The sequence below is a fragment of the Streptomyces sp. NPDC044704 genome (genome assembly GCF_056433525.1).
The window spans coordinates 1-55,676 of sequence record NZ_JBWKGY010000033.1; the positions used below are offsets into that span (position 1 = coordinate 1).

Annotated in this window: 49 protein-coding genes and 1 tRNA gene; 16 read left to right on the forward strand and 34 right to left on the reverse strand. The window is 73.6% G+C overall.

Annotation, left to right across the window (positions count from 1 at the left end):
• Nucleotides 1-443: phosphoadenosine phosphosulfate reductase domain-containing protein (locus AC07B0_RS38535; protein WP_478900344.1), on the reverse strand; the 443-nt coding region annotated here is incomplete at its 3' end.
• Between the two features lie 473 nt (nt 444-916).
• On the opposite strand from AC07B0_RS38535, the gene AC07B0_RS38540 reads away from it, so the two are divergent.
• Genes AC07B0_RS38540 through AC07B0_RS38550 form a run of 3 tightly spaced genes read left to right on the forward strand, consistent with a single transcriptional unit; the run spans nt 917 to nt 5,526 of the window.
• Nucleotides 917-2,599: a hypothetical protein gene (locus AC07B0_RS38540; protein ID WP_469384035.1), complete on the forward strand. Its 1,683-nt coding sequence runs from the start codon at nt 917-919 to the stop codon at nt 2,597-2,599.
• On the forward strand, nt 2,596-3,780 hold the full coding sequence (locus AC07B0_RS38545; RefSeq protein ID WP_356879151.1) for a hypothetical protein: 1,185 nt from the start codon (nt 2,596-2,598) through the stop codon (nt 3,778-3,780). Before AC07B0_RS38540 ends, AC07B0_RS38545 begins: the two co-directional genes overlap by 4 nt.
• 57 nt (nt 3,781-3,837) lie before the next feature.
• Nucleotides 3,838-5,526, forward strand: coding sequence for a nitrite/sulfite reductase (locus tag AC07B0_RS38550; RefSeq protein WP_478900346.1), 1,689 nt, complete (start codon nt 3,838-3,840; stop codon nt 5,524-5,526).
• A 156-nt stretch (nt 5,527-5,682) separates the two neighbouring features.
• On the opposite strand, the gene AC07B0_RS38555 is transcribed toward AC07B0_RS38550, so the two are convergent.
• Nucleotides 5,683-7,083 (reverse strand): pyridoxal phosphate-dependent decarboxylase family protein, encoded by a 1,401-nt coding sequence (locus tag AC07B0_RS38555; protein ID WP_356879155.1) that lies wholly within the window; start codon nt 7,081-7,083, stop codon nt 5,683-5,685.
• A 161-nt stretch (nt 7,084-7,244) separates the two neighbouring features.
• On the opposite strand from AC07B0_RS38555, the gene AC07B0_RS38560 reads away from it, so the two are divergent.
• On the forward strand, nt 7,245-7,601 hold the full coding sequence (locus tag AC07B0_RS38560; RefSeq protein ID WP_356879157.1) for a nuclear transport factor 2 family protein: 357 nt from the start codon (nt 7,245-7,247) through the stop codon (nt 7,599-7,601).
• Nucleotides 7,602-7,683: 82 nt separating this feature from the next.
• Here the strand turns inward: AC07B0_RS38560 and AC07B0_RS38565 are convergent, their stop codons facing one another.
• Nucleotides 7,684-8,067, reverse strand: coding sequence for a cupin domain-containing protein (locus tag AC07B0_RS38565; RefSeq protein ID WP_356879159.1), 384 nt, complete (start codon nt 8,065-8,067; stop codon nt 7,684-7,686).
• A gap of 159 nt (nt 8,068-8,226) precedes the next feature.
• Between AC07B0_RS38565 and AC07B0_RS38570 the strand changes: the two genes are divergently transcribed.
• The 3 genes from AC07B0_RS38570 (at nt 8,227) to AC07B0_RS38580 (ending at nt 10,396) form a co-directional block, all read left to right on the forward strand.
• Nucleotides 8,227-8,316: transfer RNA gene (locus AC07B0_RS38570), tRNA-OTHER, on the forward strand.
• A gap of 275 nt (nt 8,317-8,591) precedes the next feature.
• Complete coding sequence (locus AC07B0_RS38575; protein WP_478900348.1) at nt 8,592-9,683, forward strand: iron-containing redox enzyme family protein; 1,092 nt, start codon at nt 8,592-8,594, stop codon at nt 9,681-9,683.
• Nucleotides 9,684-9,688: 5 nt separating this feature from the next.
• Entirely contained in the window at nt 9,689-10,396 is a 708-nt protein-coding gene (locus tag AC07B0_RS38580; protein ID WP_478900350.1) for a hypothetical protein, read from the forward strand.
• 147 nt (nt 10,397-10,543) lie between these two features.
• Here AC07B0_RS38580 and AC07B0_RS38585 read toward each other — a convergent pair whose 3' ends face one another.
• On the reverse strand, nt 10,544-10,714 hold the full coding sequence (locus AC07B0_RS38585; protein ID WP_356879165.1) for a hypothetical protein: 171 nt from the start codon (nt 10,712-10,714) through the stop codon (nt 10,544-10,546).
• Between the two features lie 13 nt (nt 10,715-10,727).
• Nucleotides 10,728-11,741, reverse strand: coding sequence for a bifunctional lysylphosphatidylglycerol flippase/synthetase MprF (locus tag AC07B0_RS38590; protein ID WP_478865478.1), 1,014 nt, complete (start codon nt 11,739-11,741; stop codon nt 10,728-10,730).
• 248 nt (nt 11,742-11,989) lie between these two features.
• On the opposite strand from AC07B0_RS38590, the gene AC07B0_RS38595 reads away from it, so the two are divergent.
• The 6 genes from AC07B0_RS38595 to serS are packed head-to-tail and all read left to right on the forward strand — an operon-like array spanning nt 11,990 to nt 18,086.
• Complete coding sequence (locus AC07B0_RS38595) at nt 11,990-13,144, forward strand: acyl-CoA dehydrogenase (protein WP_478900352.1); 1,155 nt, start codon at nt 11,990-11,992, stop codon at nt 13,142-13,144.
• 28 nt (nt 13,145-13,172) lie between these two features.
• The gene (locus AC07B0_RS38600) at nt 13,173-13,700 is read left to right on the forward strand and encodes a hypothetical protein (protein ID WP_356879171.1); all 528 of its coding nucleotides are present in this window, start codon (nt 13,173-13,175) and stop codon (nt 13,698-13,700) included.
• Nucleotides 13,697-14,311 carry a flavin reductase family protein gene (locus AC07B0_RS38605; protein WP_478900354.1) on the forward strand — a complete coding sequence of 205 codons (615 nt, stop codon included), beginning with the start codon at nt 13,697-13,699 and terminating at the stop codon, nt 14,309-14,311. Before AC07B0_RS38600 ends, AC07B0_RS38605 begins: the two co-directional genes overlap by 4 nt.
• Nucleotides 14,308-15,291 (forward strand): ferritin family protein, encoded by a 984-nt coding sequence (locus AC07B0_RS38610; protein WP_478900356.1) that lies wholly within the window; start codon nt 14,308-14,310, stop codon nt 15,289-15,291. The genes AC07B0_RS38605 and AC07B0_RS38610 overlap by 4 nt, the downstream gene beginning before the upstream one ends.
• A gap of 4 nt (nt 15,292-15,295) precedes the next feature.
• The gene (locus tag AC07B0_RS38615) at nt 15,296-16,759 is read left to right on the forward strand and encodes an APC family permease (RefSeq protein ID WP_478900358.1); all 1,464 of its coding nucleotides are present in this window, start codon (nt 15,296-15,298) and stop codon (nt 16,757-16,759) included.
• 46 nt (nt 16,760-16,805) lie between these two features.
• A complete protein-coding gene (gene serS / locus AC07B0_RS38620) occupies nt 16,806-18,086 on the forward strand; it encodes a serine--tRNA ligase (RefSeq protein ID WP_478900359.1) in 1,281 nt (426 codons plus the stop codon).
• On the opposite strand, the gene AC07B0_RS38625 is transcribed toward serS, so the two are convergent.
• From AC07B0_RS38625 to AC07B0_RS38720, 20 genes are all read right to left on the reverse strand, one after another.
• Nucleotides 18,070-18,786 carry a 4'-phosphopantetheinyl transferase family protein gene (locus AC07B0_RS38625; RefSeq protein ID WP_356879181.1) on the reverse strand — a complete coding sequence of 239 codons (717 nt, stop codon included), beginning with the start codon at nt 18,784-18,786 and terminating at the stop codon, nt 18,070-18,072. The two genes, serS and AC07B0_RS38625, sit on opposite strands and share 17 nt — an antisense overlap.
• Before the next feature lie 43 nt (nt 18,787-18,829).
• Nucleotides 18,830-19,885 carry a C45 family autoproteolytic acyltransferase/hydolase gene (locus tag AC07B0_RS38630; RefSeq protein WP_478865481.1) on the reverse strand — a complete coding sequence of 352 codons (1,056 nt, stop codon included), beginning with the start codon at nt 19,883-19,885 and terminating at the stop codon, nt 18,830-18,832.
• Nucleotides 19,882-20,487 (reverse strand): GNAT family N-acetyltransferase, encoded by a 606-nt coding sequence (locus AC07B0_RS38635; RefSeq protein ID WP_356879185.1) that lies wholly within the window; start codon nt 20,485-20,487, stop codon nt 19,882-19,884. Before AC07B0_RS38635 ends, AC07B0_RS38630 begins: the two co-directional genes overlap by 4 nt.
• A 3-nt stretch (nt 20,488-20,490) precedes the next feature.
• A complete protein-coding gene (locus AC07B0_RS38640; protein WP_356879187.1) occupies nt 20,491-20,781 on the reverse strand; it encodes an acyl carrier protein in 291 nt (96 codons plus the stop codon).
• Nucleotides 20,774-22,378 carry an AMP-binding protein gene (locus tag AC07B0_RS38645; protein ID WP_478900361.1) on the reverse strand — a complete coding sequence of 535 codons (1,605 nt, stop codon included), beginning with the start codon at nt 22,376-22,378 and terminating at the stop codon, nt 20,774-20,776. The genes AC07B0_RS38640 and AC07B0_RS38645 overlap by 8 nt, the downstream gene beginning before the upstream one ends.
• A complete protein-coding gene (locus tag AC07B0_RS38650; protein ID WP_478900363.1) occupies nt 22,375-25,701 on the reverse strand; it encodes a non-ribosomal peptide synthetase in 3,327 nt (1,108 codons plus the stop codon). Before AC07B0_RS38650 ends, AC07B0_RS38645 begins: the two co-directional genes overlap by 4 nt.
• The gene (locus AC07B0_RS38655; protein ID WP_478900365.1) at nt 25,698-27,962 is read right to left on the reverse strand and encodes a class I tRNA ligase family protein; all 2,265 of its coding nucleotides are present in this window, start codon (nt 27,960-27,962) and stop codon (nt 25,698-25,700) included. The genes AC07B0_RS38650 and AC07B0_RS38655 overlap by 4 nt, the downstream gene beginning before the upstream one ends.
• Nucleotides 27,959-29,140 (reverse strand): NAD(P)/FAD-dependent oxidoreductase, encoded by a 1,182-nt coding sequence (locus AC07B0_RS38660; RefSeq protein ID WP_478900366.1) that lies wholly within the window; start codon nt 29,138-29,140, stop codon nt 27,959-27,961. Before AC07B0_RS38660 ends, AC07B0_RS38655 begins: the two co-directional genes overlap by 4 nt.
• Entirely contained in the window at nt 29,140-30,468 is a 1,329-nt protein-coding gene (locus tag AC07B0_RS38665; RefSeq protein WP_356879197.1) for a lysine N(6)-hydroxylase/L-ornithine N(5)-oxygenase family protein, read from the reverse strand. The genes AC07B0_RS38660 and AC07B0_RS38665 overlap by 1 nt, the downstream gene beginning before the upstream one ends.
• Before the next feature lie 48 nt (nt 30,469-30,516).
• On the reverse strand, nt 30,517-31,776 hold the full coding sequence (locus AC07B0_RS38670; RefSeq protein ID WP_478900367.1) for an MFS transporter: 1,260 nt from the start codon (nt 31,774-31,776) through the stop codon (nt 30,517-30,519).
• On the reverse strand, nt 31,766-33,118 hold the full coding sequence (locus AC07B0_RS38675) for an ATP-grasp domain-containing protein (RefSeq protein WP_478900368.1): 1,353 nt from the start codon (nt 33,116-33,118) through the stop codon (nt 31,766-31,768). The genes AC07B0_RS38670 and AC07B0_RS38675 overlap by 11 nt, the downstream gene beginning before the upstream one ends.
• Complete coding sequence (locus tag AC07B0_RS38680; protein WP_467299705.1) at nt 33,115-34,320, reverse strand: saccharopine dehydrogenase C-terminal domain-containing protein; 1,206 nt, start codon at nt 34,318-34,320, stop codon at nt 33,115-33,117. The genes AC07B0_RS38675 and AC07B0_RS38680 overlap by 4 nt, the downstream gene beginning before the upstream one ends.
• Nucleotides 34,310-35,392: a saccharopine dehydrogenase gene (locus AC07B0_RS38685; RefSeq protein ID WP_467299704.1), complete on the reverse strand. Its 1,083-nt coding sequence runs from the start codon at nt 35,390-35,392 to the stop codon at nt 34,310-34,312. The genes AC07B0_RS38680 and AC07B0_RS38685 overlap by 11 nt, the downstream gene beginning before the upstream one ends.
• A 90-nt stretch (nt 35,393-35,482) precedes the next feature.
• The gene (locus AC07B0_RS38690) at nt 35,483-36,667 is read right to left on the reverse strand and encodes a cytochrome P450 (RefSeq protein ID WP_478900370.1); all 1,185 of its coding nucleotides are present in this window, start codon (nt 36,665-36,667) and stop codon (nt 35,483-35,485) included.
• 76 nt (nt 36,668-36,743) lie between these two features.
• Nucleotides 36,744-37,934, reverse strand: a complete 1,191-nt coding sequence (locus tag AC07B0_RS38695) for an acyl-CoA dehydrogenase family protein (protein WP_356879209.1) — start codon at nt 37,932-37,934, stop codon at nt 36,744-36,746.
• A gap of 11 nt (nt 37,935-37,945) precedes the next feature.
• The gene (locus AC07B0_RS38700) at nt 37,946-40,246 is read right to left on the reverse strand and encodes an iron-containing redox enzyme family protein (RefSeq protein WP_478865488.1); all 2,301 of its coding nucleotides are present in this window, start codon (nt 40,244-40,246) and stop codon (nt 37,946-37,948) included.
• Between the two features lies 1 nt (nt 40,247).
• A complete protein-coding gene (locus AC07B0_RS38705) occupies nt 40,248-41,255 on the reverse strand; it encodes a beta-ketoacyl-[acyl-carrier-protein] synthase family protein (RefSeq protein ID WP_356879213.1) in 1,008 nt (335 codons plus the stop codon).
• Entirely contained in the window at nt 41,252-42,178 is a 927-nt protein-coding gene (locus AC07B0_RS38710) for an isocitrate lyase/PEP mutase family protein (RefSeq protein ID WP_356879215.1), read from the reverse strand. The genes AC07B0_RS38705 and AC07B0_RS38710 overlap by 4 nt, the downstream gene beginning before the upstream one ends.
• A 53-nt stretch (nt 42,179-42,231) precedes the next feature.
• Nucleotides 42,232-43,032, reverse strand: coding sequence for a thioesterase II family protein (locus tag AC07B0_RS38715; protein WP_356879217.1), 801 nt, complete (start codon nt 43,030-43,032; stop codon nt 42,232-42,234).
• A 75-nt stretch (nt 43,033-43,107) separates the two neighbouring features.
• Complete coding sequence (locus AC07B0_RS38720; RefSeq protein WP_356879219.1) at nt 43,108-43,398, reverse strand: hypothetical protein; 291 nt, start codon at nt 43,396-43,398, stop codon at nt 43,108-43,110.
• 255 nt (nt 43,399-43,653) lie between these two features.
• Here AC07B0_RS38720 and AC07B0_RS38725 point away from each other — a divergent pair, with 255 nt between their 5' ends.
• Entirely contained in the window at nt 43,654-44,511 is an 858-nt protein-coding gene (locus tag AC07B0_RS38725; protein WP_356879221.1) for a LuxR C-terminal-related transcriptional regulator, read from the forward strand.
• A gap of 86 nt (nt 44,512-44,597) precedes the next feature.
• On the opposite strand, the gene AC07B0_RS38730 is transcribed toward AC07B0_RS38725, so the two are convergent.
• Nucleotides 44,598-45,116: a hypothetical protein gene (locus tag AC07B0_RS38730; RefSeq protein WP_356879223.1), complete on the reverse strand. Its 519-nt coding sequence runs from the start codon at nt 45,114-45,116 to the stop codon at nt 44,598-44,600.
• 155 nt (nt 45,117-45,271) lie between these two features.
• On the opposite strand from AC07B0_RS38730, the gene AC07B0_RS38735 reads away from it, so the two are divergent.
• Nucleotides 45,272-45,958: a TetR/AcrR family transcriptional regulator gene (locus AC07B0_RS38735; RefSeq protein ID WP_478900372.1), complete on the forward strand. Its 687-nt coding sequence runs from the start codon at nt 45,272-45,274 to the stop codon at nt 45,956-45,958.
• Nucleotides 45,959-45,976: 18 nt separating this feature from the next.
• Here the strand turns inward: AC07B0_RS38735 and AC07B0_RS38740 are convergent, their stop codons facing one another.
• The 4 genes from AC07B0_RS38740 to gdhA all read right to left on the reverse strand — a co-directional run bounded on the left by AC07B0_RS38740 (nt 45,977) and on the right by gdhA (nt 50,591).
• Nucleotides 45,977-46,888, reverse strand: a complete 912-nt coding sequence (locus AC07B0_RS38740; protein ID WP_356879227.1) for a DMT family transporter — start codon at nt 46,886-46,888, stop codon at nt 45,977-45,979.
• A gap of 139 nt (nt 46,889-47,027) precedes the next feature.
• Nucleotides 47,028-47,813 carry a thioesterase II family protein gene (locus tag AC07B0_RS38745; protein ID WP_356879229.1) on the reverse strand — a complete coding sequence of 262 codons (786 nt, stop codon included), beginning with the start codon at nt 47,811-47,813 and terminating at the stop codon, nt 47,028-47,030.
• Nucleotides 47,810-49,162 carry an AMP-binding protein gene (locus tag AC07B0_RS38750; RefSeq protein ID WP_356879231.1) on the reverse strand — a complete coding sequence of 451 codons (1,353 nt, stop codon included), beginning with the start codon at nt 49,160-49,162 and terminating at the stop codon, nt 47,810-47,812. Before AC07B0_RS38750 ends, AC07B0_RS38745 begins: the two co-directional genes overlap by 4 nt.
• Before the next feature lie 79 nt (nt 49,163-49,241).
• Entirely contained in the window at nt 49,242-50,591 is a 1,350-nt protein-coding gene (gene gdhA, locus AC07B0_RS38755) for an NADP-specific glutamate dehydrogenase (protein WP_467299681.1), read from the reverse strand.
• Nucleotides 50,592-50,806: 215 nt separating this feature from the next.
• Here gdhA and AC07B0_RS38760 point away from each other — a divergent pair, with 215 nt between their 5' ends.
• The gene (locus AC07B0_RS38760; protein WP_356879236.1) at nt 50,807-51,301 is read left to right on the forward strand and encodes an anthrone oxygenase family protein; all 495 of its coding nucleotides are present in this window, start codon (nt 50,807-50,809) and stop codon (nt 51,299-51,301) included.
• Between the two features lie 37 nt (nt 51,302-51,338).
• On the opposite strand, the gene AC07B0_RS38765 is transcribed toward AC07B0_RS38760, so the two are convergent.
• The 4 genes from AC07B0_RS38765 to AC07B0_RS38780 form a co-directional block, all read right to left on the reverse strand.
• On the reverse strand, nt 51,339-51,965 hold the full coding sequence (locus AC07B0_RS38765; protein WP_478900373.1) for an anthrone oxygenase family protein: 627 nt from the start codon (nt 51,963-51,965) through the stop codon (nt 51,339-51,341).
• 158 nt (nt 51,966-52,123) lie between these two features.
• Nucleotides 52,124-53,515 (reverse strand): dihydrolipoyl dehydrogenase, encoded by a 1,392-nt coding sequence (lpdA, locus tag AC07B0_RS38770; protein WP_356879240.1) that lies wholly within the window; start codon nt 53,513-53,515, stop codon nt 52,124-52,126.
• A 167-nt stretch (nt 53,516-53,682) separates the two neighbouring features.
• Nucleotides 53,683-54,681, reverse strand: a complete 999-nt coding sequence (locus AC07B0_RS38775; protein ID WP_467299677.1) for a quinone oxidoreductase family protein — start codon at nt 54,679-54,681, stop codon at nt 53,683-53,685.
• A gap of 110 nt (nt 54,682-54,791) precedes the next feature.
• A complete protein-coding gene (locus AC07B0_RS38780; RefSeq protein ID WP_356879244.1) occupies nt 54,792-55,514 on the reverse strand; it encodes a DsbA family oxidoreductase in 723 nt (240 codons plus the stop codon).
• Nucleotides 55,515-55,676: the final 162 nt, after the last annotated feature.

Here is a 55,676-nt window from a genome sequence, read left to right on the forward strand (position 1 = left end):
GACTCGTCACGGCGCAGACCCGTAGCCCAGGCCTCGTAGCCGGTCAGGCCCTCTTCCAGCGGCCTGACCTTCCGCAGCGCGCAGCACAGGTCCGGATCCCGGTCGTGGAGCCTCGGCCCGTACTCGGCGTCCTGCTCCGCGACGCTCTGCCGCGGGGTGAGCGTGATGACGTTGACGTCCATCACCGCGTCCACCGCGTCCCGGGTGCCGATGGTCTCCTCGAAGTGGTAACCCGTGTCGAGGAACACCACGTCCACACCGGGGAGAGCGCGCGCCGCCAGATGTGCGACGACCGCGTCCTCCATGGAGGAGGTCACGCAGAATTTCCTCCCGAAGGTCTCGGCCGCCCAGCGCAGGATTTCCGGCGGGGAGGCCTTTTCGAGGTCCCGGCCCGCGCGTTCGGCCAGCGTGGCGAGATCTCCGTCCGCTCGGGTCTTCACCATCCGGTGACTCCTTCACACGGCAATTTCTTCACACGGCGATTTCTTCACAGGCTCCGCACGCGGCGACTTCCTCACGAATGGGGAACGCGGTGAGCGGTCAGAAATTACGCTGCCGAGATTAGCAATGCCGGCGCAGGAATCGCTGACGGTCCGCTGATCGCGGGCATTTTCGACCCGAACCGGGCGGCGACCAGGGGTTTTACGCATTTCAGGGGTTTTGCGGAGTGCGGTCAGCGGGCGGTAAGCCGCGCATCAGCGGACCGCCAGCACCCCTGTGCCATAGTGGGCCGGAAATGCCTTGGAAACCCGTGCTGGCCGGCGGGCCAGAAATTGCCATTCACCGAAAACAGCCACCGACTGGCCGGTTTACGCATTCTGGCCGACACCCCCCGGAGAGGGCAAGCGGAGAAATGAGCCTGCAAGGACCGCGACGAGGAAGGCTGATACGCCGCCTCGCACTCTGTCTGTCGGCGGTGGGACTGACCGCCTCCATGCTCACCGGAGCGGAACCCGCCGCCGCCGGCACGCCGGAAACCTGGACGTCCACCTTCCAGGGCAGCGACGGCGTCACCTACTCGGCCACCAACCACCTGGTGTCGGCGGCCAAAGGCCCGGGCCGGGAGTGGATGCTCGTCTGGTCGGGTCCGGCCAAGCAGCCCGCGCCCGACTTCCTCACCGTCATCGACGCCACCCCGGGCTCCCCCACGTACGGCAAGGTCGCCAACACCGTCACCGTCGGCCCGAACAACGGCAACGAGCCGCACCACATGCAGTACGTGTGGCACAAGGGCGACCGGATCTACGCCGGCGGCATCATGAGCGACACCACCTTCGTGTTCGACGCGAAGGCGCTGCCCGCGCTGACGATCGCCGGTGTCAACACGACCGTCGACACCCCGTGCGGGACCCTGCCCGACGCCTATCAGGTGCTGAGCGACGGAACCGCGTACGGGACGTACATGGGCGGCCCGAACGTGACCGGCCCCTGCACCTACACCAACGGCGAGGTCCGGGTCGGCAACGGCGCGGCGGGCTCGCCCGGGGAGATCGTCCGCATCGGCGAGGACGGCAAGACCCTCGCCGAGATCCCGGCGGCGACCGAGGGCGGCGAGGACCCGGCGCAGTGCGGCAACGTCCCGGCGCTGCCCGCCGCGAGCTGCGCGAACCCGCACGGCATCGCCGTCCGCGAGGACCTCAACGTGATGGTGGCGAGCGACTTCGCCGAGGCCCGCAACTTCATGACCCCCGATTCCGAGCTGCGGGAGAACCTGGCGCGCCAGACCGTCCGCGTCTTCGACATCGCGGACCGCGACAACCCGACGCTGCGTTCGGTGTCCAAGGTCGCCGACGGTCCGCGCGGGGCCCAGGAGCCGCGGGCGTTCTTCCGCGAGTCCCGGGTCGTCATGGAGACCGCGCTGACCAACCGGCCCGGCCACAAGGGTGCGTTCGTCTCCTCGATGGCGGGCGGCGCCGTCTTCTACACGCCGGACATCACCGCGCCCGCCCCGCAGTGGAAGGAGGTCTTCGACGACACGACCGCCTACCGCACCTTCCGGCGCGACCCGGGGGTCACCGGCAGCGGCGACAACGCGAGCTGGCTGGCCGTCAGCCCCGACGACCGGTTCCTCTTCCACACGGTGATGGGCCAGTCGGTACCGTACGGCAAGCCGCTGGAGGAGACCACGGGCATGATCTACGTCCTGGACATCCAGAAGCTCCTCGCGGCCGGTACGGGCGCCAAGTGCTCCGTCGACGACCTGAACGAGGCCGCGCGCGGCGGCCGCGAGCGGGACTGCCCGGAGCTCGTCAGCACCGTGCCGATCCGTGACGTGAGCTCGGGCGGCCCGCACTGGGGTGCCATGGACAACTTCAAGCGGGGCGCGGACGGCGTGTACCGCGAGACGCAGAACGTGAGCCGCATCGCGGTCGCCAACTACTTCGTCGCCGGGTCGTTCGGCGGTGGCGGCGACCACCGGGTGTGCATGTTCGACCTGGACCGGCGCGGCAACGTGACCCTCGACCGGTCCTTCCGCGACGAGCACACCGGCAAGCCCTGCGTCGGCTTCAACCGGGCCTCCTGGCCGCACGGCGACTACGGCGACAGCCAGCCGCACGGCGTCCTGTTCGTCGTCAGCGACAGCGTCGTACGACGGTGAGCGCAGTCCTCCTGGCGGCGGTCGTCTTGACCGCCGCCCTGGCGCTGGGCGTGCTGCTGCTGCGCCGGGGCCTGCTGCGGCGCCGCGCGAGCGTTTCGGCGTACTTCGCCGCGGCCGTGGCCTGTACGGTCCTGGCCGGTGTCTCGGCGGGGCCCCTGGCTCCGCCGGCCGGGCCGGCCCGGGCGCTGGGCGGGCCGCTGCTCGGCTCGCTCGGGCTGGGCGGCAAGCAGGTGCCGGTGATGGTGGTGCCGAACCGGCCGGGCTTCAACCTGGTCGCCGTCGGGGCCGGCGAGGCCTCGGCGGGCACCGACCGGGGCCGGCTCACGAAGGGCGGACTGCGGCCCGGCTCCACGCTGACCTGGGTCCCGGTGGAACTCCCGGCGGGGCCGGGGCAGGTGTGGGTGTCGTCGGGCGGCGCGGTCGCCGCGCTGGCGGTGGACACGGGCCGGGCGGACGGCGCCGGGCGGGGCGAAGGCCTCGCGGCGCTGCGCGGCGACGACGGGCCGGAGTGCGCGAGCGCCGCCGCCGGGGCCCTGCTCGGCGGGGACGCGCAGCCGCCGACGGGCTGCCCGGCCGACGGGCTCGCCGCGGCGGACGCGGCCGCGCTGCGGGAGTCGGTGGGGTTCCTCGCCGGGCGCGGGGCGCGGTCCATCGGGCTCGTCGAGGACGGTTCGCCGCGCGGGCGGGCCGCGGCCGCCGAGGTGCGGGCCGCGGCGGGCCGGGCGGGGATCTCCGTCGGGAAGCCGGATTCGAGCCGGCAGCCGCTGGTGGTGACCTCCGGCTGGGCGGGCGCGGACACGGCCGTACGGGACGTCGAGGCGGGCCGCACCGTCGCCGAGGGCACCTACCTGGCGCCCTGGCTGTTCACCGCGCCGCTGCTCTCCCCGAGCGCCGGCCAGCTCATCCCGCTGCGGTACGCGCCGAACAGTCCGGCCGCGGTGGAGTACCTGAAGGCGCTCGGTGCCCGCTTCCCGGGCGAGCTGCCCACCTCCGCCGGGTACGACGCCTGGCTGCGGGCCCGCGGTACGGCCGCCCCCGCGCCCGCGAAGCTGTACGCGACGGCGGTGCTGTACGTGCCCGGCAGCGGTGGCGGCGCGGCCGGCGGCCACCACCACGCGGAGGCCACGAGCTGGCTGCCCAGCGGAATGATCGTCCCGGTCGCGGGCCTCGGCACCGCCTGAGCCGGCCCGGACCCCGCACTCCTCCCCCTCCCCCAGCCCCCGTAGGAGCACGGACAGATGACGGAAACAGCCGCGCCGCCGGTCCGGACCGCACGGACCGCCGCCAAGCGCCCCGAGGGCCAGTGGGCGCTGGGCGAACGCGAACCGCTCAACGCCAACGAGGAGTTCAAGCGGGCCGAGGACCCGCTGCTGGTGCGCGAGCGCATCGAGCGGGTCTACGCCCGCGAGGGCTTCGCGAGCATCGACCCCGACGACCTGCGCGGCCGGATGCGCTGGTGGGGGCTGTACACGCAGCGCAAGCCCGGCATCGACGGCGGGAAGACGGGTTCGCTCGCGCCGGAGGAGCTGGAGGACGAGCACTTCATGATGCGGGTGCGCAGCGACGGCGGCACCCTCGACCTCGCGCAGCTGCGGGCGATCGCGGACGTGTCGATGCGCTTCGCCCGGAACACGGCGGACATCACCGACCGGCAGAACATCCAGCTGCACTGGGTGCGGATCGAGGACGTGCCCGCGATCTGGCGCCGGCTGGAGGAGGTGGGCCTGTCCACGACGGAGGCGTGCGGGGACTGTCCCCGGGTCATCGTGGGCAGTCCGGTGGCGGGGGTGGGCGCGGCGGAGGTGCTCGACGCGACCCCGGCCGTGCGGGAGATCGCCGCCCGGTACGTCGGGGACCCGTCGCTGTCGAACCTGCCGCGGAAGTACAAGTCGGCGGTGTCCTGGCTGCCGGACGTCCCGTACGAGATCAACGACCTGGCGTTCCTGGGGGCGGTGCACCCGGAGCACGGCCCGGGCTTCGGCATGTGGGTGGGCGGCGGGCTGTCGACGGTACCGATCCTGGCGCGGCACGTCGGGGTGTGGGTGCCGCTGGCGGAGGTCCCGGACGTGTGGGTGGCGGTGGCGCGGCTGTTCCGCGACTACGGCTACCGGCGGCTGCGGAACAAGGCGCGGCTGAAGTTCCTGATCGCGGACTGGGGTGTGGCGGAGTTCCGGCGGGTCCTGGAGGAGGAGTACCTGGGGCGGCCGCTGCTGGACGGGCCGGCGCCCGAGCTGCCGGCGGTCCCGATCGACCACATCGGGGTGCATCCGCAGCACGACGGGCTGTCGTACGTGGGTGCGGCGCCGGTGGTGGGGCGGCTGTCGGGGACGAAACTGGCGGCGCTGGCCGATGTGGCGCAGGCGCACGGCAGCGGCCGGGTGCGGCTGACCCCGTACCAGAAGCTGCTGGTGCTGGACGTCGCCGATCCGGAGCCGCTGGTGGAGGCGCTGCGGGGCATCGGGCTGGAGGCGCGGCCGTCGTCTTGGCGGCGGAACACGATGGCCTGTACGGGGATCGAGTACTGCAAGCTGGCGATCGTCGAGACGAAGGAGCGGGCGGCGACGCTGGTCGCGGAGCTGGAGAAGCGGCTGGCGGGCGAGGACGTGTCCATCGGGGTGAACGTCAACGGCTGTCCCAACTCGTGCGCGCGCACGCAGGTCGCCGACATCGGGCTGAAGGGGCAGCTGGTCACGGACGGGGACGGCCGGCAGGTCGAGGGCTTCCAGGTGCACCTGGGCGGCAGCCTGACGCTGGCCGCGGACCAGGAGGGCGGTTTCGGGAAGAAGCCGCGCGGTCTGAAGACCACCGCGGCGGACCTCCCGGACTACGTGGAGCGTCTCGCGCGCGGCTACCTGGCGGGGCGCGCCGACGCGTCGGAGGGCTTCGCCCAGTGGGTGGCGCGCTGCGGTGAGGAGGAGCTGCGGTAGCGGCGCTCCCGCTGCCCGTACGGCTGCGGCCCGGCCCGGGGTGCTCCCCGGGCCGGGCCGCCCGCGTACCCGGGCCCTGGTACGCCCGCGGGCCGGGCCCCCGGGGCGGGGCCCGGCCCGGGTGTGGGGGGCGGGGAGGTCAGGGGGGCGGGAAGGTCAGGGGGCGGCGAGTTCCGCGGCGAGGGATTCGAGGACGACCCGCACGCTGCGGTCCACGTCCTCCTCGGTGGTGCGCCAGTTGACGACCGAGACGCGCATCGCGGCCCGGCCCTCCCAGAGGGTGCCGCCGAACCAGCAGACGCCGCTGCGCTGGATGCGGGCGATGACGGCGCGGGTGACGTGGTCGTCGTCGCCGAAGCGGACGAGCAGCTGGTTGAGGACGACGTCGTTGAGGAGTTCCACCCCCTCGACACCGGCCAGCTGCTCCGCGAAGCGGCGGGTGTGGGCGCAGCAGCGGTCGACGAGGTCGGCGACGCCGGAGCGGCCGAGCGAGCGCAGCGCGGCCCAGACGGGCAGGCTGCGGGCGCGCCGGGAGAAGTCGGGGACCCATTCGATGGCGTCGCGTTCGCCGTCGGTGCCGGGCGGCAGGTAGCCGGCCCGCTCGTTGAGCATGGCGGCGCGGTGCGCTTCGGGGTGGGCGATGACGACGATGCCGCAGTCGTAGGGGACGTTGAGCCACTTGTGGGCGTCCAGCGCCCAGGAGTCGGCCCGTTCCACGCCCTCGACGAGGGGGCGCAGGCGGGGGCTGGCCGCGGCCCACAGGCCGAAGGCGCCGTCGACGTGGACCCAGGCGTCGTGGCGGTGGGCGATGTCGCAGATCTCGCCGACGGGGTCGACGGCGCCGGAGTTGACGTCGCCGATCTGCGCGCAGACGATGACCGGCCCCTCGATCCCGGCGAGGGTGCGGTCGAGTTCGGCGGGGATCATCCGGCCCTTGTCGTCGACGGGGACGTTGCGGATGCGTGCGGTGCCGAAGCCGAGGTAGCGGGCCGCGAGGTCGATGGTCATGTGGTGCTGGGCGCCGGCGACGATCGCCACGTCGGGTGCGCCGCCCAGGCCGTCGCGTTCCACGTCCCAGCCGGCTTCGGCGAGGAGTTTGTGGCGGGCGGCGGCGAGGGAGGTCAGGTGGGCCATGGTGCAGCCGGTGGGGAAGCCGACGGAGGCGTGGGCGGGCAGCCCGAGGAGTTCGAGGACCCACTGGGCGGCGACGTCCTCGGCGACGGCGATGGCCGGGGAGAGGTTGTACAGGCTGGCGGTCTGGTCCCAGGCGGAGACGAGCCAGTCGGTGGCGATGGCCACGGGCAGGGTGCCGCCGGTGACGTAGCCGAAGTAGCGGGGGCCGTTGGCGGTCGGGATGCCGCCTTCGGCGACGGCCCGGCCGAGGACCTCGATGGTGTCGGTGGCGTCGGCCGGTCCGTCGGGCAGCGGGCCACCGAACATTTTCAGCAGTTGTTCGGAGCCGGCAGTGGCACCCACCGGCCGGTCGGCGAGGCCCGTCAGATATTCGATGGCCTGCTGATAGGCCAATGCGAGAGGCGCACTGTCTGCTGTGGTCATACTACGAACGTAGGGCGCGGGCACTGACGTGCGACTGACTCGAATGGCCGGAACTTCTGGTTACTCGGACGGCGCGGGCTGTTGGACTGTATTACTTTCCCTTGCGGCCCGTTCCGACCGGCGGGCCGATCGCGGTGAGCCATGAGTCATGAGGAGTTCCGATGTCCGACGAGCAGACACGCAAGGTTATCGACCAGTTCAACCAGGCATTCCAGCAGCACGACCCGGGACTGCTGAAGGACCTTCTCGCCGAGAACTGCCGGCTGGAGAACTCCGGGCCCGCCCCGGACGGTTCGAAGCACGTCGGATATGACGAATGTCTGCAGTTCTGGTCCTCGATCGCGTCGAACGCGCAGGCCACGTTCGAGGTGGAGGAGGTCTGGGTGGCGGGCGAGCGCGCGGTGTGCCGCTGGACGCTGCGCTGGGGCCCCGGCGCGAAGGACTTCGTCCGCGGGGTCAACGTGACCCGCCTGGAGAACGGGCTGATCGTCGAGAGCTTCGGCTACGTCAAGGGCTGACGCGCGAACGGAAAGGGGGCCCGGGCCGATATCGGCCCGGGCCCCCTTGCGCTTCCCGCTTTCCGTACGCCGGCGGGGACGCTCAGTCGGCGAGCTGCGAGACGATCATCACGCAGTCCTGGAGGGCCTTGGTGGCGTGGCCCTTGCCCTCGGTGTCCTCGACGAGCTGGGTGTTGCCCGGGGTGAAGGTGCGCCAGGTGCCGTCGCTGACCCCGCACTCCAGCAGACCGCTGATCAGGGTCATGATCTGGCGGCGCGGCGCGGGGTGGAAGTCGCCCACGTACCCCGCCGGGAGGAAGAGGTAGACGGCCTGCTTGGCCGGCACGCCCTCGGAAACGAAGATCGGCGGCGCGGGCGGGGCGAAATTGACGGCGGTCACCTCCAGCGTCTCGTCGATGAAATGCGATTCGCCGTTCTCGTCGTTGTAGAGACGCGATACAGCGATTTTGGCGGTCTCGGCACTCACGGGAACTCCCCTGGCATCTGGTGAAGTGGCTCGATCGCCCCTCACTATCCCAGCGGGCGCTGATGGGCCCCTGACCGTTCCCGCCGAATTCGGCCCTCATGAATCCGTCAGCACCGTGTCAGCCACGGCGTGCCAAGCTGATGGCAGAGAAAGGCCGTTGGAGAGGTTCCCAAAGCGGCCGAATGGGGTCCGGTGGGGTTACCCGCCGGACGGGCTCTGCCCACGCAGGTTCGAATCCTGCCCTCTCCGCAGGTGCTCATCCCAGGCACGCGCATCCCGATCCGACCAAGGGGTGCGCGTGTCTTTGGCATGAGGGGCCCCGGCCGCACCGGCCCGGGCCCCCTCCGGCACCCCTCTCGTCCCCGGACTCGCGGAGCGAGGACGCGGATCCAGCCGATCCGCCCGCGGGTTCCCGTCGACGGATCCGATTCCCTTCCCTGCCCGGCGCGACCGGCCGGGCGTCGTTTCCCGAGCGGCCACCTGTGGCCCGAGCGCCCGAGCGACCCCGAGCGACCCCGAGAGACATGGAGACGCAGTTGCCCAGCACCGACAACCCCAACGTTCCCGCGATCCGCAGGACCGACGCCGCCGCGCTCGTGGAGGAGGTCTCGTCCTGGCTGACCGTGGACGCCGACGAGGTCGACGCCAAGTACCTCGGCGAGCGGGCCCGCGTCGTCGAGGCGGTCACCCGCATGAACACCGCCGCGGTGGCCGGCCCCGACCGGGACGACGCCCACTACCAGCAGCAGCTCCTGCTGTCGCGGATCTACCAGACGGTGATGCAGATACCGTCGCGGCCGACGGCCGAGGGCTCCGTACTGCTCCACGAGGTCACCCGGCTGCTGGAGCACGCCACCCTCACCACCGAGGACGCCCACCTGGAGCCCGGGCTGCTGGAGTCGGCGCCCGCCGACCCCAAGCAGTTCCTGTCCTGGCTCAAGGGCCTCGTCCGCAAGCACCGCGCGTTCAAGCACCCCTACTACACCGACTTCATCAACCGCGAGGCGCGCGCCGAGGACCTGCGCACGTACGTCATCCAGGAGTCGCTGATCGACGGCCGCTTCGACGACTTCCTCGCGATGATGCAGATCGGCACGGCCGGGGCGAGCAAGATGGAGATCGCCGGCAACTACTGGGACGAGATGGGCAACGGCGACCCGGAGGCCGTGCACACCCACCTCTTCAACAAGATCTACGAGGTCTTCGACGTCCGCGCCGAGGACCTCGAAGCGGCCATGACCACCACCGACCTGCACTCCGGGAACCTCGCGGTGCTGCTGTGCCGCTACCGCCACCTGTACCCCGAGGCGGTCGGCTTCCTCGGGATGACGGAGTGGCTGGCCCCGGACCGGTTCCGCAACGTCGTCCGGGCCTGGGAGCGGCTCGGCCTGCCCGAGGTCGGGATCACCTACCACCGGCTGCACATCACCATCGACTCGCAGCACGCGGCGGGCTGGTTCCACAACGTGGTCATCCCGAGCGCCGACACCGCCCACATGCGCCGGGGCATCGCCCGCGGCGCGCTGTGGCGGGCCAACTCCTCCGCCCGCCACCTCGACGAGCGCCTGGAGCTGGCGCGGCTGTCCGCCGAGCGCACCCCCGTCGCCGCGGGCTGAGGGCCGTGCCGTCGCCGAGTGGGCACGCGCTGCGCGAGCACGGTTTCGCCCTGGCCGGGCTGCCGCCCGTGCCCGCGGTGGTCGCGGCCGGTTTCGGGGAGGATCCGGGGCGCGTCCTGCGGCTGCGGATGTCGTGGACGGCGGACGACGACTGGCTGTTCCAGTACGTGCCCGCCCCGGCGGCCGCCGGGCCCGCGAACCCGGTACGGGACCTCGCGGACCGGCGGCTGGCGGCGGGGCTGTCGGCCCTGCTGCGGCGCACCCTCAGCGGGCCGTGGCTCGACATCCACGCCGACTGGCTGATCGAGCTGCACCGCATCCGTACGGTCGCCCCCGCCGGGGCGGCGGTACGGGTGGAGCCACCCGGGCCGGCTCCGGCCGGCTGCGCGTTCACGCTGGTGGCGGTGGCCGGCCGGGAGGGTGCGGGGAGCCTGCGCTCGCTGCTGTACGGGCCGGGGCGCGGCGCACCGCCCGTGGAGGCGGCGCCCGCGCCCGGGCAGGGCGTCCTGCTGGACCGGCGGGCCGTCGTCCACGACCGTCACGAGCTGCTGGCCGGCTCCGGCGGCCCGGTGGTGCAGGACCTCCTCCTCGCGCACCTGTGCCCGGCCTCCGGGCCGGTCCAGGCGGCGCCCGGACCGGCCCTGCGGCGGCGCCCGATGCTGGTGCGCGGCCCGGCCGGCACGGTGGTGCGCACCCGCCCGGCGCTGCGCTGAGGGCCGGGCGGGGCCGGTGCGGGGCGGTGGGGGGATTCCCCCGCCGCCCCGCTCTCCGCGTGCCGGGACCGCCCACGGCCGCGCCCCCGTACGGGGATCCGTACGGGGGCGCGGGCGGGGAGGGGTGGTGGGGAGGGGTGGTGGGGGTCAGGACGCGGCGGCTCCTTCGCGGAGCAGGGCGTCGAGGCGGGCGAGGCCCTCGTCGCTGGCGCGGGCCGCCTCCAGGTCGTCGGGGGCGGCGGCGCAGGCCTGGAACTGTTCGACGACCAGCAGGCCCTGGGCCTGGATCTCCTCGGTCGTCCCGGTCTCCTCGGACATCGGGGCCTCCCTCTCAGACCGCGTTGCAGGCGCGGAAGACGTGGACCAGCGCGGGCAGGCTGGCCCGGTGCTGGAAGGCGATGTACTCGGGCAGCACCGCGGAGGGCGCCCACTTCTGCTTGTACTCCAGCTGCGTGCGCGCCGGGTAGATGTGCGCGCCGTGCTCCCAGAGGTGCTCCATGAACCAGTGGAAGCCCCGGCTGTGGCCCGGGAACTGGGGGGCCGTCAGGGAGGTGAAGGGGGTGAAGCCGAAGTGCAGCCAGCGGATGCCCTCGGCGGTGAACACGTCGATGGCCGCCTTGTTGAGGGCCTCCATCACCCCGGGCGGGGAGTCGGGCCGGCGCCGGCTCAGGTCGTGCATCCAGCCGGGCCGCGGTCCGTAGACGGGGGCGTAGGAGACGTAGCCGATGAGCTGTCCGTCGCGGACGGCGGCGAAGAGGCGGCGCAGCGGCTGGTAGCGGCCGCCGGTCTGGCCGACGAGGAACTCCAGCGGTTTGACGCCCTCGCCCTTGGTGGCGAGCCAGGCGGTGTCGAGTTCGGCGATCTGGTCGGCGTGGTCCTCGAAGGGGACCTCCTTGATCTCCAGGCCGCTGCGCAGCGCCCGGGAGATCTTGTTGCGGAGCTGCATGAACCTGGTGCCGGCCAGGGTGAAGGTCTCCAGGTCGACGGCGTAGGAGGCGCCCATCTGGTTCACGGTGAAGCCCTGGTCGACGTAGACGTCGGCGTCCGCGCCCTGGAGCTGTACCGAGACGATCTCGCGGCCCTGTTCCGCGGCGAAGGCGGTGAAGCCGGCGAGGAGCCGGGCCCGGGGGCCGTCCGGTCCGGCCGGGGTGAAGGGCGCGAAGGGGCCGCCGAACTGCACCAGGTAGCGGCCCACGGGCCGGTAGACGATGATCCCGGGCTGGTCCGGGAGCCGGAAATAGCTGTTCCCGTCACTGAAGGCGAAATACGCGCTCGGATTTCCGGCGTCCGCGTACCGCCGGATGGCGTCGAGTGCGGCATCCGTCTCCAGAATCGTTCCGGTCATTTCAGATCCATTCTCCCGCGGGCACTTCCCCACTTATGGCACGGGCGGCGCGCCGCCACAAGTGCCACAGGGGGTGGCGGTCAGCTGCCGGTCAGGGAAGGGTCAGACGAATGCACTGGTCAGAAGGGTGTCAGGCCTCAGTCAGACGGTGAGTGAAACACTGCTTTCCGAATATTGGCTTTCGGATCACAGGAATGCATTCACCGGTCCGGAGGAGAATTCCGAGAGAGCCCGAGGAGAACACGCCGATGCGTTCCCTGACGACAGCGCGCGGGATCTGCGAGCAATTCCATCCAGGTCTTCTCGACGCGCTTGAGGACCTGCCGCTCACCTCTGCGGAGGGCGGGGCGCGGGAGAGCGCGGACAGTCCGGTGCTGGAGCTGTACCGCAAGTTCGGCGGTCCCGGACTGCTCGTGCCCGCCGCGTACGGCGGCGCGGCCGCGAGGCCGCTGGAGGCGGTGCGGGTGCAGCGGGCGGTCGCCGCCGCCTCGCCCTCGCTGGGGGTCGCCTCGACGATGCACCACTTCACCGTCGCGATGCTGTTCCGGCTGGCGGAGGCCACCGGCCGGCTCACCCCGGCCCAGCTGAAGCTGATGCGGGCGGTGGCCCCGGAGGGGCTGCTGCTGGCCTCCGGCTGGGCGGAGGGGCGTACCAGCCAGAACATCCTGGCGCCGTCCGTCGTCGCGGAGCGCACGCCCGGCGGGTACCGGGTCAACGGGTCGAAGAAGCCGTGCAGCCTGTCCCGTTCGATGGACGTGCTCACGGCGAGCGTGCAGGTGACGGGGGAGGACGGGCGCTCCGGTCTGGCGCTGATGCTCATCCCGGCCTCCTCCCCCGGCGTCGGGACCCGGCCGTTCTGGGGGACGCCCGTGCTGGCGGCCGCGCAGAGCGACGAGGTCCTGCTGACCGACGTGGAGGTGCCGCGGGACCTCGTCATCCACAGCACCCCCGAGGACGCCGACCGGCTCGACGACCTGCAGACGGCCGGGTTCACCTGGTTCGAACTCCTCGCCACCTCCACGTACGTGGGCGCCGCCTCGGCGCTCGTCGCCCGGGTGCTGGCCGGCGCGCGGGGCACGGCCGACGAACGGGCCCGGCTGGCGGTCCGGCTCGACGCCGCCGTCGGCCTCGTCGAGGGCGCGGCCCGGGCGATGGAGGACGGCGTCGACGGCGACGAGGCGGTGGCGGCGGTGCTCACCGCCCGCTACGCGGCGCAGGACCTGCTCGCCTCGGCCGTCGACCAGGCCGTGGAACTGCTCGGCGGGATGGCCTTCATCCGCTCCGCGGACGTGGCGTACCTGGCGGGCGCGGTGCGCGCCCTGGCCTTCCACCCGCCGTCGCGCGCCAGCGTGGCCGCGGAGCTGGCCGACTACTTCGCCGGCAGCCCCCTGCGGCTGTCCTGATCAGCTGCCCGTCGGAAGGACATCCCTCATGGACATCAAGAATCCGGTGGAGTCACCGGTCACGTTCAACCTGCACCGCGCCGAGTACCTCGTCGCCTTCGCGGTGACGATCGGTCTGATCCTGTGGCACTTCACGGACATCCGCTGGATCGCGGCGATCGGCCTGTTCCTGTACATCGACCTGCTGGGCTACATCCCGGGCGCCATCGCCTACCGGCGCAGCCCCGACGGGCGGATCCACAAGGCGTACTACGTCCTGTACAACACGATGCACAGCCTGCTCAGCGTGGCCCTCGTCGGCGTGCTGTGGATGTGGCTGATCGGGCCGGAGTGGGCGCTGCTGGCGCTGCCGTTCCACGTGTTCGGCGACCGGGGCGTCTTCGGGAACTTCCTGAAGCCGTTCGGGCTGCCCTTCGAGCCGGTGCCGACGCCGCTGGTGGACCGGGTGACGGCGATGCTGAAGCGCCGCGCGGCCACCGACGGCCCGGTCCCGCTGCCCTACGAGGAGCAGGCCGCCGCGGCCGGCGCGGCCCCGGCGGTCGGGGCGCACCGGTGAGCCGCTATCCGGCCTGGCTCACGGACCGTTCGGTGTCCGGGCCCGCCGAGGGGTACGAGGATCCGGAGGCGGCCCGGCTGGCGCTGCGCCGCCTGGCGTCGAGCGTGACGGTGCTGACCGTCAGCCAGGGCGGGGTCCGGCACGGCACCACGGCGAGCGCGGTGGTGACCCTGTCCCGGGACCCGCTGGTGCTGGGGGCCTGTCTGCGGCCCACCTCGACGTTCGCCTCGCTGGTGCGCAGGGCGGGCCGGTTCTCGGTGAACGTCCTGGCCTCGGCGCAGAACGACGTGGCCCGCCGCTTCGCCAATCCGGGACGTCCGCTCGGCGACGCCCAGTTCGAGGGCTTCGACTGGTCCACCGATCCGCTCACGGGTGCTCCGCTGCTCGGCGGGAGCCTGGCCCACATGGCCTGCCGGGTCCTGGGCTGGCACCAGGTCGGCGACCACGACATGCTCCTCGCCGAGGTCACGGGCGGCAGCCACACCGTCGACTCCCCCATGCTCAGCTTCGCCGGCCGCATGCACAGCGCCGCCGTCACCCCCGCGGGTTCCGTCGTGTCCGCGGGTTCCGTCGTTCCCGCCTCTTCCGTCACTCCCAGCGAGGTGTCATGACCACCGTTCCGCAGATCCCCGTCGAGGCCGACTGGGACCGTGCCCCCAACCTGCTCGACGGCGCGCAGGAGATGACCCTGACCGCCGACGAGTGCGACCTGGGCTACTGGCTGTCGGCCGTCGCCCAGGGCACCCTGCGCGGACGCGCCGAAGCCGGTCACGACGCGGTCACCCCCGCCCACATGCGCGAGGACGGTCCACTGCGCGAGGCGCTGGTGCTGGAGCTCGGCAACCGTTCGCTGGCCGAGTCGCGGGCGGTCGAGGTGCTCTCCCACTACGTGATCGGCGCGCCCGGCGTCGTCGAGCAGGAGTTCTTCACCACGCAGGTCGTCGACGAGGCCCGGCACGCGATGATCTTCCGCAAGCACCTGGTGGACCTCGGGGTGCCCGCCGCGGGGCTGCTGGACTTCATCACGCAGCAGGGCGCCGACTACACCCGGCGGGTGCTGAACCCGATCGCCGAGTTCGCCACGACCGTGGTGCGCGACGAGGGCGACTTCATCGGCGCGGTCGCCGTGTTCACCATCGTCATCGAAGGGGTGCTGGCGCCCGCGGCCGAGCTCAGCGAGCGCAAGTGGACGCTGCTGGACCCGGCCGCCGCCGAGATCGCGCGCGGTGCCTCGATCGACGAGATCCGCCACCTGACCGTGGGCAGCTCCATCGTCCGCGAGCACCTGGCGCGCCATCCCTCGTACCGGCCGCGGCTGATCGAGCTCATCCGGCGCGGCCGGCAGCTGTGGGACGAGCTGCCGTCGGAGGAGTTCGTGCTGGAGCGCGAGGAGCTGTTCCAGGAGGGCATGTTCGCCCACGCGCGGCTGCTGGACGGGTACGAGGTCTTCCCCGGCTGCAAGCTGCTGGAGACCACCCCGAAGCAGCGCTACGACCTCGCCGAGCAGTGGACCGACGACATGGCCGAGGTGCGGCTGCCGTACATGGGCATCCCGGAGGCCGTCGACATCATCCGCAACCACCCGAGGTGATCCGGTGACGTCCACGATCCCCGCGAGACCCGCGGCCGGGGCCGGGTCCGCCGCGCCCGGGCTGCGCCGCACCCTGACGACCCCCCGGATCGTGTTCCTCGTGGTCGCGGCGGCGGCCCCGATGTCCGGGGTGGTCGGTTCGGTCCCCCTCGCCTACGCCATCGGCAACGGCGCGGGGGTGCCCGCCACCTTCGCCCTCGCCGGGCTGATCCTGCTGTGCTTCTCCGTCGGGTACGCGGCGATGAGCCGGCACGTGGTGGGCGCGGGCGGGTTCTACACGTACATCGGGCAGGGCCTGGGCCGGCCGCTCGCCGTCGCGGGCGGGCTGACCGCCGTCACCGCGTACACGGCGGCCGTCGCCGGGGTCGCGGGTGCCTTCGGGTACTTCGCGGAGCTCGTGTCCGGCGCGCACGGCCTGCCCGTGCCCTGGCCGGTGTGGACGGGCGGGGCGCTGGCCCTGACGGCGGTGATGGGCTACCGGCGGATCGACCTGAGCGCCCGGCTGCTGGCGGTCCTCATGGTCGCCGAGGTGGCGGTGCTCGGCCTGCTGGCGCTGGCCATCGCCCTGCGGCGCGGCGCGGACACCCTCCCGGCCGCCTCCTTCCGGCCGGACACGGTCTTCTCCCCCGGGCTCGGGGTGGCGCTGATGTTCGCCCTGATCTCGTACGTGGGCTTCGAGGCGGCCGCGCTGTACGGCGAGGAGAGCCGGAACCCGCGGCGCAGCGTGCCGGTCGCCACCTACGTCTCCGTCGTGCTCATCACCGTGTTCTTCGCGGTGGTCAGCTGGGCGGCCGTCGGGGCGATCGGCGCGGACGAGGTGGCCGGCCGGGCGGAGCGGGAACTCGGCGACCTGTTCTTCCGGCTGTCCGACGGCTACCTGGGCGGCTTCGCGACGGGCGTGATGCAGGTGCTGCTGTGCACCAGCCTGTTCGGGGCGCTGCTCGGGCTGCACACCGCCGCGAACCGGTACCTGTTCGTCCTGGGCCGGGAGCGGGTGCTGCCGGTTTCGCTGGCCCGGGTGCACCCGCGGCACTCCTCCCCGTACCGGGCGAGCGTGGTGCTGTCGGTGGTCACGGCGCTGGTGTGCGGGGTGTTCGCGCTCGCGGGGGCCCATCCGTACACGACGCTCGCGACGACCATGCTGGCCCTCGGGACGGTCGGCATCGTCGGGCTCCAGGCGGCCGTGGCCGTCTCCGTACTGGTCTTCTTCCGGCGGCGCCCCGACGGGCACTGGTGGCGGACCCGGCTCGCGCCGCTGCTGGCCCTCGCCGGGCTGACGGGTGCGCTGGTGCTGCTGCTGGACAACTTCGCCCTGGTCACCGGCACCACCTCGGTCTGGGTCAACCGGATCCCCTGGCTGATGGCCGGCGCCGCGCTCGGCGGGCTCGGCTACGCCCGGTGGCTGAGGTCCCGGGATCCCGGACGCTACCGGGCGATCGCCACCGCGCACGTCACCGACGAGGACTGACGTGACCGACAAGGACCGACGTCACCACAAGGGCTGAGGAGCCGTCATGCACGATCCGCACATCCTGCTCCAGGACTCCGCGGAGGCCGACCTGGCCCGCCGCGGCCACCGCCTGGACCGCACCGCCCTGCGCGACCTGACCGGCCTGCGGGCCCGGCTCATCGCCGAACGGGACAAGCTGCGGGCGGAGCAGAACCGCTCCGCGCGCAGCGGGGTGCGGCCCGACGCGGCCGCGCGCGCCCGGATCCAGGAGGCCAAGGAGCGGCTGCGGTCGGTGTCCGAGGAGCTCCGGGAGGCCCAGGAGTCCCTGGACACGCTGCTGCTGGCCGTCCCCAACCGGCCCTACCCGGACGTCCCCGACGGGACCGAGCAGGATCCGCCGGTGGTGCGCCGGGTCTTCGGGGAGCCTCCGGGCTTCGAGTTCACCCCGCGCGACCACGTGGACGTCGGGACCCGGCTGGGGATCCTCGACCAGGTGCGGGCCGCGAAGCTGTCGGGTTCGCGGTTCGCCGTGACGCGGGGCGCGGGGGCCCGGCTGGAGCGGGCGCTGGCCTCGTTCCTGCTGGACCTGCACACCGGGGAGCACGGGTACGTGGAGCACGGCGTGCCGCACCTGGTGAGCCGGGAGACGATGACGGGCACCGGGCAGCTGCCGAAGTTCGCCGACGACCTGTTCGCGACGCACGCCGCCGACCGTGACCTGCTGCTGATCCCGACGGCCGAGGTGCCGCTGGTCAACCTGTACCGGGGGGAGACCCTCCAGGAGGGCGAACTGCCCCTGGCCCTGACCGCGTTCACCCCCTGCTACCGGGCGGAGGCGGGCTCCTACGGGCGGGACACGCGGGGGCTGGTGCGGCTGCACCAGTTCGAGAAGGTGGAGCTGGTGCGGATCTGCCACCCGGACCGGTCCCGCGAGGAACTGGAGCTGCTGGTCGGGCACGCGGAGACGGCCCTGCGGCGGCTGGGTCTGGCGCACCGGGTCGTGGAACTGCGGGCGGGGGACCTCGGGTTCGCCGCCCGGCGTACGTACGACATCGAGGTGTGGCTGCCCGGCCAGGGCACCTACCGGGAGATCTCCTCCTGCTCCGACTGCGGGGACTTCCAGGGCCGCAGGGCCGGCATCCGGGTCCGTGACCGGGACGGCGGGAAGGCGTTCGCGGCGACGCTGAACGGGTCGGCGCTGCCGGTCGGCCGGACCCTCGTCGCGATCCTGGAGCAGTACCAGCGCGCGGACGGCTCGGTGACCGTGCCGCCCGCGCTGGTTCCGTACACGGGTTTCACCGCGATCGCCGCGGACGGTACGGCGGTGCTCAGCACCGCGGCGTGAGCGCGGCCGCCCCGGCCCGGTCGCGGACGTGCTCCCGGCCGGGCCAGGGCAGGACCGTGACCGGGGGCAGGTCCCGGGACACGAAGGCGGTCATCGCCCAGGGCGCGTCCTGGCGGGTGGGCTGGAGCGCGGTCCGGCCGTGCCAGGGCCCGGGGCCGTGGCCGGTGATGCCGCGCAGGGTGACGGCGCCGTCCGGGCCGAAGTCCAGGTCGACCTCGCGGGCGCCGTCGGTGAGGCCGCGGCCGGTGGCCTTGACCGCGGCCTCCAGCAGGGTCCAGGCGTGGAAGAAGGTCTCGGGGGTCGCGCTCGCCGGGACGCCCGGGTAGACGAAGGTGAGCACGTCCAGGCTGGTGGTGGCCGGGCGGACCAGTTCCACGTCCACGCCGACCGGTCCGGTCTCGGTGGCCCCGAGGAGCAGCAGTCCGTCCGAGCGGGACCAGCTGACGTGGGTGCCGGGCTGGTCGGGCAGGTACGGCTTGCCGGCGGGGTCGTAGTGGATGCGCAGGTCGGACGCGGCCAGGCCCAGGCGGTCGGCGAGCAGCCGGCGGACGGTGAGCCGGGCGCGGTAGAAGCGGTGGGCCGCGCGGGCGTGGACGAACTCGGCGCCGCGCCGCAGTTCCTCCTCGGTGAGGCCCTCGGGATAGTGCGCGCTGATGTCGGTGGGGTCGACCCGGTCGAGGTCGACCAGCCATGCGTCCATCGTGCTCCTTCCTTGGGTACGGTCCTTCGACTCCGGAAGGGGCCTACAGGCGGAACTCGTGGGTGCGGGAACGCGCCGGGTCCCCGGGCCGGACGTGGAACCGGCCGGACACCGGGTGCATGACGACCGCGGCGACGGTGCGTTCGGCGCGGATGTCGCCCCGGTCGGGGACGCGCAGGGGCTCCGCGGCGAGCAGCGCGAAGTGGTCCTCGGCGTCCGCGTCGCCGGGCAGGGCGGCGAGGCCGTCGGTGGCCGCGCGCAGGCGGCGCAGCGAGGAGTTCCGGGCGAAGACGTTCAGTTCGTCGGCGGGGGCGAAGTCCGGGTGGAGGAAGTGGTTGGTGTGGACGAGCCCGCCGGGGCCGGCCTCCCGTACGCGCAGTCGCCCGTCGAGGTGTTCCGCGTACAGGGCCCGCTCGGGGTCGCACAGCATGAGGGAGCGGGAGCTGGCCAGCGGCAGCCCGGCGAGGACCTTGAGGGCCTCGTCGACGGTGCCGGCGCTGTCCAGGAGGTGGCGGATGGCCAGGTACGGGGGGACGCCGGGGCGCCAGGTGCCGCCGAGGACCAGGTTCAGGCCGACGGCGAGGCCGTCGCTGTTGAGGCCGAGGTAGCCGAGGAGTCCGGCGAAGCTGAGGACCAGCGAACGCCGGGGTGAGCCGGCGCGGGCGGTCTCCAGGACGGCGACGTGGCTGTCGAGGTCGCCGCTGAGGTCGACGGTCTGGGCCAGGACGGGCGTGCCGTCGGCGGTGGTGCGGGCGTAGGTGGTGCAGTCGCCGGCCGTGGGGACCTTGGAGTAGCCCATGATCTCCCGGCGGAGCTGGAGCAGCCAGGCCTCGTCCTCGCCGATCCCGGCCCCTTCGGCGAGGCCGGTCACCTCCTCGGCGAGGTCGGGCAGGGCCGCCGTGACCGCCGCCCGGTAGGCGGCGATCTTCGGCAGCAGCGCGGGCAGGGTCAGGGGCCGGTCGGTGAGGTGGTTCAGCCGGGCCAGGCCGTCGTCGAGGAAGGCCCGCAGGGGCGCGGCGAGTGCCTGTCCGTGGGCGCGGCCGATGTCCCGCGGGGTGCCGCCGGCCCGTATGAAGGTGATGCCGCCGGCGGTGCTCATGCCGGTACGGCCTTCTTCGGGCCGCGGGCGAGGGCCTCGCGGACGGCCGGCCATTCGGCGCGCAGGACGCTGTAGAAGACGGCGTCGCGGCGGCGGCCGCCGGGCATGAAGTTGAAGCTGCGCAGGGTGCCCTCCTCGGTGGCGCCGATGTTGGCGAGGCCGCGGCGGGCCTGGACGTTGAGGACGTCGGTCTTGAACTCGGCGCGTTCGGCGCCGAGCACCTCGAAGGCGTGGGCCAGCAGCAGGGCCTTCGCCCAGTGGTTGACGCCCCGGCCGCGGAAGTCCCGGCCGAGCCAGGACCAGCCGATCTCCAGGCGGCGGTCGGCTTCGGCCATGTTGCCGAAGCTCATGCTGCCCGCGATGCGGCCGCTGTCCTTGTCGGTGATGACGTAGACGGCGCGGCGGCCGGCGGCGTGGTCGGCGAGGTTGGTGTCGAAGAAGGACTCGAAGTCGGCTTCGGTCTCGACGGCGGCGACGAAGTAGCGCCAGATCTCGGGGTCCATGGCGACGGCCCGGACGCCCTCGCGGTCGGCTTCGGTGATCGGGGTGAGGCGCACCCGGTCGTTCTCCAGGACGGCGGCGGCGTGGTCGTTCCAGCTCATGGCTCAGGCTCCGGTGGTGGCGTGGTGGCGGGTGAGGGCGTCGGTGACGTCGCGCAGGGTGCGCATGACGGCGAGGTCGTGCTCGGTGAAGTGTGCGAGGTCCACGCCGGTCTCCTCGCACACCTCGGTGAGGAAGAGGACCTTGTTGAGGGAGGTCAGGCCGTAGGCGGCGACCATGTCGGCGTCGGGGTCGAGGTCCTGCGGCTCGACCTCGGGGATCAGGACGAGGGAGAGCTGGGCGCGGGCGGCCCCTTCGACGGACTCGGCGGGTGCGGCGGGCTGGGTGTCAGGCATGGATTCCGGCCTCCTGGGTGTGCAGCGGTGAGTGGTAGGCGGCCGCGATGTCGGGCCGTTTGGGCTTGTACTGGGAGGTCAGCAGGCCGTTGTCGATGCTGAACGGCCGGTCGGCGACGAGGACCCGGCTGATCCGCTCGTCGGGGGCGGCGGCCGCGTTGACGGCGGCGAGGCGGGCGGCGATCGCGGCGCGGTCGGCGGGCAGCGCGGCCGGGGACACCACGGCGACGAGGTCGGTCTGGGTGGGGCTGAACAGCACGCATTCGGCGATGGCCGGGTCGGCGCGCATCATCTCCTCGATCGGCCGGACGATGACCTTCTTGCCGTTGTCGAGGACGATGACGTCGTCGGCGCGGCCCCGGACGAACAGGTAGCCGTCCTCGTCGAGGTGGCCGAGGTCGCCGGTGCGGACGGTTCCGTCGGGGGCGAAGACCTTCTCGGAGTCGCCGGGACGGGCGTACGCGTACCGGTTGTTGACGGGATGGGTACTGCGGACGCTGATGACCCCGTCCTCGCCGATGAGGACCTCCTTGCCGCGCACCGCCCGGCCGACGCTGCCCGCGCGGTGGGCGCCGGGGTGGTTCTTGGTGACGATGCAGGTCTCGTTGAGCCCGTAGCCCTCGAAGAGGGGCAGGCCGGCGTCGGTGAAGAAGCGGAGCACGGCGGGCGAGGCGGGGGCGGAGCCCGTCCACAGGTAGCGGATCCGGTCGCCGAACAGGGCCCGGGCCGCGTGGCGGACGTCCTGGCCGCCGGAGCGGCGCAGGCGGCCCTCGATCTGCCGGCGGGCGCTCTCGTAGAAGGCGGGGACGCCCATGACCACGGTGGGGCGCACGCGCCGCAGGGTGGCGAAGGCGGCCTCGTAGGTGGTGAGGGTGACGTCGTGGCCGTGCAGCAGCGCGGAGTACACCCAGTAGCGCTGCTGGAGGAGGGAGAGCGGGAGGAAGACGAACAGGTCGTCGCCCGGCCCGTGTTCGAAGATCTCCTGGACGGCGGTGAGGGAGCTGTCGATGCTGCCGGCGGTGGCACCGAGGCCCTTGGGGACGCCGGTGCTGCCGGAGGTGAACTTGATGGTGGTGACGTCCCCGGAGCCCCAGGTGACCGGGGGCAGGGGCCGGTCGGGGGCGTCGCCGGGGCCGGTCGGGCCGAGGACCGTGTCCGTGCCGAGGACCGCGGGCGGGGTGCCGGGCGTGTCCGTGGGCTGGTCGGTGAACAGCAGGCGCAGGCCGTAGCGGTCCATCAGTTCGGCGGACGGGGTGAACTTGCCCGGCTCCAGGCCGGCCGTCTGCGCCCCGAGGCGCAGGGCGGCCAGGTCGAGGAGCACCCATTCGAGGCTGTTGGCGGCGAGGATCCCGATGCGGTCGCCGGGGCCGATGCCGTGGACGTCGCGCAGGTGGTGGGCGAGGCGGCCGGAGCGCTCGTACAGCTCCCGCAGGGGCATCGTGCGGGTGCCGTCGAGGCGGGCCACGGAGATCCGGCCGCCGCCGGCCGGCGGCTCCGAGACGATCCGGCGGATCGTCGCGGGCACCCCGGCGGGGCGGTCGGGGCCGCCGTCGGGCGCGGGCGGTACGGAGGTTCGGGAGGGCGTCGGGGTGGTCATCGGGGGACCTCCGGGCGGAGCACGGCGGCCATGGCGCGGACGGTGTCGACCTCGGCGAACCGGTCGAGGGTGAGGGTGACGCCGAACCGCTTGCGGGCCGCGGTCAGGATGCGGGCCGCCGCGATGGAGTCGCCGCCGAGGGAGGCGAGGGTGTCCAGGGCGCCGACGTCGGGCCGCCGCAGGACGGTCGACCAGATGTCGCAGAGGATCTTCTCGGCCTGGGTGGCGGGGGCGCTGCCGCCGGTCGCCGCGGTGGCGGGGGCGGCCGGGTCCTGGGCGGCGAGCGCGGCCAGCTTCGTACGGTCCACCTTGGCGTTCTTGGTCAGCGGGAGGGAGTCGTGCCAGACCACGGCCGCGGGGAGCATGTAGTCCGGCAGGTCGGCGCGCAGGGCCCGGCGCAGTTCGGTCAGGTGCGGGCGGTGGGAGCCGGCCGGGACGAGGTGGGCGACGAGGCGGTTGCCGTGGGCGGCGACGACGGCCCTGGCGACCTCGGCCAGGGCGGCGAGCCGGGTCTCGACCTCGCCCGCCTCGATGCGATAGCCGTTGATCTTGATCTGGAAGTCGCTGCGGCCGAGGATCTGGATGTTCCCGTCGGGCAGGTACCGGCCGAGGTCGCCGGTGCGGTACAGCCGTTCGCCGCGTCCGGGGTCGGTGAAGAACCGTTCGGCGGTGCGCTGTTCGTCGCCCCAGTAGCCGCGGGCCAGGCCGGTGCCGGCGGCGACGATCTCGCCGGTGACCCAGTCGGGGGCGTCGAGGCCGTCGCGGTCGAGGACGTAGGCGCGGTTGTTGGCGTTGGGTTTGCCGTACGGGATGGACTCGCTGCCGTCCTCGTCCTCGCCGACGGGGTGCAGGATGTTCCAGATGGTCGTCTCGGTGGGGCCGCCGAGGGAGACGACCTCCAGGCCGGGCGTCATCTTCCGCAGGGCGGCGGGCAGGGCGGGCGGCAGCCGGTCCCCGCTCATCATGACGAGGCGCAGGGCGGGCGGCGCCGCGCCGTCGGTGCGGGCCTGGTCGTGGAGGAGTCCGGCGATGGCGGGGACGGAGTTCCACACGGTGACCCCGTGCAGGCGGCACAGGTCGAGCCAGTGGGCGGTGTCGACGGCCTTGTCGTGGTCGGGCATGACGAGGGCGGCGCCCGCCGACAGGGCGCCGAACACGTCCCAGACGGAGAGGTCGAAGTTGAAGGCGCTGATGGCGAAGAAGCGGTCGTCGGGGCCGATGCGGAAGCGGGTGTGGCAGTCGGCGACGACGTTGGCGACGTTGCGGTGGGTGACCATGACGCCCTTGGGGGCGCCGGTGGTGCCGGAGGTGTAGAGGACGTACGCGAGGTCGTCGGGGTGCGATCCGGGCAGCCGGTCGGGGACCTCGGCGCGGCCCTCGGCGGGGCCGGTGAGGTCGAGGACGGCGAGGCCCGCGCCGGAGGCGGCGGCGTCGGTGCCGGTGCCGGTGCCGGACGGTGCGGTGTTGGTGAGGACGCACCGCACCCGGCCGTCGGCGAGCATGTAGTCCCGGCGGGCGGCGGGCAGGCCGGCGTCGACGGGCAGGTACGCGGCTCCGGCGAGGACGGTCGCGAGGATGCCGATGATCTGCTCGGGTCCGCGCCGCATGACGAGGCCGACGAGTTCGCCCCGGCCCACCCCCTGGGCGCGCAGCCAGGTCGCCGCGGTGGCGGCCCGGTGCAGGAGTTCGCCGTAGCTGACGGTCCGGTCGGCGGTCAGGACCGCGGGCGCGTCCGGGGTGCGGGCCGCCCGGGCGACGACGGCGTCGCCGAGCATCTCGTCGGGGAGGGCGACGGCGGTGTCGTTGGCGGCGGCGCGGCGGGCACGCTGGGCGGGCGGCAGCAGGTCGAAGGCGTGGCGCTGCCAGGCGTCGGCGTCGACGAGGGTCCCGAGGAGGGTTTCGTAGCCGTGCGCGAGGTCGTCGAGGAGGCCCTCGCAGAACAGTTCGTCGAGTCCGTCGAGCTGGACGACGAGCGCGCCGTGCTGCTCCATCGCGAAGGCGTTGAGCCACACCTGGGGGGTCTGGCTGACGGAGAAGACCTCCTTGCCGAAGAGTTCCAGGGCGGAGCCGTCGACCTCGCTGCTGACGTGGCCGATGGCACTGTTGAAGGTGAACGGCATGCGGGCGCCGGCCATCCCGCCGCGGCGGCGGGCCAGTTCCTTGAGGACCTCGATGCCGGAGTGGTGGCGGTGGTCTATGTCGGTGTGGAGCCGCTGCTGGAGGGCGCGGGCGCGGTCGGCGAAGGGCATCGTCCGGTCGGTGGCGGCCTCGACGAGGAGGGTGTCGGAGAACTGTCCGATGGCCTCGAAGATCCGGGGGTGGACGGGCGGCCGGTTGGCGACGGTGGTGGTGAGCGTGAACCGCTCCCCCGCGCCCCAGGTGGCGAGGGTTTCGGCGTACGCGGCGAGCAGCAGGGCGGAGGGGGTCAGCCCGGCCTCGGCGGCCCGCTCCTTGAGCGCGGTCCAGGCCGTGCGGTCCAGCCGGACCCGGCGCTGGGTGAACCGCGAGGAGGACAGGGCGGCGGGGCTGGTGCGCAGCGGCAGGTCGGGGTGGGGGGCGAGGTCCTCGGCGCGGGCCGTCCAGTAGGCGCGGGAGCGGCGGGCGGGGGCCCGGTCGCGGGCGGCTTCGAGGGCGGCCAGGTAGTCCTCGTAGGGGAGTTCCTCGGGGACGTCGGCGGCGGGACTCTGGTAGGCGTGCCACCAGGCGCGGAAGAACAGGAACATGCTGATGCCGTCCATCACGAGGCCGTCGTGGCCGACGTGGAGCACCATCTTGTCGTCGGCGAGGACGGTCACGTCGGCGGTGAGCAGCGGCGCCTGGTCGGCCGGCAGTACCTGGTGGGAGCGCATCTCGCGGAGTTCGGTGCGGATGAGTTCCTGCTGGCGGGGGCTGTGGGCGCGCAGGTCGAGCACGCCGATGCGGGGTGCTCGGGCGGCCGGTTCGGTGACCTGGCGTTCGGGTGAGAGGAAGCGGGAGCGCAGGGCGCTGTGGGCGCCGACGACGGTGTCGAGGGCGCTCTGCAGCCGGTCGACGTCCCAGTGGCCCTCGATCTCGTGGAAGACGTGGCTGGCGACGTCCCCGATCTCGAAGATGCCGCTGCGGCCGGCGTAGTAGCTGCGCTGGAGGGGGGTGAGGGGGAAGCCTGGGCCGTGCTCGGCTTCCTGGGCGAGGTGGGCGACGAGGGCGGGCTTGGCGGCCTTGACGCGGGCGATGAACTCGGGGTCCATCCGTTCGCGGTTGCCCTGGAGGCGCAGGTCTCCGTCGGTGAGGGTGACGGACAGGCCGCGCCGGGCCATTTCGCGCAGCAGCTGGAGGTGGTTCATCGGGGCTCTCCCGAGGTCAGGGCGGCGACGGCGGCGGGTTCCGCGCGCTCGGCGATGACGGCGGCGAGTTCGGCGAGGGTGCCGCCGTGCAGGAGTTCGTCCATGGACAGGTCGACGTCGAGGGCGTCGAGGATCTGGTACTGGACGGTGACGGCCTGGAGGGAGCCGGCGGCGAGCTGGGTCAGGGTGCGGTCGGCGATCCGCTCGTCGTCGCCGAGGCGCAGGACGGTGCGGGCGACCTGGGTGAGCCAGGGGGTCAGGGCCGGTTCGGGGTCGGGTGCCGGCCGGAAGAAGACGGCGTCGGCGAGGGAGACGGCGCTGCCGGGGGCGAGGAGTTCGACGGTACGGGGCCACGTGCCCGGGGCGTCCTGGCCGAGGGCGGCGGCGAGCCGGGCGGCGAAGCGGGGCATGACGGGGGCGGCGGCGTGCGCGAGGAGGCGGGCGGCGGCCAGTTCGAGGGCGGTGGCGGTGCGGTTCTCGGCCTCCCAGCCGGGGGTGTCGGCGAGGAGGCCTTCGGCGCGGGCGAAGCGGACGGTGTCGCGGACGATGCCGTCGAGTTCGGCGGCGGCCTGGTTCAGGGAGAACGCGTCGTTCTCCAGGGCCGCGGTGACGGCGGCGAGGCGGGTGCCGAGCCGGGAGAGGAAGGCGGAGTGCTCGGGGGTCCAGTTGCCGGCGTCGGGGGCGCGGCCCGCGTGGTGTTTGGCGACGCGGGCGCCGAGGTCGGTCAGCCAGTGCTGCCAGGTGCCGATGAGGGTGTCGTTGAGGGTGGTCTCGTAGGCGGCGCGCGTGAAGTCGGTGCGCAGGCCTTCGGGGCGGGTGGCGGCGAGGAAGTAGCGGACGGCGTCGACGGTGTCGGGGCCGAGGACGTCCTTGCCCCAGATGGCGTGCCGCCGGCTGGTGGAGAACTTGGCGCCTTCGAGCAGGTAGAACTCGTTGACGTGGTAGTCGATGTCGGGGTTCCAGCCGGGGAAGGCCAGCTGGTAGAGGACCGGGTAGAGCACGGAGTGGTAGAAGCTGTTGTCGTAGCCGAAGAAGTGGACGATCTTCCAGTCGTGTTGGGGGGCGGCGGCCCGCCAGGGCTTGCCGAGGCGGGCGCCCAGGGACTGGATGCCGTGCAGGAACCCGTAGCTCATCTCGGGCCAGACCCAGATGACCTGGTCCGCGGTGGCGCTCTCGCGGGGCTGCACGCCCCAGGCGGAGGGGTGGGTGAGGGGGATGTCCAGGCGGGGGCGGCGGAAGAGGCGGTCGGCGAGTTCGCGGAGCCGGGCGGGGACCCGGCCGGTGCGGTGGTGGGCGCGGACCTCGGTGGCGAAGGTGTGCAGGGGCAGGCTCCAGCGGGTGGCCGGGGCGGTCGCGGGGGCGGCGGTGGAGACGGTGGAGCGCGGGTCGGTGAGGTCGGTGACGGTGTTGGGCTCGCCGCACTCCTCGCAGATGTTGCCGTTGGTGAGGCCGGCGCAGCCGGGGCAGCCGCCCTTGACGTCGGCCTCGTAGAGGTACTGGCCGGTCGTGGCGTCGTAGAGGGCGTCCCGTTCGGTGACGGTGACCTCCCCTGAGGCGACGACGCGGCTGAAGAAGTCCTTGAGGCCGTCGGGGTAGGCGGGGTCCTGGTCGGTGACCGTGTACTGGTCGAGGGGGATGTCCATCAGCCGCAGGGTTTCGGCGATCTCGGCGCTGTAGTGCGCGGCGGTCTCGGCGGGGGTGCGGCCGTCCTGGCGGGCGGCTCCGAGGACGTAGCTCTGGTAGTCGTCGCTGCCGGTGAGGTGGTAGGCCTCGGCGCCGTTCATGCGCTGGTAGCGGGTGAAGGCGTCGGCGCCGAGGTAGGGGCCGCCGAGGTGGCCGAGGTGGAGGTCTCCGTTGGGGGTGGGCGGGGTGGAGAAGACGAAGACGGGCCGGTCGCCGAAGCCCTTGCGGACGGGGTTGGCGGCGGAGGTCATGGCCCGCTCGGCGTCGCGCCAGTACTGGGTGAAGAAGACGAGGTCGCCGGAGTCCGGGCCGCCGGTGTTCTCCAGGACGTGGGTCTCGAACGGTTCGAAGAGGACGACGGTGCCGGGGGCGGCCGGGTGGCGTGCGCCGTCGATGACGAACTCGCCCCGCCCGGCGGTGACGACGAACAGTTCGGTCTCGTCGTGGTGGTGGCTGTCGGTGGCCCTGCCGGGTGCGATCCGGCCCCAGGCGGCGGGCGTGCCGAGGCCCTCCACGCCGCTCATGTCGATGCCGAACGCCTGCTCCAGGACGTCGGCGTCATAACTGGCGATGATCATGTCGTGGCCTTTCGCGGGGACGGGAGGGACGGGATCAGATCGGCGGCGCGGGAGGCGAGTGCCGGGGCGAGGCGGTAGCCGGAGCCGCCGGCGGCGCCCGCGAAGACGAGCCGGCCGTAGGGGTCGAGCGGGGTGACGACCGGGGCGCCGTCCGGCCCGTACGCGTCGCAGAAGACGCGGCCCGACCGGCAGTGGGCGGCCAGGGCCGGGGCGTAGCGGGTGAGCAGGGCGCGGGCCTCGCGGAGGTGGCCGGCGGTGAGGGCCGGGGCGACGGTGTCGGGCTCCGCGTCCCACTCCTGGCAGGTGTAGCTGAACAGCCAGTGGCCCCGGTGGTGCAGGGGCAGCAGGAAGGCGTCCTCGGTGTGCAGGACCACGGCCCGGTCCCCGGGGGCCGGGGGCAGCTCGACGTGCAGGGCGACGATCTTCTTGACGCGGGCGCCGAGGGGGGCGACGAGCTCCCGCCAGGCGGGCGCGGCGAGCCAGGGACCCGGGGCGAGGACCACGTGGCCGGCGTCGAGGGTGGCGCCGCCGCTGAGGGTCAGCCGGGTACCGCCCGGGCCGGCGGCGAGCCCGGTGACCTCGACGCCCTCCCGGAAGGCCACGGCCGGGCGCAGGCCGGCGGCGAGGCGCTGGGTCAGGTCGTGGACGTCGGCGTACTGGCAGCCGTCGCCCTCCCAGGCGCCGAAGCCGGCCGGCAGGGCGGGGACGCGGGGCGGCAGTTCGGCGGTCCAGCGGAGCTTGGCCTCGGGGAGGTAGACCTCGCGCAGCCGGTCCTCGGCCTGCTCCGGTGCGAGCACCGTCATCCCGAGCGGGTGGATGGGCAGGTCGGGGCGGGCCGTGCGGAGGTCCTCGTAGAAGCGCTGGCTCTCGGCGGCCAGCGTGCGGACGGTCTCGTTGGCGCCGCGCGGGAAGTGGAGTCCGGCGGAGCGGCGGGTGGCGCCGGAGCCGGTCATGTCGCGGTCGAGGACGGTGACCGTGGCGCCGGGGTCCCGGGCGAGGATCTCGCGGGCGGTGAGGACGCCGAGTATCCCGGCGCCGATGACGGCCACGTCGGTACGGGCGCGGGCGGGCCCGCCGGCGCCCGCGGCGGTGGCCGCGGGCCCGGTGGGTATGGCGGGATCCGCGGGATCGGCGGAGGTGCCGGGTCCGGCGGGCGCGGCGGTGCGGTCGGCGGGCATCAGGCGCTCCACCGTTCGTCCTGGGGGGCCTTGGAGGACCACTCGATGAAGGAGGCCAGCTGCTCGTCGCCGCGTACGCCGCACAGCCGGTCGGCGATGCGCCGGCTGCGCCAGGCGTTGAGGCTGAGGTTGGGGTCGGCCAGTCCCCGCTGGCCGCGGACGCCGTTCTGGACGAAGATCCGGCGGTCGGCGGGCCCGTCCCAGCGGACGGCGTAGTCCTCGTCGACGCGCAGTTCGTCGCCCTCGCGCTCCAGCCGCGCGGCGACGGGGGCGAGGAAGTCCATGGCGGCGGGCCGGTAGCCGGTGGCCCACACGACGATGTCCGCTTCGAATTTCTCGACGGAGTCGGGTTCGCCGGTGTGCCGGGCGCGGACCTCCCAGCCGCCGAACGGGCCGGCGCTGACGCCGAACACCTCGCGGCCCGGGTGCAGGGCGACCAGGTCCTCGTTGCCCTCGACGAAGCGGTGGACGTAGATGGTCTGGTAGATCTCGCGCAGGGTGGACTCGGAGATGCCGTCGCTGGTCAGGACGTTGCGGGAGTTCAGCGACTGGCGGCGCTCGCGGGGCAGTCCGTAGAAGTAGTCGGCGTGGCTGGGCATGTAGTAGTCGTTGGTGAAGGGCGAGTCGTCGATCGGGAAGTAGTTCTGCCGACGGGAGATCCACGAGACGCGGCGGGGCAGTTCCCAGCCGGAGCGGGAGATCAGGTCGAGGAAGGCCTCGGCGCCGGACTGCCCCCCGCCGATGACGACGACCCGCTTGCCGCCGACGTCCCGGGCGGCGCCCAGGTAGTCGGCGACGTGGAACTGGCTGGGGCCGAGGAGGTCCTCGCCCTCCGGCGGGACCCAGGGCCGGCTGCCGACGCCGACGACGACGTTGTCGGCGGTGACCGTGCGGCGGTCGGTGGCGACCGTGAACACCCGGCGGGCGTCGTCGAAGCCGACCTCGCGCACGCCCTCGCCGAAGACGACGTTCTCGTTGCGGCGGCTGGCCCAGGCCAGGTAGTTGCGGAACTCCAGCCTCGGCACGTCGTCGAACTGGGCGTTGAGGAAGTGGTAGACCCGGCCCTTGGCGTGCAGGTACGCCAGGAACGAGAAGGGGCTGGCGGGGTCGGCGAGGCTGACCAGGTCCTTGAACTGGGAGACCTGGAGGGTGGTGCCCGGGATCTGCTGGCCGTCGTGCCAGCCGAAGGACTCCTTGCGGTCGAGGAAGAGATTGGGTACGTCCGGCCTGTTGTGCAGCAGCGACGCCAGGCTCAGGTTTGCCGGGCCCACCCCGACTCCCAGGCAGCGGAAGTGCGTGGTGCCGGGCCGGTTGCTCTCGTGCCCCATGGTCGGAACCTCTCGTTCGGATCGGTGATCGGCAGGAGGGAGGGGGTGCTAGGAAGCGGCGGCCGGGCGCGGCCGTACGGCGATGAGGCCGCACAGCGTGGCGAGGAGGGAGCAGGCACCGACCAGCGGCCAGACCAGCGAGCCGAACTGGAGGAAGAGCCAGGTGCCGGCCATCGGCCCGAGGGCGGAGCCCAGGCCGAAGACGAACTGGAAGCTTCCGATGTAGCGGGAGCGCAGGGCCTCGGGGCCGGCGCTCGCCGGGTAGGCGAACACGGCGGGGCCGCCGAGGATCTCGCCGAGGGACCACACGAGCGTGCCGATGACGATGGCCGCCGGTCCGATCGGCAGTCCGTAGCAGGCGACTCCGGCGCCGACGAGCGCGAAGCCCAGGCCGATGGTGATCTTCAGGGGCCAGCGCTGCGACAGCTTGGTGACCAGCAGCTCGAAGGCGATGACGATGACGCCGTTGAGCGCGACCGCGAAGGTGTACCAGAAGAGCGCCAGCTGGGCGTCCTTCATGTAGAGCGGGAGGGTGGACAGGTACTGCATGTAGACGGCGGAGTGGAAGAAGGCCGCCGCGAGGTAGAGCAGGTAGCGGCGGTCGCGCAGGACGGCGCCGTAGCCGCCGGTCCGAGCGGGGGCGGCGTCCGGCGCGGCGGGGGCGGGCTTCTTCCGGGCGGGCAGGGTGGCCCGGGCGATCAGCGCGTAGACCAGGGCGAGCGCGGCCTCGCCCCAGAACAGCAGGGTGTAGGTCTGCCCGCCCGCGTGGTAGAGCGCGTAGCCGAGCAGGGGCGCGGCGGTCGCTCCGACGTTGAGGCCGAAGCGGTACATCGCGAAGATCATGATCTGCCGGTCGCCGTCGGTCTCCTCGGCGAGGAGAGTGGCCGACGCCGGGCGGAACAGCTGGGCGCCCAGGCTGACGAGGGCGATCGCGGCGAGCAGCAGCGTGAAGTCGGGCAGGTACAGCAGGGCGGCGGTGAGCACGGCGGTGCTGCTCATGGACAGGACGGTCGCGCCGCGGATGCCGAGCCGGTCGGCGAGGGTGCCGCCGACGAGCGAGCCGGCGACGGCGCCGGCCCCGTACACGCCGAGGGCGATGACGGTGCGGCCCTTGGAGTGGCCCTCGGCGGTGAGGAAGAGGACGAGGAAGACGTGCAGGAAGCCGCTGAGCCGGTTGACGAGGACCCCGGCCAGTACGGTCTTCACCGCGCGCGGGGCCTGGGTGAAGGTGGCCCACACGCCGGGGGCGGCCGGGGTGGGCGTCGTGGTCTCCGCCGCCGCTTCGGCGGGCCGGACGTCAGTGCTCATCGGGGTCCCCCGGTTCGACGGTGACGATGACGGCGGCCCGTACGGCCCGTTCCAGCGCGTCGAGTCCCTCCGGGGTGGGGGCGTCGATCAGGAAGGTCACCGCCCGGTCGTCGGAGCAGGCGAGCGGCTGGAGCCGGGCGCCGGCCTCCTTCAGGACGAGCAGGGCGCGCAGGGCGGCGCGGTCCCCGGGTTCGCCGGGTGCGCACTCGGGCCAGGTGCCGGCCTCGCCGACCCACTGCGGGCTGACGCCGGGCCAGTCGAGGGTGACGTCGGCGAGGCAGCCCGCCTCGTGCTCCAGGTAGACCTGGCGGGTGAAGCGGCGCGGCGGGGGGTAGGCGGCGCTCTCGCCGAGCGCGATCCGGATGATCTCCGGTTCCAGGGGCCGTCCGGTGGCGAGGTGGTAGAGGGCGACGAGGCCGTCCCCGGGGGTGCGGGCGGCGACCTCCATCAGGCGGGGGGCGCCGTCCTCGCCGATGCGCCACTCGGCGTGGGCGATCCCGTCGCGGAAGCCGAGGACCTCCAGCATCCGGCGGTTGGCGGCCAGCAGGACCGCGTCCTCCTCGGTGCGGGCGTTGGGGACGGAGTGGGCCAGCTCGACGAAGGTCCGGTCGCCGGACTCGGTGGTCTCCTTGCGGGTCACCGAGGTGAAGACGGGCTCGCCGTGCTGGACGAGGGACTCGACCGAGTACTCCTGGCCGGTCACCTTCTCCTCGATCATCACGGTCTCGTGGTCCGGGTACTGCGGCAGCAGCGCGCGCAGCTCCTCGGCGTCCCCGACGGCGACGACGCCCGAACTGGAGTGGCGGGTGGCGGGCTTGGCGACGACCGGGTAGCGCAGGGAGGCCAGGTCGGCGTCGTCTCGGCCGCCGGGCGGCAGGACGAGGGTGGCGGGGCTGAACTCCTCCAGGTACCAGCGCTGGAGGTACTTGCTGCGGCACACGCGGGTGGCGCGCAGGCCGGGTCCGGGCAGGCCGAGGGCGTCGCACAGCAGCCCGGTCTGTTCGACGAGGGTCTCGCCGACGGCGTACGCGCCGCGGACGGCGTAGCGGCCGCGCCAGGCGCGGGCCTCGGCGACGAAGCCGGGGGTGAAGGAGCCGTCGAGGTCGAGGGAGCCGTCGACGTAGGCGATGTCCTCGATGAGGGACGCCGGGTGGTCGGGGTCCTTGCGGGCGCGGCGGACGGCCTCGCGCTGGGTGTCGGGGGTGATGAGCAGGATCTTCAGGCCGCGGGCGGCGAGTTCCTCCAGGTAGCGGGGGTTGCGGCAGACGACCCGGAAGGCGCCGGTGAGGATGAAGGCTTCGGGGAGGGCGGGTGCCCCGGGGAGGCGGGTGGGCTGCGTCATGCCGGTGCTCCTGAGGAGGTGGAGGTGGTTTCTTCGCGGGTGCCGCGCAGGCCGTGGGCGCCGAGGAAGGAGAGCCAGCGGCCGCTCTCGCCGGGTGCGGCGGCGCGGCTGAGTCCGGCGGGGAGGGCGCCGGCCAGGATCCGGGTCACGCCGTAGGCGACGGGGAGGGACACGCAGCGGGCCATCGCGGACTCCGCCGCCCCGCCGGTCAGGTCGAGCAGGTGGGAGCCGCGCCAGGAGGGGCCGGACGGGGTGCGCAGTTCCAGGGCGACGGACAGCACGACGCGGTCGCGGTCGGCGGGGGTGGTGGGGTACCGGGCGGCGAGCGAGCCGGCGAGGGCGCGGACGGCTTCGGGGTCACCGGCGGCGACGGTGTCGAAGACCTCCTTCCAGGCGGTGTGCCAGCCCGCGTTGCGCAGGGTGCCGCGGACGAAGGTGTCGAGCCGCCAGTGGTCCGGTATGCCGTACTGGGCGACGAAGGGGAGGCTGTCGCGGTTCGGGTAGACCTCGAAGTCCTCGCCCGCCAGGGTCAGGGAGCGGGTGGCCTCCCAGGGGCGGGGGACGGTGGTCGCGGCGCCGGACTCGATGTGCCGGGCCGGGGAGCCGAGGGCGGCGAGGACCCCGTACGGGGCCCAGCTGAAGCGGTAGCGGAAGGGGTTGGGGGCCGCCGGGAGGCCTCCGCAGTAGGAGGTGAACGCGGCGGTCGCGGGCAGGTCACCGAGGGCTTCGCGGCCCCGGGCGACCAGGTCGTGGGCCAGCAGGTGGTCGATGCCGGGGTCGAGGCCGGCCTCGGTGAGGACCACGGTACGGGTGCGGCCGGCGGCCTCCTCGGCCAGCGCGGCGAGTTCCGGGGAGACGTAGCTGGTGCAGGCGAAGTGGGCGGCGCGGTCGGTGGCGAGGCGCAGCAGCGGGGCGTGTTCGGCGGCCGGGAGCATGGAGACGAGGACGTCGCCCGGGCCCACCCCGGCCGCCAGGGCGGCCGGGGTGAACGCGCGGACCTCGGCGCGGCCCGCCAGGCCGAGTGCGGCGAGGCGGGCGGCGGCGCGCTCGGCGGTGCGGTCCCACAGGACCACGCGGCGGGCGCGTTCGCAGACGAGGGAGAGGCCGGAGCGGCCGGTGGACAGGCCGGTGCCGATCCAGTGGACGGTGCCGGACGCCGCGGCCTGGGGTATCGCGGCGGGTGCGGACTGGTCAGCGGACAAGGGGATCCTCCTGGGCTTCGACGGCCGTCCGGTAGGTGTGCAGGGCGCGTTCCCACACGCCGTCCGCGGGGGCGGCCAGGCGCAGGAGCTGCGGGGCGAGTTCGGCGGAGAAGGCGGTGCTGGCCTCGACCGGGAGGAGGGAGGGGAGGTTGTCGATGGCGATCAGGTCGAGGGGGTTGGGGCCGGTGCGCAGGGTGCGGACGGGTTCGGTCCAGGTGGTGGTCTCGTCGTAGACCGGCAGGACGTTGCAGTCGGAGGTGACGTCGCAGGTGACGTCGGAGACCAGGGAGAGCCGGCGGGCGGGGTCGTCGAGGTCGGCCTTGGTCAGGAACGGCGGTACGGGCGTGGTGGTCAGGACGGTGTTGACCATCAGGTCGTGGGCGAGCAGGGCGCCGCGGTCGATCTCGCGGGTCTCGGCCAGGTCCCATCGGGTGGGTTCCAGGCCGGCCCGGGTCAGGGCGTCGCAGGCGCCCCGGCCGCTGCGGCCGAGCGCGCCGATCACGAGGGCGGTGGCGCTGCCGGTCGCGGTGGCGGTGCCCGCTCCGGCGGCGAGGAGGGCGTCCAGGGCGGCGCGGTCCGTGGGGCGCAGCGGGGTGGTGAGGGTGCCGCGGTGGTGCAGGACGGCGAGGGCGGCGCCGACGTAGCCGGCCCAGTAGCCGAACGCGGCGACGCGGCGGCCGGCTTCGTCGGTGAGGTACTCCATGTCGAGGAGGGCGCCGCCGCCCGCGGTGAAGCGGGAGAGCAGTTCGCGCGCTCCGGACTGGCCCTTGTAGGCGTGGCCGAAGTAGATGTGCCGGTGGCGCAGGGCCGGGGTGCCGGGGCCGGCGGGGAGTTCCTTGAGTCCGAGGACGTACGCGTCGTCGGGGGCTTCGGCGTCCCAGGAGGCGGTGGGGGCGGTGGCGCAGCCGGCGGCGGTGTAGGCGGCGAGCGGGAAGGCCCGCTGGTCCGACTCCTCGACGGTGATCCGGATGCCCTCGGCCACCAGGCGGCCGGCGTCTTCGGGGGTGAGGGGGGCGCGGCGTTCGGTGAGGCGGGCCTCGTGCCGCATCCAGAGGTGAATGGTGTCCGACATGTTGCGGTTTGTCCTGTCTGAAGGCATGGGGGTGGGAGACCCCCGGCCTGATCGCGGTTGCGGGGGCGGCGTCCTGGGAGTGCCTGCGCGCTAGAGGAGCGGGATCCGGGCGTTCGCCAGAGGGCGGTAGGCGGGGGTCGCGGTGGTGTTCAAGCCTGCCGTGCGGAGTTCGGTGACGACGGCGCGGGCGATGGCGACGGCGAGCTCCTCACCTGGGCAGCGGTGGGCTGCCGCGCCGAAGGTGAAGACCGCCGGATTCACCCGGCCGGGCGACAGGGTGTGGGGGTCCGGATTGACGGCGGGGTCCCGGTTGGCGGCGGCGAGCACGACCAGGACCTGCTGCCCGGGCTCCACCTCGCAGCCGGCGTGGACGAAGGAACCGGCGGCGAACCGGCGGGTGTTCTGGATCGGGGCGTCGTGGCGCACCACCTCGCGCACGAGCGCTCCGGTGGCGGCGGGGGTGTCCGGAGCGGCGGCGCCCCGGGCGAGGGCGACCAGGGTGTTGCCGATCAGGCCGGCGGTGGCGTCGTAGGTCTGGGACAGGAAGCCGACGGCGTTGGAGAGCAGCGGTGCGAGGTGCGGCCAGGAGTGCCGGTCGGCGGCCCCGACGAGCTCGGCGAGCAGCCCGGGGGCGCCGCCCGGGCCGGCGGGCGGGACGGGGGTGGCGGAGGCCGCGTTCAGGGCCGGGGTGAGGAGTTCGCGCAGCCGGGCCGCCGCGGTGGCCGCAGCCCGCTGCTGCGCCGGGGTCGCGGAGGCGGGGATGCACTGCACGAAGTCGCCGATCGCGCGGGCCGCCTCCCGGCCGGCGCCCTCGGTCAGGCCGCTGAGCTCGGCGACCACCCGGGCCGGTACCGCGAACATCAGCTCCTCGTACGGGACTTCGCCGCCCGCCGCCAGCACCTCGCGGGTGTGCCGGGCCGCCAGCCGGGCCGCGTGCGCGGTGTCGGCCCGGGCCAGCGCCTCGGCCACCACCGCCTTGAGCCGGACCGCCGCCGGGCCGTCCGTCATGCGCACCAGCTCCCCGAAGACCTCCCCGGCGGGGGTCCCGGCGATCCCGGCCGGCACCGGCTCCGCCACCGGCCGCACCCGCAGGGCGTCGCTGCCGAGCACCGCGCGCACCGCGTCCGCGTCGGCGGCCACCCAGGCCCCGAGCGCCTCGTCGAAGGCGAAGGGCCGCTCGGCCACCAGGCGCGCGTAGTAGGGGTACGGGTCCGGCAGGCGCACCGCGTCAACGGGGGTGACGGGCGCCGCGGCCTGGGTCTTCGTGCTGCTCACTGCCAGCTCCTTGCTGAACGGGTGGTACGGGTAAGGCGGTTGTACGGGAAGGGCGGCCGGTACGGGCGGCCCCGGGTCAGGCCGCCGCGCGGGCCGCCCGGCGCATGTCGAGGGAGCCGGCGATGGCCATCCTGAGCACCTCCGAGGTGCCCTCGTAGATGCGCAGCGAGCGGACCTGGCGGTAGAGGCGCTCGGTGACGCCGCCCTGCACGATGCCCGCCGCTCCGAGCAGTTGCACGGCCGAGTCGACGACGCCCTGGGCGGCCTCGGTCGCGTGGACCTTGGCGATGTTGGAGTGCCGGGCGAACCGGCGGCTGCCCCGGTCGGTCTCCCAGGCGGCGCGCGCCACCAGCAGTGCGGCCGCGTTCAACTGCACCTCCATGTCGGCGAGCGAGGCCTTGACCAGCTGGAGGTCGAAGAGGGTGGCCCCGTACGCCTCGCGCCCCAGGACGTGGGCGAGGGCGGTGTCGAAGGCCCGCCGGGCGAAGCCGAGGGCGGCCGCGCCGACGGTGGTGCGGAACCGCTCCAGCAGGTCCACCGCGACCACGAAGCCCTTGCCCGGCCGCCCCAGGAGGGCGTCGGCGGGCAGCCGGCACTCCTCGAAGGACAGGTGGGCGAAGGAGCGCGGGGCGATCGCGTCGACCCGCTCCACCCGCAGCCCGGGGGTGTCCGCGGGCACCAGGAAGGCGGACAGACCCAGCGGGCCGGGGCCCTGCCCGGTGCGGGCGATCACCACGAACACGTCGGCGATGGTCCCGTTGGCGATCCACGCCTTGCGGCCGCTGAGCACGTACGAGCCGTCCTCGCCCCTGGCCGCCTCCAGCCCGACCGAGGCCACGTCCGAGCCGGCCTCCTTCTCGGAGACCGCGAACGCCCCGATGAGGGTGCCGGCGGCCATCCCCGGCAGGTAGCGCCCGCGCTGCGCCTCGCTGCCGAAGCGCAGCAGCGGGGTCGCGGCGAGCGCCTGGATGGAGAAGGCGAAGTCGGCGAGGTCCTCCGCGTAGGCGAGGGCCTCGCGGCGCAGGCACACCGCGCGGAAGTCGTCCACGGGGGCGCCGCGCGGATCCAGTTCGGAGAGCCAGCCGGCCGCGCCGAGGGCGCGCACGAGGCGGCGTCCCGCGGTGTCGGGGTCCAGGGTGCGGATCTCCTCCCACAGGACGCGGTTGCTGTCGCACCAGGCGCCGGCGGACTCGGCGAGGCGGCGGTGGGAGTCCTCGTAGAACGGCAGGGCGAGGACCTCGGGGTCGAAACTCGTCGTCAGTTCCATGGTGGGGCTCCTCAGATGACCAGGTCGGCGGGGGTCTGCGCGGCCAGGGCCGCGGCGGCGGCCGCTTCGGCGCGGACCCGCTTCACCAGGCCGTGCTCGACGAAGTAGGCGAACGAGGCGTAGCCGCGCCAGATCCGCCGCCACGCGCACTGGACGGCCTCCTCGCCGGAGGCGGTGCGCACGTCGTCGAGGTGGGCGACGACGATCTCGGCGGACTGGCGGGCGTGGCCCGCCGAGAAGTTGTCGATGGACAGGTGGGCCTCTTCGTAGGAGACGTCGAGGCCGTGCCGGCGCAGTTTCTGGATCTCGTGGAGCCGCATGGCGCCGAGGCCGAACATCTCGATGCCCAGGTTGTAGCCGAGGATCTCGTCGTAGAGGCTGTCGGGGAACAGCGACAGGCAGATCTGGTGGACGGAGAAGCCGTACAAGTGGTCCGGCAGGTCTCCCTGGTGGAGGAAGGCCTCCTGCCGGATGTGCGGCAGGTCCATGTCCATGCTGGCCAGCACTTTGTGGATGATCGTGATGTGGTTCTTCGCCATGTCGCCGCGGCCCATCTCGTCCGCGTAGATGGAGAACAGCATGTCGTCGCTGCGCCGCCGGCGGCGGCCGAGGTTGCCGACGCGGTGGGCCCAGGTGCCGTCGATGAGGCTGCCGAGGGCGTAGGTGGACTGCTCGAAGACGACCTCGTCGCGGGAGGGGATCTCGGTGAGCGGCTCGTACGGGTCCACGAGCTTGTCCCGGTAGATCCGCTCGACCCGCTCCATCAGGGCCTCGGGCGTGTAGTCGAAGTACGAGGCGTCGGTCAGCAGGCCCTGGGAGCCGTGCTCGAACAGCAGCTCGGCGTCCGCGAGTCCGGCCTCGGCGCGGGCCCGGGCCGCGGGCAGGACGGCGGGGTGGCGCTCGAAGTTGACGAGGCGGTGGAAGAAGCGGCGGTGGTCGTCGGTGGGTGCCGGCTCGCCGACCCGCACGTCGGCGGGCTCCACGGTCGCGAGGCGTCCGCTCCAGGCGCGGGCGGGTTCGTCCCCGGCGGTCAGCGGGACGAGGTCGGCTCCGGCGGGCTCGCCGGCGGCGACGGACCGCGCCCAGGCGGCGAAGACGGCCGCCTCCCGCTCGTCGAAGATGCCGAACATGGGGCCGCCGAACTTGATGGACTTCAGGAACCGGCAGGGTCCGCCGTCGCGGCCGGGGCGCAGCTGGCGGGCGGTGCGGAACTCGCGGACGAAGGCGGCGGCGTCGAGCTGTGCGTCGTCGAGCCAGTCGGTGAGCTTGCGGGTGCCCAGGCGCACGGCGCGGTGCTGGCGGCCCGCGTGCGGGGCGTGCCGCTCGACGATCAGGGCGACCTTGGCGTCGAGGGAGAGGCCCTCGTGCCAGGCGGCGAGCTCGGCGAGGGCGGCGGTGTGCTCGCGTTCCAGGCGGACGACCAGCCGTACGGCCGCGAGGGCGCGGCGGCGGTCCTCGGGTCCGGTCGGTGACTGTCCGGTGAGGTCCAGGTACTCGGCGAGGACGGGGCGTACGTCGTGCTCGGTGAGCATCGGCTCGCTGCCGAGCAGGAGTTCGTCGAGGCCGAGGGCGTGGGCGGCGTAGTGGACGCCGACGACCTCGGGGAGGAAGGAGGCGGGCAGCCGGGACAGGGCCAGGTGGAAGGCGGCGTGCAGGGCGGTGAGGGGGCGGGCGCCGGCGGCGTCGAGGAAGGCGGCGGCCTCGACTTCGGGGAGGTAGACGCCGTGGCCGGCGAGTGCCCGGCGGCGGCGGCCGAGGAGGCCGGCCTCGGCGGTGCCCTCGCCCTGGAGCAGCCAGTGCTGGCCGAAGAGGCGGCCGACGATTTCGGCGGGCTGGGTCGCGGCCTGCGAGACGGTGTCCAGCCAGCAGCCGCCGGTCAGGGTGAGGGGGGCGCGCTGGCGCAGCACCGCCGCGCGGACCTCGGGGTCGGGGTGGGTGCGCAGCGGGGTGAGGACGGCGGCGAGTTCGGTGCGGGCGGCGGCGACGTACGCGGCGACCGCGTCGGCGTCGGCGGCCGGTCCGGGGTCGGGGTCGTCGTCGGCCGGGTCGCCCTCGGGGGCGAGGAACGCGGCGAGGACCCGGCGGGCGGCGAGGAGGACGGCTTCGCTCTCCTGGTCGGCGAGCAGCCGGCGGAAGAGTCCGGCGGGCGGGGCGGCGGCGATGCGGGCGGCTTCGGCGGCGCCGGCCGGGGAGGCCTCGAAGGGGCCGGCGGGCAGGGAGGTGGTGAGGTCGGGCAGGGGGAAGGCGGGTGCGAAGGAACTGCGGGCCAGGTCGAGGAAGCTCTCGTCGGCGGGGCTGGTGGGCGCGCTCATGTCAGCGGTCCCCCCGTCGGGCGGCGGGGGCCGGGAGCCTGCGCAGCAGGACGCCGATCCGTACGCCGGGGACGCTCGACGCGAGCAGGTAGTGGCCGTGGGGCTTGAGGGCGCCGGCCCCGGCGCGGTCGACGAGGTTGATCAGCGGGTCGGCGGCGAAGCAGTGGCCGACGCGCGGGATGTTGTCGAGGAAGAGCTGTTCGCGGCTGAAGCCGGCCTGGCGTTCCTTGAGGACGACCAGTGGCTTGTACAGGTTGGGGTGCAGCACCCCGTGGATGTCGCCGATCTTCATTCCGGCGTCCTCCAGGACGCGTTCGTTGACCTCGCGGGCGAGGTCGGAGCTGATCTCGTTGGACCAGTCGAGGCCGGCCGGGTCCTGGGCGCCGGCGCCCGCGACGATCTCGTAGGCGTCGGGGCCGAGCGGGGCGGCGCTGATCAGGCAGGAGGCGGCGCCGTCGCTGAAGAGGGCGAAGTTGTCCATGCGGACGGACTCGTCGGTGACCCGGTCGGCGGTGACGACCGCGACCCGGCGGTACATGCCCGCGGCGACGTACGCCTGGGCGGTGCGGATGCCGGCCAGGAGGTTGGCGCAGCGGCCGAGGGTCAGGCCGGTGAAGGCGGCGGCGCCGAGGCCGGTGGCGGCCATGACGTTCTCCACGAAGGTGCCGTGGGTGCGCGGGCCGCCGGGGAAGCGGGTGGAGCACAGGAGGAGGCAGTCGACGTCGCCCGGGGCGGTGCGGGCGGCGTCGAGGGTGGCGCGGACGGATTCGGCGGCGAGGGTCTCCAGGGACTTGGCGGTGCGGTGGACGGTCCCCCAGCCCCACAGATCGGCGCGGGGCGGCATCCCGAACCGGCGGGCGCGTTCGGCCAGTCCGTCGATGGAGGTGTGGTCGGCGGGGAGTTCGCCGAGTACGTAGCGGGGCGCGGACAGGTGGACGGCGTGGACGGCAGGGGCCGCCGGGACGGTGGTGGCCGCGGTGGCGGCGGGTAACGCGTGCGGAAGGCTCACGGTGCCGGTTCGCTCTCTCGGTCGGCGGACGGGGCGGGGGCGGCGGGGCTCAGGAGCGCGTTGGCCTCGGCGTAGGGGAGGGCGTCCGCGCCGAAGCCGAAGGTGCCGAGTTCGCCGATCTCGCGGGCGGCCCGGGTGAGGGCGCCGAGTGCGGCGCGCGACAGTGCGGAGCCGGTGCTGACGCGGCGTACGCCGAGGGCGCCGAGGTCGGCGACGGACAGCGGCAGGGCGCCGCCCATCAGGACGTTGACGGGCCGGTCGACGGCGGAGCAGACGGCGCGGATCGCGTCGGCGTCGGGCAGGGCCGGGGCGTAGAGCACGTCGGCGCCGGCGGCCTCGTAGGCCCGCAGGCGCCGGATGGTGTCGTCGAGGTCGGGGCGGCCCTGGAAGAAGTTCTCGGCGCGGGCGGTGACGGTGAAGGGGAAGTCGAGTCCCTTGGCCGCCTCCACGGCGGCGGCGACCCGCTCCACGGCCTCGTCGAGGGGGCGTACGGGGTCCTCGTCGCGGCCGGTGGAGTCCTCGACGGAGCCGCCGACGAGGCCCGCGGCGGCGGCGAGGCGGATGGTCTCGGCGACGTCCTCGGGCCGTTCGCCGAAGCCGCTCTCCAGGTCGGCGGTCACGGGCAGGCCGGTGGCTTCGACGATCACGGCGGCGTTGGCAAGGAGTTCGGCGCGGCTGACGGCGTTCGTCCCGTCGGGGCGGCCGAGGCTGTGGGCGAGGCCGGCTCCGGTGGTGGCGAGCGCGGCGAAGCCGAAGGAGGCCAGGATGCGGGCGGTTCCCGCGTCCCAGGGGTTCGGGACGACGAAGGGGCGGGGGCCCGCGTGCAGGTCCCGGAAGGCGACGGCCCGCCGGAGCTGGTCGGCGGCGGAGCCTGCGGCGGTGGGCGCGTTCGTGGGCGCGCCGGAGGGAGCGGTGTGGTTCATCGGGATCCTCGCTGGTGAGCTGCCGGGGTGCGTCGGCCCTCGGGCCGGGGGTGTCAGATCAGCTCAACGTACTCATCCCCGGCGGGTGTCGCCGACGCGGCCGCGCGGGCCAGCGGGCGCAGGACGCGGGTGACGGCTTCGGGCCGGCCCTCGAAGTAGAAGTGGCCGCCCTCGGCCCAGTGCCGGCCGGGTTCCGTGGCGCATTCGCGGGTCCAGGCGTCCAGCGCGACCGCGTCGACGTGCGGGTCCTCGGTGCCGTTGAGCAGGGTGACCGGGACGTCCAGCGGGGCGGCGGGGCGGTAGCGGTATTCGGCGACGAGCCGGAAGTCGGCCTTCAGGTGCGGGAGGAGGAGTTCCTGCACGGCCTCGTCCTCGACCACCTCGGGCGGCAGTCCGCCGAAGAATCCGACGGCCTCGGTGAAGGCCCGGCCCTCCAGGCGGGCGGTCCGGACCACGCGGGGGGTCGGGAGCAGGGAGGGGGCGCTGCATCCGGAGACGACGAGGCCGGCGAGGCCGCGTACTGCGTCGAGGCGGCGGGCGACCTCGAAGGCGAGGGCCGCGCCGAAGCTGTGGCCGAAGAGGAGGAAGGGCCGGTCGTCGGTGGCGGCGAGGGCGATGGCGGCGGCGGCCCCGTCGGCGAGCGCGGCGACGGAGGGGAGGGCCGGTTCACGGAAGCGGTGGCCCCGGCCGGGCGGGCAGACGGCGAGGATCCGCGCGTCCCGTCCCATGGCGGGCTGCCAGTCGAGGAAGGTCCGGGGGTTCCCCCCGGCGTGCGGGAAGCAGTAGACGCGGGTGGCGGGCTCGGGGGCCGCGCCGTTCTCGGAGGTCAGGAACCAGGGGGAGGGGGCAACCACGAGGATCAGCCATTCTCTTGCCGGTCGGTCAGTGGCGGGAGGTGAAGCAGTGCAGGACGGGGCGGCGGCGGACGGTCAGTTCCAGCCAACGTCGTTGGTGGGGCCGGGAACCGGGGCGGTGGTGGCCGGCGCCGGGGTGGTTTCGGCGGGCTGCGGGGTGTTCCAGCCCACGTCACCGGCGACCACGTGCGGCTTCGTGTTGTTCCAGCCGACGTCACCGAGGCGCAGGTGGCTGCCGGAGTCGGTGGTGAGGGCGCCCTGGGCGATCCCGGCGACGGTCGTACCGACGCCGAGCGCGATGCCCGCGGCGGCGAGTGCGACGCGGCCGCGGATTCCGGAAACGCGGCCGGTCTGACGAGTCACCATGTGGTTCTTCCCCATTTTGCCCAGTCCCCTCGAGTCGTTTCGTGTTCGGCCATTCCAGGAACGCCAAACCGAGGCGGTTTCCGGCGGTGATGATCGCCGGGCGCCTTCTTCGTGTTCGTTCCTGCGGTGAGACCAAATCTCCCCTGCCGGGTCACGACGAGGTAGACCTACGATGGCTCCGGTTTACGCATTGCGGGAACCCACGGGGTCCAGACCGCTACGAACAGCTGCATACCGGACAGACAGGGGTGGCACGTGGACGTAGTCAAATACGTCGAAACCGCACAGAGCGGTGCACCTGAAGCGCTGTGTGCGGCCGCCGCGGGGGAACCGCAGGCGTTCTTGCGGGAACTCGCAACGCACCTCGGGCTGCTGGCCCAGGAGGCCGCGCAGCAGGCCGCGCGCCCGGCCGCCGCGCCGGCGGTGGAGGCCCGCGCGGACGAGGAGGTCGTGGGGCCCGGAGTCCGTTATTTGCATGGCCTGGGCAGTATCTCCGGCGCGATCAACGACGCCCTCGGATCGGTCCGGCGGGACATCCTCACCGCGCAGCCGGACGGGGCACGGCCGAGCGCGGTGCTGAAGGAGGCCCTGGAATCCGTACGCCGGCACATCTCGGCGGGGATCGCGATGCGGACGCTCTATCAGCACACCACGCGATTCGACGAGGCGACGAAGGAATATGTCCGCGCGGTTACCGAATACGGCGCCCAGGTTCGCACCCTGGAAGAATTCTTCGACCGTCTGATCATTGTGGACGACGTCGCCTTCATTTCGGCGAACGAAGACCGTACCACGGCTATCTCGATTACCGAACCGACGATCGTACGATTTCTCCGGGACACCTTCGACAAGGCCTGGGACCGGGCGAAGCCCTTTCCCTTCGTGCCGCTCCACGCCGCGAAGGCGGCGGACGAAGTGGTTCCGGCGATCCGGGAGTCGATCAGCAGGCTGCTCGTGGAGGGCTACGCGGACAAGGCGATCGCCCGCCGCATAGGGATCAGCGAGCGCTCCCTCCAGGCCCACATCGCGGCCATCAAACAGGAGATGGGGGCCCTCAACCGGCTCCAGCTCGGCTATCTCCTCGGACGCAACGAGGCCACGTTCGTCGTCTGACGGGGCCGCGTTCGCCGCCTGACGGGACCACGTTCGCCGCCTGACGGGGCCCGGCCGCCCCCTCGGAACCCGGGGCCCGTGGGGGCTCAGGCGAGGGCGGTGACGGCGAGGGCGGCGGCCGAGGCGCCGAACACGACCACGTGGCGGGCGTTCTGCAGGACCCAGACCCAGGCGGGGAAGCCGTCCTCGGCGGCCTTCAGCAGGGCCGCCACGTCGACGCGGGCCAGCTCCTCGTCGCCCTTGCGGGCGAAGGCGGCCGTCACGGAGGGGACCGCCGTCAGGTTGCTGTACAGGATCACGCAGTTGACCAGCACGATCAGCGACTGCGCGACGTAGGTCAGGACCGGGGCCCAGGAAGCGGCGAGCAGGTTGGCCCCGGCCGCGGCCGCCATCGTCGCGGCGAACCCGACGGGCGCCCAGGTCTCGTGGCCGCCGGCGTCGAAGCGCATGCCGTTCTCCGTGAGGACGGTCGGCCGCACCCCCTGGCGCCGCAGTTCCGCCTCGGCGGCCCCCATGGCGACGGCTCCGTAGCGGGCGCGGACGACCGGGATGCTCAGGAAGGCGGCGGCGACGAGCAGCTGGAGTGCGGCGACAAGAGCGTTCACGGTGGTCCCCCTCGTACGGCGCCCACGGCGCCGCTGTGACGTTCACCCAGCGACTTTCACTAAGTTCAAGGAGACTGTAGGCCGGGACTTGAACTAAGTGCAAGCCCTCGCCTGAACTTTGTGCAAGTGGGGGTGGGCGGCCTATCGTGAGGGGCATGGCACGCGACACGCTCACGCGGGAACACATCGTCCTGACCGCGATCGAACTGCTCGACGAAGAGGGTCTGGACGGCCTGAACATGCGGAGCCTGGGCAAGCGCCTGGGCACCGCGGCCACGGCCGTCTACTGGCACGTCAAGAACAAGGACAACCTCGTCCTGCTCGCCGGCGACCACGTCTGGCACGAGATCGAACTGGCCGACCCCGAGGCGGTCGGCTGGCGCGCCGCGGCCACCTCCATGGCCACCGGGCTGCACGCGATGCTGAGCCGCCACGCGTGGCTGGTGCCGGCCTTCGGCTCGTACCTGTTCTACGGGCCGGGCAAGGCGCGGTACGACGACCTCAGCCTGGCGGTCTACGAGTCGGCCGGGTTCACCGGCCCCGAGGCGGACCGGGCGGCGGGCACCGTCTTCACGTTCGTGCTCGGCAGCGTCCTCGGCACCTCCGCCGAGGCCTCGCTGGCCCGGCGGCTCGGGCGCGACGGCGGCGACCCGCAGGAGCTGATCCAGGAGACCGTGGCCAGGGCGGCCGAGGTCGCCCGGCAGTTCCCGAGGCTGCGCACGCGCGTCGACGGACCGGCGGCGACGGCGTACGCGGCGGCGCCGGAGCAGACCTTCGAGTTCGGACTCCAGATCCTGCTCGGCGGACTGGAGGCCGAACTCGAAGGCCGCGACCGGAGCTGAACTCCCGCCGCTCCCGCGTCACTTCCCCGCGGGAACCGCCGCGGCCCGGGGCCGCCTGCGGGAGACGGCGACGCCGGCGAGGCAGATCGCGCCGCCCAGCAGGGTCAGCCAGCCGGGCACCTCGTCGAGGGCGAACCACGCGATGACGACCACCACGGCGGGCACCGCGTACGTGGTGGCGCCCATCTTCCCGGCGGTGGTGCGCGAGAGGGCGTACGTCCAGGTGGTGAAGGCGAGGGCGGTCGGGAAGAGGCCCAGGTAGACCATGTTGAGGGTGGCGGTGAGCGGGGCTTCGGGGAGCTGGTCGAGCAGCTGCCCGGCGAAGGGCAGGGTGCACGCCGTGCCGACGAAGCAGCCGTACGTGGTCACCTGGAGCGGAGTGGCGTACCGCAGCGCGGGTTTCTGCGAGACGACCCCGGCCCCGTAGGCGAGGGCGGCGACCAGGCACAGCAGCACGCCGACGACCGAGGAGGAGCCGCCGTTCGAGGTGGACACGCCCACGACGGCCGCTCCGGCGAAGGAGACGCCCATCCCCGCCAGCAGCATCGGCGGGAATCCCTCCTTCAGCAGCCAGCCGCTGAGCAGGGCGATGACGATCGGGCCGATGTTGACGACCATCGCCGCGGTACCGGCGTCGACCTCCTGCTCGCCCCAGTTCAGCGCCACCATGTAGAGCCCGAACCAGAGCACCCCGGAGGCGAGGATCCCCGGCCAGGCCTGACGGGGCGGCAGCGGCACCCGCTTGACCAGGAGTACGGCGCCCAGCGCGAGGGACGCCGTCAGCAGCCGCCCCAGCGCGAGCGCGCCGGGGCCGAAGTGGTCGGCCGACGCGCGGATGGAGACGAAGGCGGAGGCCCACATCACGACGGTGATGCCGGCCGCGACGAGGGCGCGATGGTCGGTTCTGGGATCGCCAGCCGTTTGGTCCATGCGAGCAACGTACCGACGCCCCCCGGCCCTGCCTAGATGATCTCCGGCAGGATCCGGCCGCCCGGCCGGGGCCCGGAGGGCACCCCGGACGAGGGCCGTGGCGAGGCCCCGGGGAGGCCCCGGGAAGGGCCCCGGCCGGTCAGACGGCGGCGAAGGCCGACAGGTCCTCGGTGAGCGCGCGGACCACGGCGTCGTGCTGTTCCGCCAGGTAGAAGTGCGCCCCGGGGAACGACCGGAAGGTGAAGGCGGCGCCGGTCAGCTGCCGCCAGCCCATGGCGTCGGCCAGGCTCGCCCGCGGGTCGGACTCCCCGCAGAGCACGCTGACGGGGGTGCGCAGCACCGGTCCGGGCTCGTAGCGGTATGTCTCGATCGCCTTGTAGTCGCTGCGCAGCGACGGCAGGATCAGCTCCCGGAAGTCCGGGTCGGCGAGCAACTGCGGGTCGGTGCCGGAGAGTTCACTCAGCCGGGCGAGGAGGGCCTCGTCCCCCTCGGTGTGGGTGCTCTCCTCCCGGTGGGTGAGCGGGGAGCGGCGTCCGGAGAGGACCAGGCCGCGCGGGCCCGTGCCGGCCCGCTCCAGCCGGCGGGTCAGTTCGAAGGCGAGGACCGCGCCCATGCTGTGCCCGAAGAGGACCAGGGGCCTGCCCCGCCAGGGCCGCAGGGCCCGTTCGACCTCGTCGACGAGCCCGGTCACGGTGTCGGGGCTCGGCTCGCCGAAGCGGTCCTGGCGGCCGGGGTACTGGACGGTGAGCACCTCGGCGTACGGGGCCAGGTCCCGGGAGAGCGGGAAGTAGAAGGAGGCGTTGCCGCCGGCGTGCGGGAGCACGACGAGGACGGGTGCGTCCTGCGGGCGGACCGCGGTGTGGAAGCGGCGGATCCAGGGGCTGCCGGTGGTGCGGAGGTCCCTGGTGGTCTCGGGCGTGGTCATGCGTGGTCCCCGGTGTCGTCCGTGAGCAGGAGCTTCTTCTGTGGTTTGCCCATGGCGTTGCGCGGGACGGAGGCGATGAACCGGACCTCGCGCGGGCGTTTGTGGACCGACAGGTGCGCGGCGACGAAGTCGGTCAGTTCGGTGCCGGTGACCCCTTCGGCGACGACGAAGGCGACGATGCGCTGTCCGAGGTCGGCGTCGGGGACGCCGACCACGGCCGCCTCGCTCACCCGGGGATGGTCCAGCAGCGCGTTCTCGATCTCGCCCGCCCCGATCCGGTATCCGCCGGACTTGATCATGTCGATGGAGGCCCGGCCGACGATCCGGTGGACGCCGTCGGACGCGTCGACGGCGGCGATGTCACCCGTACGGAACCATCCGTCCTCGGTGTACGCGGCCGCGGTGGCCTCCGGGCGGCCCAGGTAGCCGGAGAACAGGGTGGGGCCGGTGAGCTGGAGTTCGCCGATCTCCGCGCCCGGTTCGGCCGCGACGCGGGTCCGGATGCCGGGCAGCGGGGTGCCGACCGTGCCCGGGCGGACCTCTCCGCCGGCCCGGCCGCTGAGGGTGATCAGCGTTTCCGTCATCCCGTACCGCTCCACCGGCCGGTGGCCGGTGAGGCGTTCGAGGTCCCGGAAGACGGGGGCCGGCAGGGCGGCGCTGCCCGAGACGAGGAGGCGGGCCCCGGACAGGGCCGCGGCCGCCCGCGGTTCGGCGGCGATGCGGGACCAGACGGTGGGCACCCCGAAGTAGAGGCTGCCGCCCGCCTCCGCGTAGGCCTGCGGGGTGGGGCGGCCGGTGTGCACGAGCCGGCTGCCGGTGCGCAGCGCGCCGAGCACGCCGAGGACCAGCCCGTGCACGTGGAACAGCGGGAGCCCGTGGACGAGGGTGTCCTCGGCGGTCCACTGCCAGGCTCCGGCGAGGGCGTCGAGGTCGGCGGTGATCGCGGCGCCGCTGAGCACGACGCCCTTGGGCGGCCCGGTGGTGCCGGACGTGTACAGGATCAGCGCCGGGTCCGCGGCGGGCGCGGCCGGGGCGGTCCGGGCGGGGGCCCGCCGTGCGAAGTCGACGTCGACCTCCACGGCGCCCGAGTCCCGCAGGATGTGCGCGCGTTCGGCCGGTCCCGCGTCGGGCGGCAGCGGTACGAGCGGCACCCCGGCCAGCAGGGCGCCGACGGCCGCCGCGACGGTCTCCAGCGAGGCGGTCGCCGTCACCGCGAACGCCGGGGCGCCCGCGACGTCGGCGGCGACCGCGCCGGCGGCGCCCAGCAGTTCCTCGTACGAGGCGTTCCGCCCGGCGACGCTCAGCGCGTCCTCGCGGTCGCCGTACGTCCCGTCAAGCGCGCTCAGCACGGATTGCTCCCTGTCGGTGGTGGAGGACCAGGTTACGGCCCTCCACCGGGCTCCCGGCCGGGTGCCCCCGGATCGCGGGTCAGATCACGCCCTGGGCGAGCATCGCGTCGGCGACCCTTTCGAAGCCGGCGATGTTGGCGCCCGTGACGTAGTCGCCGGCGGCTCCGTACCGTTCGGCCGTCTCGTACGCGACGGCGTGGATGTCGCGCATGATGCCGGCGAGTTCCTCCTCGACCCGGCTCGCGCTCCAGCCCGTGCGGCCGGCGTTCTGGGCCATCTCCAGGGCGCTGACGGCGACTCCGCCCGCGTTGGCGGCCTTGCCGGGGCCGAAGGCCACTCCGGCCGCCTGGAAGAGGTGGACGGCCTCGGGGGTGGTGGGCATGTTGGCGCCCTCCGAGACGGCCTTGACCCCGCCGGCGATGAGCGCGCGGGCGTCGTCGGCGCCGAGTTCGTTCTGGGTGGCGGAGGGGAAGGCCACGTCCGCCGGGACCTCCCAGACCCGCCCGCCGGGCACGAAGCGGGCGGACGCCCCGCGGCGCTGCGCGTACTCGCTGACGCGTCCGCGCTCGACCTCCTTGATCTGCCGCAGCAGCGCGAGGTCGACGCCCTTCTCGTCGATGACGTAGCCCTGGGAGTCGGAGCAGGTCAGCGGGTTGGCGCCGAGCTGCTGGAGCTTCTCGATCGTGTAGAGGGCGACGTTGCCGGAGCCGGAGACGACGGCGGTCAGTCCGTCGAGGGACTCGCCGCGGACCGCCAGCATCTCGGCGGCGAACAGGACGCTGCCGTAGCCGGTGGCCTGCGGACGGATCTCGGAACCGCCCCAGCCGGTCCCCTTGCCCGTGAGGACGCCCGCCTCCCAGCGGTTGGTGATCCGCCGGTACTGGCCGAACAGGTAGCCGATCTCGCGTCCGCCCACGCCGATGTCACCGGCGGGGACGTCCGTGTGCTCGCCGATGTGGCGGTACAGCTCCGTCATGAAGGACTGGCAGAAGCGCATGACCTCCGCGTCGGACTTGCCGTGCGGGTCGAAGTCGCTGCCGCCCTTGCCGCCGCCGATGCCCAGGCCCGTCAGGGCGTTCTTGAAGATCTGCTCGAAGCCGAGGAACTTCACCACGCCGATGTCGACCGACGGGTGGAAGCGCAGCCCGCCCTTGTAGGGGCCGAGCGCGCTGTTGAACTCCACCCGGTAGCCGCGGTTGACGTGGACCCGGCCGCGGTCGTCCGTCCACGGCACCCGGAAGATGATCTGCCGCTCGGGCTCGACCAGCCGCTCGACGAGTCCCGCCTCCGCGTACTCGGGGCGTGCGGCGAACACGGGGGCCAGGGTGTCCAGGACCTCGCGCACGGCCTGGTGGAACTCGGGCTGGGCGGGGTTGCGGCGCTCGATGTCGGCCCGCAATGCGTCCAGCCGGTGCTTCGGTTCGGTCACGGTCTGTTTCCTCTCCAGGCTTCGCTGCCGGGCGTGCGGGCCCGCGGAAGCGGAGGGTACCCCGTGCGCCTGTGTGCGCAGAAAGGTGTCCAACGGCTGAAACCGGCTGGTAACGGCCCATCGGATTTTCCGGGACGCGGGCGATCTCCGCCCGTAGGATCGGCCGGGACCGACAGCTCGATGACCGGATTTCGACTACGTGCGGGGAGCTCTGCGTGGAAACGGCACGGTTCGCGTCACTGATCGCGGCGACGATCACCATGGGGCTGGTCAGCGGCCTCTTCTACGGGTTCGCCGTGGCCGTGATGCCCGGCCTGCGGGGCACCGGCGACCGGACCGTCGTCGAGGTGATGCAGCGGGTCAACGTGGCCATCCTCAACGGCTGGTTCATGCTGGGCTACCTCGGGGCGCTGCTGTTCACCGGACTCGCCGTGGGCCTGCACGTCCCGGCCGACGGGCGGGACGCCCTGGCGCCGCTCGTCGGGGCGTTCGTCTGCTACGTGCTGGCGATGACGGTCACCGGCCTGGTGAACATCCCGCTCAACAACGCCCTGGAGCAGGCCGGCCCGGCCGACCGGCTCGCCGATCCGGCGTCCGTCCGGCGGGCCTTCGAGGGGCCGTGGGTCCGTGCGAACGTCTGGCGCACGCTGCTGTGCACGGCGGCGACCGGCCTGCTGGCCTGGGCCCTGGTCCTGCACGGCGGTTCCTGACCCGGGCGGGCGCCCCGCCCGGGTGCCCGCCCGCCGGTCAGCGTGGCGTGGCGCGGCCGTGCAGGACGAGGGCCCGGGCCAGGGCGGCGAGGGCGAGCGTGCAGACCACGGTGCGGACGATGTTGGTGGTGACCCAGGTGCCCTTGAACTTGTCCACCACCGGGAGGTCGGTGCGCGCCGAGGCCGCGGCGTCCGCGAGTTCGTTGTTCAGCGGGATGTTCACCGCGAAGGTGATCACGAGGACCACGAGGTAGGCGAGCGCGGCCGCCCCGGCCCACAGCGCGACCGCTCGGCGGCCCGAGCGCAGCGAGAGGACCGCCGCCGCGGCGGCGGTGAACAGGGCCAGGACGAAGGCCGTGCCGAAGAGGCCGTTGCCGTCGATGGCCGCGTTGAAGTTGCCCATGACGGTGACGTAGGCACGGTCGTCGTCGAGTCGGGCCAGCCCCGGCATCACCGAGACGTCGAAGGCGAAGAACAGCCCCGACATGAGCCCGACGAGCACCGTCGAGATGCCGAGCAGCACCCCGGTGGCCCGCGCGCCGCCCCGCCCGGGTGCGGCCGGACCCGGTGCGGCGGGCCCGGGTGCGGCGGGACCCGGTCCGGCGGGCTCCCGGGGGCCCCAGCCCGGTGGAACCCGGCCCGGTACGGAGTGATCCGGAGTCATGGCGCGTCCTCGTCTGCTGACCGGCGGACCCCGCGTCCGCGCGGAGCCGATGGTGGCACCCGGCTCCGCTCCCCGCCAGGACATTACGGCGAGCGCGCCCGTACGGACCCCGGAAGGAGCGGCTCCGGGGCCCGTACGGCGGCCCGCGCCGGACGTGGTCAGCCGTGGACGTGCAGCGGCTTGCCGGCCAGGGCGAGGTGGGCCTCGCCGAGCGCCTCGGTCTGCGTCGGGTGCGCGTGGACGAGGCTCGCGACCTCGGCGGGCAGCGCCCCCCAGTTGTAGATCAGCTGGGCCTCGCCGATCTGCTCGCTGACCCGCGAGCCGATCATGTGCAGGCCGATGACGGGACCGTCGGCGACCTGGACGAGCTTGATCTCGCCAGCCGACTTCAGGATCCGGCTCTTGCCGGTGCTCCCCGCGTTGAACTTGCTGACGATCACCTTGTCCGCGCCGTACAGCTCCTTGGCCCTGGCCTCGGTGAGCCCGACGGAGGCGATCTCCGGCTCGCAGTACGTGACCCGGGCGACTCCGTCGTAGTCGACCGGGGTGACCGGCAGGCCGGCGATCCGCTCGGCGACGAGGATGCCCTCGGCGAAGCCGACGTGGGCCAGCTGGAGGGTCGGTACGAGGTCGCCGACGGCCGACACGGTCGGGAGGTTGGTGCGCATCAGTTCGTCGACGACGACGTGCCCGCGCTCCAGGGCGACCCCGGCCTCCTCGTAGCCGAGGCCGGCGGAGACCGGGCCGCGGCCGACGGCGACGAGCAGCAGCTCGGCCTCGACCTGCTTGCCGTTCTCCAGGGAGACCCGGACGCCGGAGTCGGTGTACTCGACGCCGGAGAAGCGCGCCCCCAGCTCGAACTTGATCTTGCGCTTGCGGAAGGCCCGCTCCAGCGCCTTGGAGATCTCGACGTCCTCGGCGGGCACCAGGTGCGGCAGGCCCTCGACGACGGTGACGTCCACGCCGAAGGACTTCCAGGCGGAGGCGAACTCGACGCCGATGACGCCGCCGCCGAGGACGACCGCCGACTCGGGGATCCGGTCCAGGACCAGGGCGTGGTCGGAGGAGACGACCCGGTCGCCGTCGATGGTCAGGCCCGGCAGGGAACGCGGCTGCGAGCCGGTGGCGAGGACGACGTGCCGGCCCCGGTAGCGGACGCCGCCCGCCTCGACCTCGGTCGGGGAGACGAGGCGGCCCTCGCCCTCCACGAGGGTGAGGTTCTTGCGGGCCTTCAGGGTGCCCTGGAGTCCCTTGTACAGGTGGGCGATCACCCCGTCCTTGTAGGTGTGCACCGCGGATATGTCGACGCCCTCGAAGGTGGACTTCACTCCGTAGGACTCGCTGCGGCGGAGCTCGTCGGCGACCTCACCGGCGTGCAGCAGGGCCTTCGTCGGGATGCAGCCGTTGTGCAGGCAGGTGCCGCCCAGCTTGCCCTTCTCGACGAGGACGACCTTCAGGCCGAGCTGTGTCGCGCGCAGGGCGCAGGAGTAACCCCCGCTGCCGCCACCGAGGATGACGACGTCGTACACGCCGTCGGCGGAATTCTCCATGGCTGATGACCTTTCGTCTCGCATGGCACCACGCTCTCATCCCCTTGATCACGGCGGGCTCCGGGAACCGGAATCCATCAGCTCCCGCCGCTGCGGGGGACGAGTTCACGCCACGCGGGAGCGGCCCCGCCGGCCGGGGCTGGCGGGGCCGCTCGCGGGTGCCGCGGTCAGGCGCCGGCGTCCGGGAGGAGGACGATCCGGCCGGTCTGCGAACGGGCCTCGATGAGGCGGTGGGCCTCGGCGACCTCGTGCAGCGGCAGGGTGGCGTGCACGGCGTGCCGCACGGTGCCGTCGGCCAGCCGGGCGGCCAGGTCCTCGTGATTGCGCAGGTACTCCTTGGGGCGGGCGGCGCGCCAGCGCGAGAGCGCGAAGCCGGTCAGGAACTTCATCTCGATGAGCTCCATGGGCGAGACCCGGGGGATCTCCAGTCCGCCGCCGGCCGAACCGTAGAACACCAGCCGGCCGAAGGGCGCGAGGAGGCCGACGCCCTGGCGCAGCACGTCGCCGCCGACGCTGTCGAGGATGACGTCGACGCCCTTGCCGCCCGTCGCCTCGCGGACCTGTTCGGCCCAGTCGTCACGGGTGTAGTCGATGACGACGTCGGCCCCCAGGCTCCGTACGAACTCCAGCTTGTCGGCGGAGCCGGCGGTACCGATCACCAGGCCGGCGCCGGCGGCCTTGGCCAGCTGCACGCTCAGGTGGCCGATGCCGCCGGAGGCGGCGTGCACCAGGACGCTCTCGCCGGGCTGGAGCCGCGCGGTGCCCAGTGTGCCGGAGGCGATGGGCCCCGGGGAGGGCAGCGCGGTCGCCTGCGCGGCGTCCAGGCCTTCGGGGACGGGCAGCACCGTGGAGGCCTCGACGACGGCGTAGTCGGCGTAGGCGCCGTTCAGGGTGAACGCGCCGACCCGGTCGCCCTCGTGGATGTCCGTCACCCCGGCGCCGACGCCCGCGACCCGGCCGATGACGTCCCCGCCGAGGACGATGGGGAACTGGGGGCGCCACATCGGGGCCGGGAAGATGTTGCGCCGCATCTGGGTCTGCGCGAAGCCGACGCTGACGGCTTCGGCGGCGATGAGGACCTCGCCCGGACCCGGCGTCGGAATGGGAGCTTCCTCCACGCGGAGGACATCCGGGTCCCCGTACTCGTGGATTCGGATGATGCGCATCTGACTTCCTCCGGTCGTGCCGCGGAGCGGGCGGGAGAACTGCTGACAAGGAAAGGGGAAGAGGGGCCGGCCGGGCACGGCTGCCCGGCCGGTGCCGGCACTCGGACGGCCTAGTCGGTGACGGGCGCGGAGCGTCCCGTGCTCTGCTTCAGCTCGAAGAAGTCCGGATCGGCGGCCAGCGTCGCGAAGGCGCTCCACAGCCCCGCCGCCCGCTCACCGCGCGGTATCGCGGACAGCACCGGACCGAACTGGCCGGGGCCGCCGTCCACCGAAATCGTGGGGACGCCGATCAGCTCCTGGCCGAGGTCCCGTGCGGGAACCCGGTCGTGCGAGGCGCGCAGCCGCTCGTCCCACTCCTCGGAGTCCAACGCGCTCAGCAGCGAGGCGGGCAGGCCGAGTTCGGCCAGGGCCTCGGCGCAGCCCGGCCCGACCCCGTCCAGCGCGCGGTGCATGGCCTCGCGGAAGTCGGAGTCCGCCGCGGTGCGCACCGGTTCGAAGATGCCGCCCCGGCCGTGGAAGCGGCTGCCGAGGGCGGTGTAGAGCGGGCCGACGATCTCGTCGCCGTGTGCGTCCCGGGCCGCGGCGACCAGTCGGACGGGGCCCCAGTAGCGGCCGAGGAGGGCGCGCCGGGCCTCGGGGACCTCCGGGCCGCTGTTGAGCAGGGCCAGGCTCATCTCGTGCCAGCGCAGGGTCAGGGGCAGCCGTTCGGCGGCCTCCAGCACCCAGCGGGAGGTGATCCAGGCGAAGGGGCACAGGGGGTCGAACCAGAAGTCGACCGTCTGGCCGGCGGTCCCGTCCGTGGACGGGGCGTGCGCGGTGTCGGTGTGTGGCATGTCTTTCGGGCTCCCCGGGATGAGGGTGCGGCCGGGGGGGGGGGGGGGGGGGGGGGGGGGGGGGGGCGGCCCGCGCCGCCCGCCGCGGCGGGGGCGCCCGGCAGCCGGCGGGAGGGGGAGCCACCCCCCCCCCGGCCCCCGGCGCGCGCGGGGCGGGGCGGC

Bases quoted from the DNA above. Each gene is read 5' to 3' on its own strand.
- AC07B0_RS38550 (WP_478900346.1), top strand. From the start codon at position 3,838: ATGACGGAAACAGCCGCGCCGCCGGTCCGGACCGCACGGACCGCCGCC.
- AC07B0_RS38555 (WP_356879155.1), bottom strand. From the start codon at position 7,083: ATGACCACAGCAGACAGTGCGCCTCTCGCATTGGCCTATCAGCAGGCC.
- AC07B0_RS38560 (WP_356879157.1), top strand. From the start codon at position 7,245: ATGTCCGACGAGCAGACACGCAAGGTTATCGACCAGTTCAACCAGGCA.
- AC07B0_RS38575 (WP_478900348.1), top strand. From the start codon at position 8,592: ATGGAGACGCAGTTGCCCAGCACCGACAACCCCAACGTTCCCGCGATC.
- AC07B0_RS38585 (WP_356879165.1), bottom strand. From the start codon at position 10,714: ATGTCCGAGGAGACCGGGACGACCGAGGAGATCCAGGCCCAGGGCCTG.
- AC07B0_RS38590 (WP_478865478.1), bottom strand. From the start codon at position 11,741: ATGACCGGAACGATTCTGGAGACGGATGCCGCACTCGACGCCATCCGG.
- AC07B0_RS38595 (WP_478900352.1), top strand. From the start codon at position 11,990: ATGCGTTCCCTGACGACAGCGCGCGGGATCTGCGAGCAATTCCATCCA.
- AC07B0_RS38600 (WP_356879171.1), top strand. From the start codon at position 13,173: ATGGACATCAAGAATCCGGTGGAGTCACCGGTCACGTTCAACCTGCAC.
- AC07B0_RS38610 (WP_478900356.1), top strand. From the start codon at position 14,308: ATGACCACCGTTCCGCAGATCCCCGTCGAGGCCGACTGGGACCGTGCC.
- serS (WP_478900359.1), top strand. From the start codon at position 16,806: ATGCACGATCCGCACATCCTGCTCCAGGACTCCGCGGAGGCCGACCTG.
- AC07B0_RS38625 (WP_356879181.1), bottom strand. From the start codon at position 18,786: ATGGACGCATGGCTGGTCGACCTCGACCGGGTCGACCCCACCGACATC.
- AC07B0_RS38630 (WP_478865481.1), bottom strand. From the start codon at position 19,885: ATGAGCACCGCCGGCGGCATCACCTTCATACGGGCCGGCGGCACCCCG.
- AC07B0_RS38635 (WP_356879185.1), bottom strand. From the start codon at position 20,487: ATGAGCTGGAACGACCACGCCGCCGCCGTCCTGGAGAACGACCGGGTG.
- AC07B0_RS38640 (WP_356879187.1), bottom strand. From the start codon at position 20,781: ATGCCTGACACCCAGCCCGCCGCACCCGCCGAGTCCGTCGAAGGGGCC.
- AC07B0_RS38645 (WP_478900361.1), bottom strand. From the start codon at position 22,378: ATGACCACCCCGACGCCCTCCCGAACCTCCGTACCGCCCGCGCCCGAC.
- AC07B0_RS38650 (WP_478900363.1), bottom strand. From the start codon at position 25,701: ATGAACCACCTCCAGCTGCTGCGCGAAATGGCCCGGCGCGGCCTGTCC.
- AC07B0_RS38655 (WP_478900365.1), bottom strand. From the start codon at position 27,962: ATGATCATCGCCAGTTATGACGCCGACGTCCTGGAGCAGGCGTTCGGC.
- AC07B0_RS38660 (WP_478900366.1), bottom strand. From the start codon at position 29,140: ATGCCCGCCGACCGCACCGCCGCGCCCGCCGGACCCGGCACCTCCGCC.
- AC07B0_RS38665 (WP_356879197.1), bottom strand. From the start codon at position 30,468: ATGGGGCACGAGAGCAACCGGCCCGGCACCACGCACTTCCGCTGCCTG.
- AC07B0_RS38670 (WP_478900367.1), bottom strand. From the start codon at position 31,776: ATGAGCACTGACGTCCGGCCCGCCGAAGCGGCGGCGGAGACCACGACG.
- AC07B0_RS38675 (WP_478900368.1), bottom strand. From the start codon at position 33,118: ATGACGCAGCCCACCCGCCTCCCCGGGGCACCCGCCCTCCCCGAAGCC.
- AC07B0_RS38685 (WP_467299704.1), bottom strand. From the start codon at position 35,392: ATGTCGGACACCATTCACCTCTGGATGCGGCACGAGGCCCGCCTCACC.
- AC07B0_RS38695 (WP_356879209.1), bottom strand. From the start codon at position 37,934: ATGGAACTGACGACGAGTTTCGACCCCGAGGTCCTCGCCCTGCCGTTC.
- AC07B0_RS38700 (WP_478865488.1), bottom strand. From the start codon at position 40,246: ATGAGCGCGCCCACCAGCCCCGCCGACGAGAGCTTCCTCGACCTGGCC.
- AC07B0_RS38710 (WP_356879215.1), bottom strand. From the start codon at position 42,178: ATGAACCACACCGCTCCCTCCGGCGCGCCCACGAACGCGCCCACCGCC.
- AC07B0_RS38720 (WP_356879219.1), bottom strand. From the start codon at position 43,398: ATGGTGACTCGTCAGACCGGCCGCGTTTCCGGAATCCGCGGCCGCGTC.
- AC07B0_RS38735 (WP_478900372.1), top strand. From the start codon at position 45,272: ATGGCACGCGACACGCTCACGCGGGAACACATCGTCCTGACCGCGATC.
- AC07B0_RS38740 (WP_356879227.1), bottom strand. From the start codon at position 46,888: ATGGACCAAACGGCTGGCGATCCCAGAACCGACCATCGCGCCCTCGTC.
- AC07B0_RS38745 (WP_356879229.1), bottom strand. From the start codon at position 47,813: ATGACCACGCCCGAGACCACCAGGGACCTCCGCACCACCGGCAGCCCC.
- AC07B0_RS38765 (WP_478900373.1), bottom strand. From the start codon at position 51,965: ATGACTCCGGATCACTCCGTACCGGGCCGGGTTCCACCGGGCTGGGGC.
- lpdA (WP_356879240.1), bottom strand. From the start codon at position 53,515: ATGGAGAATTCCGCCGACGGCGTGTACGACGTCGTCATCCTCGGTGGC.
- AC07B0_RS38775 (WP_467299677.1), bottom strand. From the start codon at position 54,681: ATGCGCATCATCCGAATCCACGAGTACGGGGACCCGGATGTCCTCCGC.
- AC07B0_RS38780 (WP_356879244.1), bottom strand. From the start codon at position 55,514: ATGCCACACACCGACACCGCGCACGCCCCGTCCACGGACGGGACCGCC.